The sequence below is a fragment of the Kitasatospora sp. NPDC101155 genome (assembly GCF_044768305.1).
In the GTDB taxonomy this organism is placed as follows: Bacteria; Actinomycetota; Actinomycetes; order Streptomycetales; family Streptomycetaceae; genus Kitasatospora.
Window position 1 is genome coordinate 1 of the sequence record NZ_JBIWPN010000056.1, and the last position, 41,563, is coordinate 41,563.

Here is a 41,563-nt window from a genome sequence, read left to right on the forward strand (position 1 = left end):
CGGGGACTCCAGTTCGACCGAGAGGCAGTGGGCGACGACCTCGTCGCCGGGCTTCCAGGCGTTGACCCCGGCGCCGGTGCGCAGCACGACGCCCGCGAGGTCGGAGCCGACGACGTGGTACGGCAGGTCGTGGCGCTTGGTGAGCGGCGACAGGCGGCCGTAGCGCTCCAGGAAGCCGAAGGTGGAGACCGGCTCGAAGATCGAGCTCCACACGGTGTTGTAGTTCACCGCGCTGGCCATGACGGCGACCAGGGCCTCGCCCGGGCCCAGCTCGGGCAGGGCGACGTCGTCGAGGTGAAGGGACTTGCGAGGGTCCTTGTCGCGGCTGTCCAGGCCCGCGAACATCTGCTCCTCGTCCTTGTGGAGCGTGACCGCCCGGTAGGACTCGGGGAGCTTGATCGCTGCGAAGTCGGCCGACGTGGCGTCGGAGCTGAGGATCGCGTCGAGGATGGCCGAGATCTCGGTCATGTGGTGTTTCCCATCAGTTGTTTCTCATCGGGTTCGTACGGCTGGGCGGCGTCGCCCGGATGCGGCTCCGGCCGTCCGGCTACGACCGCTGGCGGGCGAGTTCGAGCAGCAGCAGGGCGAGTCGGACGCCCGGCCGGCCGAGGCCGCTCTGGTACTCCTGCAACATCCGGATCTCCCGGGTGAGTTCGGTGCGGGGCAGGCCGGCGGCCCGGCGCTCCGCCTCGATCGCGCCGACCAGTTCGGCGCGGCGCCGGATCATCCGGATGAGGGACCGGTCGAGTTCGGCGAGTTCGTCCTGCCGCTCGTCGACGCGGCGCGGCGCGGTGAGTGACATGTCAGGCCCCGGCCTTCTGCCAGGTGGCCGCGCGCCGCTGGGCGAGGGCCAGCGTCAGGGCGGTCAGCGCGGCGAGGGCCGCCGCGCCCAGCGACCACCAGAAGGTGACGGTGAACGCCGACATCCGGCCGTCGGCACTGTCCGCCGCCCCGTCCAGGCCGTTCTGGTCTTGCTCCTCCTACGGGATTCGCCACGGCCGGGCGGCGGCCTCGGACCGCCGCCCGGTCCTCGTTCACGCCTGTCTGGTCGCCTGCGTCGCACCCGGCGTGGCAGAGCCCGGAAGGAGCGTGAGGCGACTGGCGGTCCGGTTGATGTCGATGGGCAGGGCGTCGCCCCGCAGGCAGTCCGCCAGGGGGCCGTCGGCGACGAGGTAGAGCTTCGCGTCCCGGTCGCACAGGACGTCGACCAGGTTGGCGAAGCGCTGCGCCGCGTCCCTGCTGCCGGCGGTCAGCTCCGGCAGTCCGGAGAGCACCCAGGTGCCGAACCGGTCGGCCAGGCCCAGGTAGTCGATGGTCGAGGTGCGTTCGTCGCACAGCTCGTGGAAGTCGAACCAGACGAGGTCCTCGCGCACGGCGCGGGCCACGAGGTCCCGGCCGCCGATGTCGATGCGCTGCCGCTCGCCCTCGGTCGGCGGTTCGAGTCCGGCCTCGCGCAGCTGCTGCTCGGTGCCGGGCCAGATGTAGGCGCCGCGCTGGAACTGCGAACGGGCCGCCCCGGCGGTGCTCTCCGCGCGGTGGTCCTGCGGGCCGGCGATCTCCAGGAGGTCCAGGTTGCCTTCGAGCAGCTTGATGGTCGGCTCGAACATGTGGTGGTGGACCGGGTTCGGCAGCAGGCCGTCGGGCGGGTAGTTCGAGGTGGTCACCAGGGTGACCTTCTGGTCGAACAGCGAGGTCAGGACGCGGCCCATCATCATGGCGTCGCCCGGGTCGTGCACGTGGAACTCATCGAAGAACAGCAGTCGGCAGTCGCTCAGCAGCTCGGCGACGGCCAGGTCGCACGCGTTCCGTTCCTTGCGGTGCCGAGCGTAGACGGCGTGGAACTCGCGGAAGAACTCGTGGAAGTGCACCCGGCGCTTGTTGCGCACGGGCAGCGCCTCGTAGAAGACCCCGGTCAGCCAGCTCTTGCCGCGCCCGACCGGCCCCCACACGTAGACGCCGCGCGGCTGCTTTCCGCCGAAGAACCGGCGCCGGCCGGACAACTCGCCGGCGAGCACGGAAAGCCGCTCGGCCGCGGCGATCTGCGAGGCGTCGAGAACGAAACCCGCTTCCTCGGCTGCGCGCTCGAACTTCTCGATCAACTGACGCCCCCCCCGGTTCCAGTCTGAATAGTGCCAAAGCCGGTGACGGTTACCCACCGGTGAGCGGTCGTGATCTTGCCAGATGACCACGGGCTGCGACAATGCCCTCCCGGGGGGTGATGATCATCACTATCGTCAGGCAACCTCGCAGGTGGAACACTATGCGCCATGGAAGAGCTCGACGAGCGACAATTGGGTGTCGACGAGATTACGTCGCTCGCACTAATCGGTTACGGCCATTTCACAACCATGCGCGTCGAGGGCGGCGCAATACGCGGACTCGCACTGCATTTCGCGCGGCTGGAACGGGACTGCCGAACGGTATTCGGCACCGAACTGAACCTGGATCAGGTCCGTCAAGAACTGTGCCGCGCCGTGGATCTGACGGATGGTGATGCGGTCGTCCGGATCACCGTCTTCGACCCGGATCTGAGCCTCACTCACCCGGCCGGACCGGCCGCCCCGAGGATCCTCGTCACCACGCGCCCCGCACCGCCGGTTCCGCAGGGGCCGATGCGCGTGCAGCCGGTCAGGCACCTGCGCCAGGTCGCCGGGGTGAAGCACACCGGACTGTTCGACAGCCTGCACCTGCGCCGCGCGGCACAACTCGACGGCTTCGATGACGTGTTGTTCCACGGCGACGAGCTGGGCATCTCCGAGGGCGCCACCTGGAACGTGGGCTTCTTCGACGGCCGCCAGGTGGTCTGGCCGCAGGCGGAGCACCTGCCCGGCGTGACCGAGGCGCTGCTGACCGGCATTCACGACCACTGCGTGTCAAGGACCGTGACTCTGGACCAGCTTCCGTTCATGGAGGCGGCGTTCGCCACCAACGCCGCGGTCGGCGTCAGGCCGATCTCCGCCATCGGCTCCGCACCTTTTGCGACGGATCATCCGATCCTGTCCGAACTCCGCGACCGGTACGCGGAGATCGCGGCCGAGCAGCCGCGCTGACGATCCCCGGAAGGACAGCACCACCCATGACGAGCACCGTCACCACCGACCGGCTCTGGATACGCCGCTACCACCAGGCCGGCCCCGGCGCCCCGACCCTCGTCTGCCTCCCGCACGCGGGCGGCAGCGCCACCTTCTACTTCCCCATGTCCCGCGCGCTGGCCCCCGGTTGCGACGTGGTGGCGGTCCAGTACCCGGGCCGGCAGGACCGCCGCTCGGAGCCGCTGGTCGAGTCGATCGACGAGCTGGCCGATCAGCTCCTCCCCGTGCTCCGGCGCACCACGGACGGCCCGGTGGCGTTCTTCGGCCACAGCATGGGAGCCAGCCTCGCCTTCGAACTCGCCCGCCGCTTCGAGGAGGCCGGCACGGTCCCGAGCGCGCTCTTCGTCTCGGCCCGCCCCGCCCCCTCCCGCCACCGCGAGGGCGGCACCGTCCACCTCGGCGACGACACCGAACTGATCGCCAAGCTCCGGGAGCTCAGCGGCACCGACGAGCAGGTGCTCGGCGACGAGGAGTTGCTGCGAATGGCGTTGCCCGCCATCCGGAACGACTACAAGGCAGCGGAGACCTACCAGTACCGGCCCGGCGCCAAGCTGAACTGCCCGGTGCACGTCCTCATCGGCACCGAGGACCCGATGGTCACCGAGGAGGAGGCGGCCGCCTGGTCCGAGCACACCACCGGTGGCTTCTCCCTCGACGTCCACGACGGCGGCCACTTCTACCTGGTCCACCACCAGGCCCGGATCCTCCGCACCATCGCCGAGCGCCTCAACGGCGCCTGAGCCCGCCGCCCACGTGCCGCGTCCGGCGCGCGGACGCGGCAGAATCCCCGGCGACGGATCGCCCCTCAACGCCTGTGCCCGCCCGGGGAATCTCTCCCGGGGCGGGCACAGGAACCGCCACCGGGTCAGGGATGATGGCGGCGGGGGACGGCGAGCGGGTTCCCGGCCCGCAGTTCGGAGGGCAGGAGGGAGTCGGGCCAGTCCTGGTAGGTGACGGGTACCAACCAGCGGTTGATCGCCGTCGCGCCGACCGAGGTGTGGCCCGCGGCCGTGGTGGCGGGCAAGGTAGCTGTCGTGGATGCCGGGCGACAGCATCGCACCGCCCGTGCTCCTGGCGATGGCCGTCGCGATCCGCTGGAGCAGGTCGGGGTCCTCGGGGACGAAGAGCAGTCCGGGATTGGTGCAGAACTGGCCGGTGCCCATCGTCAGCGACACCGCGTAGCCCTCGGCGATGCGCTCGGCATCCGCGCCGGCGGCCCCGGGCAGCACCACAACCGGGTTGACGCTGCCGAGCTCGCCGAAGAACGGGATCGGCTCCGGGCGGCCCGGCGCAGGGGCGCTGACCCTCCGCTACGACGCGGGCGCGGGCGCCGCCTCCAACCCGGGCTCCTCCGATCCCCGGCTGGTCGACTTCGTCCCTCGGATGCCTCAGCCGGCGGGCGGCGCAATGGGGTTGGACCTACGGTGCGGTGCGAGGGGGTGTTACCCGAGCGAGAGGTGTCGACTGGCATGGCTGGGAAGTTCGAACTGTACAAGGACGAGAGCGGGATGCACCGGTTCCGGCTCAAGGCGAGCAACGGGTCGGTCGTGGTGACCGGCGACCCGTACGAGAGCAAGGACGACTGCCTCAAGAGCATCGAGTCGATCCGCAAGCTCGCGCCGTACGCGGAACTCAAGGAGGCGGCCGGGTCGGCCTGAGATGACATCTGGCTGAACACGCGGGTCGGTGGTGCAAATCGCCGACCCGCGTTCGCTTGTACGACAGATCCCTTTGGCCGGAAGCATGCCGGGCGCGGACAGAACACTGGCATGCGCGTCGTCATCGTCACCGAATCCTTCCCGCCCGAGGTCAACGGAGTCGCCCACAGCGTGCTGCGGACGGCCGAGCACCTGGTCCGCCGGGGCCACCGACCCCTCGTCGTCACCCCCGCGCCGGTGCGGGGCGCCCAGTGCTCACCGCAGACCTTCAGTTCCGGCACCGAGGCGGAGCGGATCCCCGTGGTGCGGATCCCCTCGATGCCGCTGCCGGGGTACCCGCAGGTGCGGATCGCGCTGCCGAGCCGGCAGCTGACCGCCGCCGTCGCCGGGCACCGGCCGGACATCGTGCACCTGGCCAGCCCCTTCGTGCTGGGCGCGCGCGCCATGCCGGTCGCGGCGCGGCTCGGGGTGCCCGCCGTCGCCGTGTACCAGACCGACCTGGCCGGGTACGCGCACGCCTACCGGGCCGGACGGGGGCTCGGGGAGGCCGCCGCCTGGCGGCGAATCCGGGCCGTGCACCGGGCGGCCGCCCGCACCCTGGCGCCGTCCACCCCGGCCGCGCAGGACCTCACCGCGCACGGAGTGCCCCGGGTGCAGCTGTGGCCGCGCGGGGTGGACTCGGTGCGCTTCCACCCGCGGCACCGCGACGAGGGGCTGCGCCGGGCGCTCGCGCCCGGCGGGGAGGTGCTGGTCGGGTACGTCGGGCGGCTGGCGCCCGAGAAGCGGGTCGACCTGCTGGCGGCGGCCTCCGCCCTGCCCGGGGTGCGGGTCGTGGTGGTCGGGGACGGGCCGTCGGCGCCCTCACTCAAGGCCTCGATGCCCGGCGCGGTGTTCCTCGGCCGCCGCACCGGTGAGGAACTCGCACGCTGCTTCGCGACGCTGGACGTGTTCGTGCACACCGGCCCGCTGGAGACCTTCTGCCAGACCATCCAGGAGGCGATGGCCAGCGGCGTGCCGGTGATCGGCCCGGCCGCCGGCGGCCCGCTGGACCTGGTCGCCCACCGCCGCACCGGTCTGCTGGTGCCGCCCCGGGACGGCGCGGCGGTGGCCCGGGCGGTGGCCGAACTGGCCGCCGACCCGGCCCGGCGGGCCTCGTACGGGGCGGCCGGGCGGGCCGAGGTGGCCGCCCGGACCTGGGAGGCGGTCGGGGACCTTTTGCTCCGCCACTACGACGAGGTGCTCGCCGAGCACCGGGGGCTGCCGCTGCCGCCCGCTCCCCCGTCCTCGGCCTCGGTCGCCCCGGTGGTACCGGTCCTGCCGGAGGAGCTGTCGGCATGACCGACCCGCTGACCATCGTCCGGCTCGCCAACTTCGTCACCCCGGTCTCCGGCGGCCTGCGCACCGCGCTGCGCCACCTCGGCACCGGGTACCGGGCGGCCGGGCACCGACCGGTGCTGATCGTGCCCGGCGAATGCCGCACGGTGGAGGAGACCGGGCAGGGCCTGGTGGTCACCCTGCCCGGCCCGGCGCTGCCGGCCAGCGGCGGCTACCGGCTGCTCGCCGACCGGCGGGCGGTGGCCGCCGAACTGACCCGGCTCAGCCCCGACCGGCTGGAGGTCTCCGACCGGACGACCCTGCGCTGGACCGGCGCCTGGGCGCGGCGGCACGGCGTCCGCTCGGTGATGGTCTCGCACGAGAGCGCCACCGGGGTGCTGCGCACCTGGGGCCTGCCCGGCCCCCTGGCCTCGGCGGCCGCCGACCGGCTCAACGCGGCGACGGCCCGCGCCTACGACTCGGTGCTCTGCACCACCGACTGGGCGGCGGCGGAGTTCCGCCGGATCGGCGTGCCCAACCTGGTCCGGGCCCCGCTCGGGGTCGACCTGGACGCGATGCGGCCGCTGCCGCCGGCCGAACGGGCGGCGGAGCGGGCCCGGTACGCGGCACCGGACGATGCCTTGCTGGTGCTCTGCTCGCGACTGTCGGCGGAGAAACGGCCCGAGCGGGCGGTCGAGGCGCTGGCCCGGCTGCGGGCGCGCGGGCTGCCCGCCGTCCTGGTGGTGGCCGGGACCGGGCCGCTGCGGAAGCGGCTGGCCGCCCGGGCCGCCCGGCTGCGGCTGCCGGTGCGCTTCCTCGGGCACCTGAACCGGCGCGAGGCGCTGGCCCGGCTGCTGGGCTGCGCGGACGTCGTGCTCGCGCCCGGGCCCGTGGAGACCTTCGGTCTGGCCGCGATGGAGGCGCTGGCCTGCGGCACGCCCGTCGCGGTCAGCCGCTCCTCCGCGCTCCCCGGGCTGATCGGGCTCGCCGGGGTGCCCGCCGTCGACACCGGGGCCGGATTCGCCTGTGCCGTCCGCGAGTTGCTGAGGCGGCCGGAGGGGACCCGGCGCGCGGCCGCCCGGGCGCAGGCCGAGCGGTACGGCTGGTCAACCGCGGTGGCGGCCTTCCTGGCAGCGCATGGCGTACGGAACTCCGAAGCGGCCGAGGGGGGTTGGGATGAGCGTGCTGGACACCGGGCCTGACCGGGCGGCGGAGGAACGACCGGCGTCGGGCGAGCTGCTGCGCTTCGTCGCGCTCGGGGACTCGCTCACGGAGGGGATCGGGGACCAGGTCGGCGAGGAGTGGCGCGGCTGGGCCGCCATGCTGGCGCACACGCTGGCAAGGGGCGGCCGGGAGGTCGAGTTCACCAACCTGGCGTACAGCGGGGCACTGACGGCCGACCTGACGACACGTCAGCTCCCGGCGGCGCTGGCCGCGCCGCCCCAGCTCGCGGCCGTGGTGGTCGGCGGCAACGACACCCTGCGGACGGGCTTCGACATCCGGCGCACCACCCTGGAACTGGACGCCACCCTGGGTGAACTCTCCGCCCACGGAGCCGTGTTGCTGACCGCCTGCCTGCCCGACCCCGGCACCCTGCTCCGGCTCCCGGCGCCGCTCGCCCGCCCCCTGGCCCGCCGGATGCGGGCGGTCAACACCGTGGTGCACGCGCTCACCGCCCGGCACCGGGCGGTACACCTGCACATCGCCGACCTGCCCTGGTGCGCACAGCGCGGGCTCCTGAGCGTCGACCGCCTCCACCCCAGTGCCGAGGGACACCGCCTGATCGCGCGCCGCTTCCACGACCTGCTCACCGAAGCCGGCCATCCACTCGGCCCGCCACCCGCCACCGAAGCCGCCGAACCTCCGCCGGGCCTGGCCGCCGACCTGTGGTGGATGGCCACCAAGGGCACCCGCTGGGTCATCGCCCGCAGCACCGACCTCCTGCCGGGCCTGCTCGCCCTGGCGGCGGCCGAGGGCCTCGCCCGCCTCCGCGGGGCGAGCGGGCGGCACGACGAGCAGATGGCCCGGGCGGCGGCGCAGGCGCTGGCGTCGCTGGGGTGAGGCGTCGGCCCTGGCGGGTTGATCGAAGTGGCGCCCCGGGGGAACCATCACTGCGGCCGGGGATGTCGCCCCGGATGGAGCATTGTCGTGCGGCAGTGGTGCGGAGGAGTGCTCGGTGGAGGAGTGCGTGACGGAGGGAGCCGGGGTGGAGGCGTCGAAGGCGCGGGGGCGGGAGGTCCTGGCGGCGGCCGGGGTGCTGTTCCCGGATGAGCGGGGGCGGCTGCTGGTCGTACAGCTTCCGTACGATCGGCGGCATCCGGTGGCGATCCCGGGTGGCGGGTGGGAACCGCAGGACCGGTCGCCGAGGGAGACCGCCGTACGGGAGGTCGAGGAGGAGCTGGGGTTCACCCCCAGGTTGGGGCCACTGGCCTGTGTCGACTGGGCGGTGTCGAGCCGCCGGCCACCGATCGTCGCGTACCTGTACTGGGCGGAGCCGCTGACCGCCGAGCAGGTGGCGGCCATCCGGCCGGACGCCGCGGAGATCGGGGCGTGCGCCTGGGCCACGACGGAGGAGGTGGGGCACGCGCTCGCGCCCCGGCTGTCCCGGCGAGTGACGGCCTGTCTGCGGGCGCCGCGCGCGGCCGGCCCGCTGGAGCTGGAGGACAGTCGGCCCGTCGGGCACACGCTCGACCACGTGACGACGGACGGGCCCGTACCCGAGTACATCGGGCTGGCCGCCGTACCGATGCCGGACGGCGTGTCCCCCTTCCAGCCGGCGCCGCCGATGGACCGGGACACCTACTACGCCACCCGGCCGCGGATCCGGGCGAAGGCGCGGGCACTGTTCACCGACGGTAACGATCGGGTGCTGCTGGTGCGGTTGCGGCCGTGGGACGGGCCGCGCGGGCAGGTGCCGTACTGGACGCTGCCGGGCGGCGGGGTCGAGGCGGACCGGGAGGGGCCGCGGGCGGCTGCCCGGCGGGAGATCCGCGAGGAGCTGGGGTGGGAGGTCGAGCCCGGGCGACTGCTGGCGCTGGACTGGCAGCCGGGGACGGCGGCCGACCCCGGTGCCGATCCGGCGACCGGCCGGGACACCGCCGTGCTGGTGTACGTGTTCGACGGCGGCACGGTGACGCAGGAGCTGCTCGGCTCGATCGCCCTGCAGGAGCAGGAGTTGATGGAGTGGCGGCTCTGCGACCCGGCCGAGGCGCGGGCGCTGCTGAACGGGCCGTCCTGGAGCCGTACGGCCGCCGCGCTGGCCGCCCGGGAGCGGGTGGGCGGACCGGTCGAGCTGGTACGCGGGCGGGCGATGGATCAGGACGTGGCCGGTGGCTGACACCGGGGGCATGTGGAACGGGATCAGCGAGGTGCTGGCCGGTCGGCGGGTGGCGACGGTGAGCGGCGGCGACCGGCTCGACCTGCGACTCGACGGACCGGTGACCGTCCGGGTGACGCACGAGTTCCGCTTCGCGGTGCCGTCCTTCACCGCGCCGGCGGAGGTCGAGCACTACTTCCCGGCGCTGACCTTCCGTCCGACCCCCGCCCTGCTGGCGCTGGTCGGCCGGACCGTCGACACCGCCCGGATCACCCTGGCCGGCGGCCTGGAGCTGGGCTTCGCCGAGGGCGGTGCGCTGTCCGTCCCGCCGCACGCCCTGCTCGCGCCGTGGAGCGTGCGGACCGCCGAGGGCGCGGTGTGCGCGGGCCTGCCGGGCGGCGAGGTGCGGTGGACGGAGCCCGGCGGCGCCTGAGCCGCCGCCGGGGTCCCGTCCTGCGCGGTCCGGACTCAGACCTCCAGGTCGGCCTCGACCTTGGTGAGCTGGTGGCGCGCCATCGCCAGGTTGGCGCGCCCCTTGTCCAGCGCGAGGTAGAGGAACAGGCCCTTGCCGGTGCGGCCGGTGAGCGGGCGGATCAGGTGGTACTGGCTGGACAGGGTGATCAGGATGTCCTCGATGCCGTCCTGGAGGCCGAGCATGTCCATGGTGCGCATCTTGGCGCGCACCACGTCGGTGTTCCCGGCCGCGGCGACGTTGAGGTCCAGACCGCCGGGGCCGTCGAGAGTGGCGAGCGCCATACCGCTGTTGTAGTCGACGAGGGCGGCGCCGATGGCGCCTTCGATCGTGGTCATGGCCTGCTTGAGCGCGCCGGCTGCGTCGGTCATTTCTTTCAACTCCTGTTGGTCGGTGGGGTGGTGGGGCTAGCTGGGTCGGGCCGGTTGGCCCGACCGCGGTTTCGGATGGTCGGTCGGTCCGGTGGTCGAGGTCAGCCCGTGTCGCGCGGGTCCTTGGGCACCAGGGCGTCGTTGAGCAGTTCGGCGATGCGCCGCGCGCAGCGGCGGGCCTCCAGATGGAGCCGGCCGACGTTGACGTCCGGGTGCGCCAGCAGGGTCAGCACGCAGCTGCCGCCGGCGGCGTAGGTGGCGACGTAGCCGTGCTCTCCGCGTACCAGCGACTCGCGGAACTCGCCCTGGCCGGTGGTGTCGGCGAGCCGTTGGGCCAGCGAGAGCGAGGCCGCCGTCATCGCGGCGAGCCCGGAGGGTTCGGTCCCGTGGGTGTCGTGGGCGACCAGCAGGCCGTCCACGCTGGCCACCAGGCCGCCCGCGAGGTGCGGGACGCGCCGCTTGACGGCGCGGATTTCGGCGAGCAGCTCGGTCTCCAAGGCGATCAGTTGTCTCCTTCCGACACGCTGCTTGAGCGCCCGCCTCATGGCCGGTACGGCGGGGTCGCGGGCGGAGGGTTGCTCAAAGTCGGGCCTCCAGAAGGTCTCGGACCCGGGTCAGCAGCGCGATGTCCGGGTCGGGGACGGTCAGCGGGTGGGCCGCTGCCGTGGCGGGCGGGCGGTCGGGACGGGTGGGCACGGCGGCTGCGGCTTCCGGACGGACGGCTGCCGCGGCCCCGCGGAGGGTCGCCCCGGGGACCCGGCGGTGCAGGCCCCCGGCCGCTCCGCGCCCTCCCTGCGGGGGGACTTCGGGCCTCACGGCCGTCGGCGCGGCGTGCCGCGGGGCGTCGGGGCGGAGAGCGTCGACGGGAGGTGCGTCGGGCCTGGGAGCCTCGGGCCGCGGGGCGTCCAGCAGTCCGGCGGCGGCCAGGCGGCGGACGTCCGCCGTCACGCCGAAGCCGGAGCGGCCGAGCAGCCGGGCCAGGTCCGCCGGGGTTCTTCGGCCGTCGGCGTGGTCCAGCAGTTCGCGCCGGCGGCGGCCGGGCGGACGATGGGAGGGGCGCCGGGTGTGCTCAACCGGGCGGACGGGAGCGGTGTCGAGCTGCGGCCACGGCCAGATCCGGTCGAGGAGTCGGCTCCGGCGTTCGACCTCGCGGTGCAGCCGCGCCGGGTCGACCGCCGCCACCGGTCCGAGCCAGTGCCGGGCATCGGGCTCGAACCGCCAGGTGCCGCCCGCCCGGTCCGCCAGGGTGAAGTAGGCGGCGTCGAACAGCGTTCCCAGGTGGCCGAGTTCGAGCTCGCCCCGGGTGATCAGCCCGCGTTCGACCAGCGCCTCGCCGACCCGGCCCCGGGGGCCGTGGAGGCGGAGGAGGTCCGCCCAGCCCTCGGGGGTGATCCGCCCGCAGCCGGTGAGCAGGTCGGCCAGGCCGGGTGAGCGCGGGGACTCGGCGGCGGTCACCTGGCCGTCGACCAGGTGGAGGCTGCCGAGCGGGCCGTACAGGGCACCGGTGGCGCGGCGGGCGGCGAGCAGGGCGACCGCCTCGCCCGGGGTCCCCGGCCGGGCGGGTCCGGCCGGCGCGACGGGTCCGGTCGGCATCGTCGATTCCGTTCGTTCCGTCGCGGTTGGGGCGGTGGCGGGCTCGACCGAGGAGGCCGAGGCGGTGGCGCCCTTGGCCGTGAGCGGATTGGCGGTGGGGGGATCGGTCATCGGGGGCTTGGTCACGGGGGGTTCGGTCATGGGGGGCGGGGCGGCGGAGGGCGCGGCGGTCACGCGGGCCGCCACCGGGGGGTGTCCGTCCGGCGGGCTGGCCGGATTGCGGTGGTCCGTACGGGCGTCACGCTCACCCCAGCACCAGCTCCTCGGCGAGCGCCTGGAGGCGGAAGCGGGCGACGGCGAGGTTGCCCTCCGCACGGTCCAGCCAGAGGTGCAGTACCAGACGGCTGTCGAAGACGGTGTCAATGAAGCGGATCAGGTGGTAACTGCGGCCCGCGGTGACGATGATGTCCTCCAGCGGCGACCGCCGGTCCTCCGCCACGGTGAAAGTCTGACTCTCAACGGCCGCGCGTACCAGGTCGGTTGCCTCGGCGGCCGAGGTCTCGTGCTCTCCGGTCGGGCTGTCTCCGAGGCTGCCGAGGGCGAGTCCGCTGCTCCAGTCGACCAGGCTCGCGGCGCGGGCGCCGGCGATCGCCATCGCTCCGGAGAGACATTCGTCGATACCCGGCACACCGGCTCCTTCGCGGGGTCTGGGGTGGCCGGGCGCAGCGCGGTTCCGGCCGGATCGCCACCAGCAGTGGCAGGTTCGACACGGAAGGCTACTGCCGGTTTCCATATGACGAACATTCCAATGGCATATTCACACCGGCAGCAGCAAATTCCAGCCAAGATGTGACGATGCGTCATCCTTGCCTGACAGGCAGAACCGCTGGCCGGTCGGCCATCACCGAGCGCCGCCCGTCAGCCACCTGGCACGGGACCTTGGCTGATACCGGGCTGAGCGACAGGGTTTCGGAGCCGAAAGTGCGATAAGAGGACGCGAGCGATGGAGCGTCGACGCCGGGCAGTCGTGTCGGTCCGGGCCAGGGCGGACAGGTCGAGTCCGGGCGGACACGACGAAGGGGCTCGTTCCGCTGGACGGAACGAGCCCCTTCGGGTGGAGCGCCAGGCCCGGGTCGCACGGACTCTTCCTACTGAAAGTAGGACGTGCTCTGGTAGCACCGCTGACGCCTGTTCGAGAGATCCCCGCTTCGGAAGATCATTTCCTCTCGACGGGAAGAACAGTAGCAGCTCATCACCCCTGGTCAGAAATCGCCGCCGGTCGAACGTCACCGCTCCGGCCGGCCCGGCTCACGCGCGGCCCAGCGGTGCCCGGTAGCCGGCGATCAGGGGTGTAGGCCGGCCGTACCGCTGTACGGCCGGCCAGGGGTCGCGCTACTCGTTCGGGATCGGCTCCATGATGAACCCGAGGCGAGGCGCCACAGGCTCACCATCAGCCCGAACAACCGGCAAGCCAAACGCAGGCTCAGGGTCGGGACACTCCTGCTGCTGCCGGTACCACGCGACGACATTCGCGTAACGCGGGCTGATGTACTCACCCATCAGGGCACCTCCTATCGGCTGCCCAGCAGCGTACGCGCCAGCTAGACAAGCGCCGGCTTGTTACAGGGCTTCTCCGGCTTCGGCATCGGCCGGATGCTGCAGCTCGGCGCGTGCTGGCAGTTCGCCGCCACGGACACCAGACTGTCGTCCGTCGGCGCCCGCCACAGCTCCGGGTCGACATCGAACCCCTCCACCCTGATCGCGTCCTGCGTCTGCTCCAGGATGTCCGGGTCGAAGTTGTCCGGGTCGAAGCCGGGGCTGTGGTGGACGAACTGGCCCGCCCGACCGCAAAGCTCGGCGTAGACCTCGGTGTGGACGATGAGCGCGTGCCAGCCCTCGTCCACGATCCGGGACGGCGCCATCGCCAGGTGCGGCCTACGGGCGCCCGTGACGACGAACGCGAGCGCTTCTCGCACGATGCGCTCAGCCATCGAGACGGCCATACCCTCGTTGTTGTCGAGCACGGTCGCGACGACGGAATCGAACGTCGTCGCGCTCACGAGCTGCCCCAAGGCCGTCGGGATCATCGGCCCGGGGCCGGGCGGTCCGGGCGGCGGCTGGGGCGGTTGAGTGGTCATGATGGTGCTCCTCTCGGTGGTATCGAGTGGTGCGGCCTCCCGGGCCTGGTGTCGTCGCCAGGCCCGGGAGGAGAAAGAGGGCGATCGGGGCATGTCGTCCTGATCGCGGTGATGCGGGTTCGGCTGGCAGTGCAGGACCAGGGCAATGTGGGCGGTTAGGTCCGCGGACCAGGGGCCCCAGCCCCACTTCCGGCACGTCACGCACTGCCCGTACTCGCTTGAGGCAACCGGGTCCCCGCCGGCGGCGCTCACTCGGCGCCTCCAGGCAGGTTGCGGGCGCAGGAGCACCCACGGTGGCCGCAGAGGCACACCAGCACCCTCGCGCCGGCCTCGTCCCACAGGCCACCGGGACAGGCCCAGTGAGCATCGAACTGACACTCGGCGCTGACGTAGCGTCCGGCCCGGTCGATGTCCAGCGTGATGACGACACCGGAAGGCGTATCTGGCCTGCCTACCACGGTGGTCATGACCTCACCGCCCTACCCTGCCCCGCCCGCCAGACACGGACGATCGCCGTCCCTCCCCCGGTGAGATCGAGCGGCAGGTCCACCGCACCCCTATCGTCGAGCAGTCGCTCCATCTCCAAGGTGCTGCCCTTGCCCAGCAGGCAGTGCATCGCTCGGTACTGGTACTCGCCGATCGGGAGCTGGCGCACGACCTGCCACAGGGTGGTCAACGCAGTCTCGAACGGCAGAGCTGTCGGCGGCAGGCGGTCATCCACCGCCACCGTCAGGTCTCCGTCATCGCTGGTCATGACGAGAGGATCGACCCGAGCCCCGGAATCCGGCAATGACGGCCCCGCTATGAAAAGAACGCACCTTCACCACGCCGTTGAGAACAGCGGCCGCGGGTTCACCACGGCGTGATGAAACGGGCCCAGACGTCGGCCCTGCATGGCCTAACGTTGAGTCACATCACCCACGCCGGACCCGGAGCCGCTGATGCCCCGCGCCACCGTCCGACAGGACGCCGCCCGACTCGTGGCCCAATCCGATGCATCCGGCTGGAGCTCCTGGCAGCTCGTGCAGTCGATCGCGAGCCAATGCGGTGTCTCTCTCCTCCAGGCCGCCCGGCTCGCCCGGGGCTGGACGCTCCAGGACGCCGTGACGGCTCTTACCGAGGTCGGACAGCGTGCGACTGTGCAGCAGCTCTCCTCCTGGGAGCAGGGCACCAGCAGGCCCAGCGACCCGCGCCTCGACGGACTCTGCCGTCTCTACCAGACCCGTCCCGACCGGCTCGGATTCGGCATCGACTACACGCCTTCCGGCACCGAGCAGCACCCCGCCACTGTCCCGACCACCCGCGACGAACACGCTGCCGAACCGCCAGTCGCAGCGGACGCCCGGCACGCCATACTCCGCAGCCTGTTGGGCTCGGCAGGGGTCACACTCCCGACCCCGGTTCTGACCGCCCTGGCCAGCGTCCGCCAGGAGATGACGCAGACCCTCACCGGCTCGGTCGCGGACACCACCATTGACCAGTGGGAGGACAGCGCCACCGAGTACGGACAGGCCTACCAGCACACCCCGCCCGCGGAGATCCTCGGCGGCGCGGTTCTGGACTTCGCAGAGGTTCAACTGCTGCTGGGCCGGAGCCAGCACGCAGACCACCGTTCTCGGCTCTGCCACGTGGCCGCCCGCCTCGCCGCCACCACAGGCATCGCTCTCGTCGCCCTCGGCGAGCACCGAGAGGCCCGCGGGTGGTTTCGATGCGCCCAGCTCGCCGCCGAGGAGACCGGCGACCGGGCCCTCCGCGCGTGGCTGGTGGCCCGCGAGGCCGTGATCCCCTTCTATTTCGGGGCACCTGCCTCAGCCGGCCGCCTGGCTGAGCGCGCCCGGCTCCTGGCCGGCAACACTCCCTGTACCACCGCCGCGTGGGCTCCCGCCCTCGAAGCCCGCTCGCTCGCCCGCATGGGACGCACCGACGACGCCCGCCAGGCCATGACACTGGCCGAGCGAGCATTCGCCCGCCTCGACAGCAGCCACACCAGCGACCTCGCCTACGGCTACACCGAACGTCAACTCCGCTGGCACATCGGCAGCATGTACACCACCCTCGGCGACACCCGTCGCGCACAGCTCGCCCTCGACGAGGCCCTCTCCCTATACGCCCCCGATGAACACCTCGACCGGGCACTCATCGCGATGGACCAGGCGACAAGCCTGATCGGAGTCGGCGAGATCGCAACGGCTGCGCAGGTCGGCATGCTCGCCCTCGGCACCATCCCGGCCGAACATCGGACCGGCATCGTCGTCTCCAGGGCCCGGGACGTGGTCGCCGCCATTCCCGCACGAGCGGCCCGGATACCGCTGGTGGCCGACCTCTGCGAGTTGATCGCCACGGAGGCCGTGCCAGCCCTGGCCGGCTAAGGACGGCGCGCCAGCACCTGCAGCAACCCAGTAACCGCAACACCGGCCACGATTTCCCGGGCGTCGATCATGCCCTGGATACGGTCCAGCGGGATCCACTCGATCCGGTCTGCCTCGTGGGTGTCCACCGGCGGTGCGACGTAGGTCGCGCCGCGCGCGAGGAATACGTGGTGCTCGGCGTTGCTCATGCCGCCGATCGGCTGGTTGTAGGCGAGAGGCTCGACCGTATCCACCTGCCAGCCTGTTTCCTCCAGAACCTCGCGGGCCGCTGCGGCCTCCAGGGGCTCGCCCGGTTCAACGATGCCCGACGGGATCTCCCAGTTCCAGGTGTCAGTAGCGAACCGGTGGCGCCACATCATCAGAACCTCGTCCCGGTCGTTGAGGACCACGGTGGCCGCGACCGGGGCGAATCGGACCAGATGGTGCTCATAGCGGGCACGCCCCGGCGGCTCGACATCGACGAGGTCCAAGTTCACCCATGGGCTGCTGTAGACGGAACGGCTGCCGTGAACGGTCCACTCGCTTCTCACAGGCACCTCATGATCTCGACGGGGCGGTCGGCGCCATCCTGCCAGAGGCACCTACGGTGGCGGCATGGCCGACATCGAACTCCCGGACGACCTGCTGCCCCTCCGCGCGGACCGGGCGATGACGACCACGCGCGAGCAGGGCGGGGATGTCGATGCAGCGCGCGAGGGTACGTCAGCGCCGCCCTCGCCCTCCGAGCCCACCCCATCTGGGAGGAGATCCGACAGGCCGGCCAGCACGCCAAGGCCTGGCAGACCTCCATGGACGCAGCCAAGAAGGCGCTCGACGACGACCAGGTCTGACCGGTTTGGTCACAGGTCGGCCAAACCGGCCAGGCCCGGTACCGTAGGCCGATACCGTCCCCCCACCACGAACGCCACGTCCCAGGGGGGACCATGCGCCGCACCACCCTCAGCCTCCTCGCCGTCGGCCTGCTCGCCGCGACCGCGGCCTGCTCCAGCAGTAGCTCGACGGCCAGCCCTGCCGCCGCAACCACCGCCCCAGCAGCCGGTACGGCGGCAGCCCCGGCCGCCTCGGCAAGCCCGAAGCAGGCCCAGCCCGCCGCTACGCAGGACGCGGCGGCCATCGCCGCCAAGATCCAAAAGGCAGTCCCGACAGCCAAGACCATCAAGGCCCTCACCGCCGACAACGACCCGAACCACCTGCTCGGCAAGCCACACCAGTACACGAGCGCGGCACGCATCGTCGACACCCGCACCGACAGCACCACAGAGGGCATCGACAGCGGCGCCGTCGTCGAAGTCTTCGCCAACGAAGCCGACGCCAAGGCCCGCCACGACTACATCGACGCCATCGGCAAAGCCCAGCCGATCTTCGCCGAGCAGGACTTCCTCCACGGCCCAGTGCTCGTACGAGTCGCCAAGGCCCTCACCGCCGCGCAGGCCGCCGAGTACGACAAGGCCGCCGGCTGAAGCTGATACGCGACGAAGCACCCCCGCTCTCTGGATGAGAGCGGGGGCGTCGTGTTGAGCTGGGAAGTTTCGTGCGGTGACGCGGCCCGCCCCTATACGCCCGAAGCGGCTTCCGGCGCCACGCCCCGTGGCGCCATTCGCCGGAACGGGCGATCAGCAGCCGCGCTCCTGCGCCGGCGCCGCTACCGTCCGCGCCATGGAATCAATCCGCACCTACGAAGGCGACATTCGCCTCTGCCGCTCCTGCGGCCAGCCGTCCTACCTCGGAGAGCGGCGGCCGACGGACCGCCACCCGGCGCCGGGGGACGGCCTGGGCTCCGCGTCGGCTCCGGTGGACGAGCGCACGGGCACCTCCTTCGAGTCGGGGTCACGAGGACGCGCCCAGACTCTCCCTCCCACCCGTCATCGGGCATCTGACGGCGGACGTAACCTCGCGTGCTCCCGGGCGAGTACGCACCGGCGCCCCGCCACGGGCGGCGAACTCCCCCGGGAGTACCGGCGGCCCCGACGGAACGTCACCTCGGGCCACCCGGCCCGCCGGCTCCGGGCCCCGGGACAGGCCGCGAGCCTCAGTCCGTCACCGTGAAGTCGTGCGCCGCGCCGAGCCGGTGGAGCGAGTCCCGACCGGGGATCCCGTCCGCGGCCCCCGCCGTGTACCCGCAGCGCCGCTGCCAGCCCGCGTACGCGGTGACCGTAAGGTTGCCGAAGGAGCCGTCCACCCAGCGCTGTTCGAGCAACCCCTCGTCAGCCAGCGCCTGTTCGACGATCGCCACCTCGGCTCCGTACGTCAGGTGCCCCTGCTCGGCCCCCGGATCGCTGCGCGCCGCCGCCACCACGTGTGCCAGCGAGACGGTGCGCGGCCCGGGCAGGTAGCCGAGCAGCCGCCGCAGTGAGGCCTCGCCTGGAACGCCGTCCGCCGCCTGCCCGGTGTAGCCCAGGCTCTGCTGGTAGTCGGCGTAGTTCTCGGTGTCCGCGTCCGTCCAGTCCGGCCCGGGCCCGGACTGGTAGTGGGCGCCGAAGCCATGCCCGACCAGCGCCCGCCCGACGGTGGTCACCTGGTAGCCGTGGGCACCGTAGCCGTACGCCAGGCCGTTGATGTCGACCTGGTACCGGGCCGGGGTGGACGCCCCTCCCGGGGGCGGGGAGGGCGTGGAGCCGGAGCCGCCGGTGAAGGCGGGCCAGGAACCGGGATCGACGTGGTCGTTGAAGGGCACGTGGGCGTGGGCGTACCAGCCGCCGGCGGTCTCCCAGACCCGCTCGTCGCGGTGCTCGGAGAAGTCGGTCGGACGGCCCATCGGCCACACGTCGGGCACGCCCCAGGACGAGATCCAGGCGTGGATCCGGTCCCAGCCCGCGCACGGGGTGTCGACCAGTCGTGGGTAGACGGTGCCCTGGTAGCGGCAGTACGGGAAGAACACCGCCTCGATCTGGATCACCACCCGCCCGGCGCGGTTGGTGCGGGTCGGGCTCTGGGCCGGGCTGAGCAGGCTCTTCGAGCGGGAGTCGGCCGGGAACAGCTGCGCCGTACGACCGCTGAACGGGTCCCAGACCAGGTGCGGCGCGTCACCGGCGCCGCTGCCGGTGAAGTACCCGACGAGGTCCTCGTAGCTGCACCAGTCCTGCGGTGCGGCGGCGGTCGCGTTGCGGTCCCAGGTGATGTGCGCGATGGCCTTCGGCGGGTACTGCTGGTCGGTCGGCGCGTGGTCGCCGAGGTCGTGGATCTCGGCACCGGGCAGCCACAGCTCGGGCATGTGGACTCCTCCGAACGGCGTAAGGACGTCACTCGGAAGTATCGGCACGTACGCGTTCGGGGTTGACCCCCGCGGCGAGACGCGCGGCGGCGAACCGCCGGATCCCGCTCTGACGTTCGGATCATCGACGGCAATTCGCCACCCTGTGCGAGCCGCTCGCGCTCGGGGCGCGCATTCCACGCCGCCCACGGCGACCGCCCGGTCGAACCGCACCCGCCGTTCGTCCCCGACGTCCGGGGGCGGTTGCAGTTGCGTCTCCGTTCAGCTCGACGGGGGTGTGGAGCGGCCGCCGATCCGGGATCGTAGGGGCAACGACTCGTGCGGCGGGGGGAGTTGCCATGGGGGACGACCGGGACTTGGTAACGGGCGCGGTGGGGGCGCTGGTCCGGCTCGCCCAGGGGGCGGCCGGCGGGCCGGGGCAGGCGGTGGCCGAGGTGGTGCGGGCCCGGTTGCGGCTGATGCCGGAGGGGGCGCGGGCCGTGGCTGCGCTTGAGGCGAGCCCCCACGATCCGCGGGCTCGGGAGGGGCTGGCCTCCGCCGTCACCCGACTGCTGGCCACCGACGTGGCGTTCGCCCAGTACGTGGCGACCACCGACCTCGGAAGACCCGCCGACCCGACGACCGTCCAGCTACGGGTGGGGCCGGAGGCGGATCCGGCGACCGTCCAGCTGCGAACGGACTCCTCGGGGCCGAGCACCGTCCAGCTCCGGGTCGATCCGGCGGTCGCCCGTGCCCAGGCCCTGGCCGCCCGGCGCGGCAACACCGCGATCATCGTCGCGCTGGCGCTGGTCCTGATCGCCGCCCTGGTCGCGCTCGGGATCCACCTCGGTTCGCGCCCGCTGCTGCACCCCAACGGCCCCGACTTCGCCCACGCCGCGCGGACCATCCGCGACCCCGCGCAGATGCAGGGGGTGCTGCCGGACGTGGCGGCGATGCCGGGCGGCTGGCAGGTGGAGAGCGGGCCGCAGTCCGGGGCCGGTTCCGGGGCCGACGTGCCCTGTCTGCTCCCGGACGCCTGCGACCGGCAACTCGCCTACGCCACCGTGACCTTCCGTGCCGTACCCGTCCAGTCCGTGCAGTTCACCGTGGTCACCTTCGCCTCCCCCGAGACGGCCGGCCAGGCCTTCGCCGGCAGGCTCGCCCTCGTCGACGGCGATGGCGACGCGACTGCGGTGACCATCCCCTCGATCGGCGACCAGAGCGCCGCCCGGGAGCGCGGTTCGTCGATGGCGGAGGCGCTGGTCCGGGTCGGCTCGACGCTGCTGTACGTACGCGACCAGGGCCCGGGGGCGGCCGTCGCGACACCCGCCCTGACCCTGTTCGCCCGGCTGCTCGCCGCGCGCGCCCAGCAGGCCCAGGACGGCCGCACCCCGGACGCGGCCTTCCACGCCGACGTCACCTGACCGACGAGGAGACCGCCGCACGGCGGCACCACACGCCCCACACACCCCACACGCCCCGCAGGCCCCACCCGGCCTGCGGGGCGTTCCGTCTGCCGCCGCGCCCGCCACCCGACGCCCGGCCACCCATGTCCTCCGAATGCATGTATCGCTCTCTTGACTGGCGTCACGAGAGCGCCATACTGGCTCTACTCCCGCTCGCCCGATGAGGTGCCCGCCCATGGAGCTCTCCCCCTCAGCACATGTGGACACGTTCAGCCGCGACCATCTCCCACCCTTCGACCAGTGGCCCGAACTCCTCTTCGAACTACCGGAGTTGGCCTACCCCGACCGCCTGAACTGCGCGGCCGCCCTGCTCGACGACACGATCGCCCGCCTCGGCCCCGACCGCCGCTGCCTGCTCACCCCCACCGACCGGTGGAGCTACGGCGACCTGCGCGACCACGCCGACCGGATCGCCCGGCTGCTGACCGACGACCTGGGTCTCGTCCCCGGCAACCGGGTGTTACTACGCGGCCCCAACACCCCCTGGTTGGCGGCTTGTTGGCTCGGCGTCCTGAAGGCCGGCGGGGTGGTCGTCACCACCGTGCCGCTGCTGCGCGCCACCGAGCTGACCGAGCTGATCCGAGTGGCCCGGCCCACCGTCGCCCTGTGTGACCACCGCTTCCTCGCCGAACTCCACCAGGCGAACGCCCCCGACCTGCGCGTACTCCCCTTCGGCGGCACCGGCCCCGAGGACCTCACCGAACGCTCCGCCACCCAGCCGCGCGGCTTCACCGCCGTACCGACCGCCGCCGACGACGTCGCGCTGATCGCCTTCACCTCCGGAACCACCGGCCGCCCCAAGGCCACCCTGCACTTCCACCGCGACGTGCTGGCCAACGCCGACACCTTCTCCCGCCACCTGCTCCGCCCCACCCCCGACGACCTGTTCGCCGGCACCCCGCCGCTCGGCTTCACCTTCGGCCTCGGCGGCCTGCTGGTGTTCCCGCTGCGGGCCGGCGCCGCCAGCCTGCTGCTGGAGCAGGCCACGCCCGACCAGCTCGCCGAGCAGGTGGCCCGCCACGGCGTGAGCGTGCTGTTCACCGCGCCGACCGCCTACCGGACGATCCTGGCCGCCGGGCTGGCCGACCGGCTGGCCGGTGTGCGGCGCTGCGTGTCGGCCGGCGAGCCGCTGCCCGCCGCCGTCTGGGAGGCCTTCCACGAGGCCACCGGGAAACGGCTGATCGACGGCATCGGCGCGACCGAGCTGCTGCACGTGTTCATCTCGGCCGCCGAACAGGACATCCGCCCGGGCTCCACCGGCCGCCCCGTGCCCGGCTACCGGGCGGCGATCCTGGACGAGCACGGCGACCCGGTGCCGGACGGCCGGCCCGGCCTGCTCGCGGTCAAGGGCCCGACCGGCTGCCGCTACCTGGACGACGAGCGCCAGCGCGGCTACGTCCGCAACGGCTGGAACCTCACCGGAGACACCTACGTCCGCGACCGGGACGGCTACTTCTGGTACCAGGCGCGCCACGACGACATGATCGTCTCGGCCGGCTACAACATCGCCGGGCCCGAGGTGGAGCAGGCGCTCGCCGGCCACCCCGCGGTGGCCGACAGCGCCGTCGTCGGCGCGCCGGACGAACGGCGCGGCACGGTGGTCAAGGCGTACGTGGTGCTGCGCGAGGGCGTGTCCGCCGGGCCGGAGACGGCCAAGGAGCTCCAGGACCACGTCAAGCGCACCATCGCACCGTACAAGTACCCGCGTGCCGTGGAGTTCGTCACCGAGCTGCCGCGCACCCCGACCGGCAAGCTGCTGCGCGCCGAACTCCGCAGGAGGTCCGCCCTGAAACCCGCCAGCGTCACCATCGAGCGCCGGGTCGAGTGGTCCGACACCGACGCGGCCGGGCACTACCACTTCTCGGCCGTCCAGCGCTGGGCCGAGGCCGCGGAGGCGACGCTGCTGCGCCGGCTCGGGCTGGCCGAGCTGTTCGGGCGGATCCCCCGGGTGCACTTCGAGGCGGACTACCGCGAGCGGCTCTGGTTCGGGGACGTGGTCCGCACCGAGCTGCGGGTGCTCCGGGTCGGCGGCTCCTCGCTGCACTACGCCTTCGAGGTGCACGGCCCGCAGGGGCTGGCCGCCAGCGGCCGGATGTCGGTGGTGCACGCCGCCCCGCACTCCAAGGGCGCCGAGCCCTGGCCCGCACCGGTGCGCCGGGCGCTGACCGAGGCCGGCCCGCAGCAGGCGGAGGTGCTGGCGTGACGACCGGGGCAGGCATGACGGGCGGAGCGGGTATGGCGGCCGGGGCAGGCCTGACGGCCGCGGCCCGCCGGATCGCGGTGCTCGGCGCCGGCCCGGGCGGGCTCTACTTCGCCGCCCTGGCCAAGCAGTTGGCACCGTACCGGGAGATCACCGTGTTCGAACGGGACGCCCGGGAGGACGAGTTCGGCTTCGGCGTGGTCTTCTCCGACGAGACCCTGGACGGCATCGCCCAGGCCGACCCGGCGGTCTTCGCCGCGATCAGCACCGAGTTCGCCCGCTGGAGCGACATCGACATCCGCTACGCCGGGCAGGTCCGCACCAGCGGCGGCCACGGCTTCGCCGCCCTGGACCGAAACCGCCTGCGCGCCATCCTGCAACAGCGCTGCGCGGAGCTGGCGGTGGACGTGCGCTACCGCACGCCCGCCCCACCGGTCGAGCAGCTGTCAGCCGAATACGACCTGGTGGTGGCCGCCGACGGCATCCACTCCGCCACCCGGGCGGCCCACCCGGACACCTTCCGCACCGAGCTGGACGAGCGGGACTGCCGCTACATCTGGCTCGCCACCGACCGGGTCTTCGAGGCCTTCACCTTCATCGTCGAGGAGTTCGACTTCGGCGTGCTGCAGGTGCACGCCTACCCGTACAGCCCGACCCGCTCCACCTTCATCGTCGAGATCGCCGAGGACGCCTGGCGTCGCGCCGGCTTCGAGGCCTTCGCCGCCCGGGAGTTGGCACGCGGCGAGAGCGACGAGGAGAGCGTGAACCGCTGCGCCGAACTGCTCGCCGGCCACCTGGACGGCCACCGGCTGATCCCCAACGCCTCCCGCTGGATCCGCTTCACCACGGTACGGAACGCCAGTTGGCGCCACCGCAACGTGGTACTGCTCGGTGACGCCGCGCACTCCGCGCACTTCTCGATCGGCTCGGGCACCAAGCTGGCCCTGGAGGACGCCCTCGCCCTGGCCGCCGCGCTGAGCGAACAGCCCACCCTGGACGGCGCCCTGGCCGCCTACGAGGCCGAGCGCCGGCCGGTGGTCGAGTCCACCCAGCGGGCCGCGCAGGCCAGCCTGGAGTGGTTCGAGACCGTCGGGCGCCGCACCGGGCAGGGCATCGACCAGTTCGCCTTCAACCTGCTCACCCGCAGCCGCCGGGTCACCTACGGCAATCTGCGCGCCCGCGACCCCGCCTTCGTGGACGCGGTGGACGCCGCCGTCGGCGGCTCGCCCGGGGTGCCGCCGATGTTCCGGCCGCTGAAGCTCGCCGCGCTGGAGCTGCGCAACCGCGTCGTGGTGCCCCCACTCGCCACCTTCACCTCCCCCGACGCGCTGCCCAGCGCCTTCGACCGGGCCCAACTGACCGCCCACGCGCTCGGCGGCGCCGGACTGGTGCTCGCCGGAATGACGGCCGTCAGCCCCGAGGGCCGGGCCACCGACCGCTGCCCCGGGCTGTGGAGCGACCGCCAGGAAGCGGCCTGGACCGAACTCCGCGACGCGGTACGGGCGGTGAGCGACACCCCGGTCGGCCTCCAGCTCACCCACGCCGGCCGCCGGGCCGCGACGACCGTGCCGGGACCGGACGGCATCGGCCGCCCGCTCGCCGAGGGCTGGCCGCTGCTCGCCGCCTCGCCGCTGCCCTGGGACTCCGACAGCCCGACCCCGCACGAGGCCAACGAGGTCCAACTCGCGGCCGTCAGCGCCGACTTCGCCGCCTCCGCCGAGCGGGCCGCCCGGGCCGGATTCGACGTGCTGGAGCTGCAGTTCGGCCACGGGCACCTGCTCTCCTCCTTCCTCTCCCCGCTCACCAACCACCGCACCGACCACTACGGCGGCCCGCTCGCCCACCGGCTGCGGCTGCCCCTGGAGGTGCTGGCCGCCGTCCGCGCCGTCTGGCCCGCCGGCCGGCCGCTGCTGGTACGGATCTCGGCCGCCGACTGGGCCCCCGGCGGCACCACCGAGGCCGAGGCGGTGGCGATCTGCCGCGCGCTGGCCGACGCCGGCGCGGACGCCCTGGACGTGTCCACCGGCGAGGTCGTCTCGCACCAGCGGCCGCCGTACGGACGCGGCTACCAGACGCCGTTCGCCGAACTGATCCGCGCCGCCACCGGGCTGCCCACCATCGCGGTCGGCGCGATCTCCGGGCACGACGACGCCGACTCCGTGCTGCTGGCCGGCCGCGCCGACCTGGTCGCGATCGGCCGGGCCCACCTCCACGACCCGCTCTGGACCCTGCACGCCGCCGCCGACCAGGGCTACACCGGCCCGGGCGCCCGCTGGCCCGAGCCGTGGCGGGCGGGCAGCCGCAAACCGCCCGGCCCCGGCGCCGACCGGGTCGCCCCGCGGCTGCACCTGCTGCGCGAGCCCGCCCCACCCGTCCACCGCCGCTGGCTGCCCGTTCGAGCCGAGGAGTGAGCATGCCGGACCTGCCCCGCTTCACGGCCGCCGCCGTGCAGGCCGCCCCGGTCTACCTGGACCCGGCCGCCACCGTGGACAAGGCCGTCGCCCTGATCCACGAGGCCGCCGACCACGGCGCCGGACTGGTGGTCTTCCCCGAGGTCTTCGTCCCCGGCTACCCCTACTGGAACTGGACGATGACCCCGGTGCAGGGCTCGCCCTGGTACGAGCGGCTCTATCGCGCCGCCGTGGACGTCCCCGGCCCGTACGTGGACACCCTGCGGGCCGCCGCCCGGCAGACCGGGGTGGTGCTGGTGATCGGCGTCAACGAACGCGGCCGGCACAGCCTCGGGGTGCTGTACAACACCCTGCTGATCATCGGCTCGGACGGCGAACTCCTCGGCGCGCACCGCAAACTGGTACCCACCTGGGCCGAGAAGCTGACCTGGACCCAGGGCGACGGCAGCTCGCTGAAGGTCCACCGCACGGCCGTCGGCCCGCTCGGCGCGCTGGCCTGCGGCGAGAACACCAACACCCTGGCCCGCTTCACCCTGCTGGCCCAGGGCGAACTGGTCCACGCGGCGAGCTACATCGCCCTGCCGGTGGCCCCCGAGGACTACGACATGGCCGAGGCGATCGCGCTGCGCGCCGCCGCCCACTGCTTCGAGGGCAAGCTGTTCACCGTGGTCTCCTGCTCCACGATCTCACCCGAGATGGTGGAGCTGATCGCCGGCGAGGACCAGCAGGTCCGCAAGCAGCTCGCCCGCCCGCACAACGCGCTCTCCGGCATCTTCGGCCCGGACGGCCGGGCGGTCACCGAGCCGCTGGTGGACGAGGAGGGCATCGTCTACGCCGAAATCGACCTCGGCCGCTGCATCCAGCCCAAGCAGATGCACGACATCGTCGGCCACTACAACCGCTTCGACGTGTTCCGGCTGCACGTGGACAACCGCCCGCTGCGGCCCCTGGTGCTCCCCGAGGAGGAGACATGACCGGCGAAAACAGCTACGACGACGACCGGATCGGCCGCGCGAGGGTCAACGACAGTCCCGAACTACGCGCCTACTACGATGAGTTGGCCAAGCACGAGGCCGGCGCTCTGTGGACGGTGGCGAACGAGATCGAGCCCTGGTACCCGCAGCCCCGGTCCGTCCCGGTGCTCTGGCGCTTCGCCGACCTGCGCCCCCTGGTCCGCAAGGCGCTCCCACTGGTGAAGGCCGACGAAGCCGGCCGCCGGGTGGTGATGCTGGTCAACCCGGGCCGCCGCGAACTCAGCGCCGCCGTCGGCCTGTTGTACACCGGCCTGCAGATCATGGGCCCCGGCGAGGCGATGACCGCGCACCGCCACCAGGCCTCCGCGCTGCGCTTCGTCCACGAGGGCGCCGGCGCCTGGACCGTCGTCGACGGGCAGAAGCTCAAGGTCGGCCCGCGCGACTTCGCGATCACCCCCAACAACACCTGGCACGAGCACGGCAACGAGGCCGAGGACAACCCGGTGATCTGGCAGGACGGCCTGGACATCCCGCTGGTCAACACCCTCGACGCCAACTTCTACGAGGTCCACCCCGAGCTCTATCAGCGGCCCGGCCCGGTGGTGAACTCCTCGCTGCTCAGCTACGGCGGCAACCTGCTCCCGTACGGCGTCGAGAAGTGGACCCGGCCGTACTCCCCGCTGCTCGGCTGGCCCTGGGAGCCCAGCTACCACGCGCTGTGCCAACTCGCCCGCGCCACCGAGGGATCGCCCTACGACGGTGTGGTGATGGAGTACACCAACCCGGTCACCGGCGGCTCGGTGATGCCCACCATGGCCGCTCACCTGCAACTCCTGCGCCCCGGCCAGGCCACCCGCGCCCACCGGCACACCGGCTCGGTGGTCTACACCGCGGCCAAGGGACGCGGCGTCTCGGTGATCGCGGGGCAGCGCTTCGAGTGGCAGCAGGGCGACATCTTCGTCGTCCCGTCCTGGGCCTGGCACGAGCACGCGAACCTCGACCAGGGCGAGGACGCCTGCCTGTTCTCCTTCAACGACTTCCCGGTGATGCACTCGCTCGGCCTCTACCGCGAGGAGGCCTACCCGGACCACGACGGACACCAGCCCACCACCGCCTCGTAACACCCGACACGGGAGCCCCGCAACCATGCACCTGCTGACCTACTGCGCCGACGGCGACGACACCCCGCGCCTCGGCGCCCGGATCGGCCCCGACCGGGTCGCCGACCTGACCGCCCTCGCCACCGCCGCCGGGGCCCGACTCCCCAGCGACCTGCTCGGGTTGATCCGGGCCGGGGCGCCCGCGCTGGCCACCGCCCGCGAGCTGCTGGCCGGAACGCCGGACACCCGGCCGCTCTCCGAGGTCTCGCTGCGCGCCCCGCTGCGTCCGGGCAAGATCATCGGCATCGGCCTCAACTACGTGGAGCACGTGGCCGAATCGCACCGCAGCCTGGACACCGAGCGCGAACTCCCGGACCGCCCGGTCCTGTTCGGCAAGCCCGCCACCGCCGTCACCGGGCCGGGCCAGCCGATCCTGCACAACGCCGACGTCACCAAGCAGCTCGACTGGGAGTGCGAACTCGCGGTGGTGATCGGCGAACCCGCCTACCGGGTGGCCGAACAGGACGCCCTGCGGCACGTGTTCGGCTACAGCATCGTCAACGACATCAGCGCCCGCGACCAGCGCCGCTCCGGGCAGTGGTTCTTCTCCAAGGGCCAGGACAGCTACGCGCCGTTCGGCCCGGGCGTGGTCACCGCCGACGAGATCCCCGACCCCCAGCGGCTCGACCTCTCGCTGCGGGTCAACGGCGAGCTGCGGCAGAACTCCAACACCCGGTACATGCTGTTCGGCATCGCCCGGCTGATCGCCGACATCTCCTCCGGCATGACCCTGGAACCGGGCGATGTGATCTCCACCGGCTCCCCCTCGGGGGTGGGCGCCGGGATGGTCCCGCCGCAGTTCCTGCAGCCCGGCGACCTGGTCGAAGCCACCATCGAGCGGATCGGCACGCTCACCAACCCCGTGATCGACGCCCGCTGAGCGCCCGCAGAGCGCCCGCAGAAAGGAGCACCCGCTGATGCCGACGTACCGGATCGGCCAGATCGTCCCGAGCTCCAACGTCACCATGGAAACCGAGGTCCCCGCCCTGCTGCGGGCCCGGGAGGCGGTCGCCCCCGAACGGTTCACCTTCCACTCCAGCCGGATGCGGATGACCAGGGTCACCCCCGAGCAACTGCGCGCCATGGACGCCGAGTCCGACCGCTGCGCCGCCGAACTCTCGGACGCCCGGGTCGATGTGATCGGGTACGCCTGTCTGGTCGCGGTGATGGCCACCGGCCCCGGCTACCACCGCGAGGCCGAGCAGCGGCTGCACCGGCGCACGGCCGAGAACGGCGCGCCAGCGCCCGTGGTCACCAGCGCCGGCGCCCTGGTCACCGGCCTGCACACGCTCGGCGCCAAGAAGGTCGCCATGGTCACCCCGTACCTGCAACCGCTGGCCCGTACGGTGGTCGACTACCTCGCCCAGGAGGGCATCGAGGTGCTCGACCACGCCGCCCTGGAGATCGCCGACAACCTCGACGTGGCCGCCCACGACCCGGCCCGGCTGCCCGCGATCGCCAAGGGCCTCGCGCACGCCGAGGCCGACGCCGTGGTGCTCTCCGCCTGCGTGCAGATGCCCTCGCTGTCGGCCGTCGAGGAGGCCGAGCAGCAGCTCGGCAAGCCGGTGGTCTCGGCCTCGATCTGCACCACCCACCAACTCCTGCGCGCCCTCGGCCTGCCCGCCTTCGCCCCCGGCGCCGGGCACCTGCTGTCCGGCGCTTACGCATAGCTGCCCGTGTGCGGTCACCTGCGCACAGGCTCCCGCGCGCGGACACCCGCACCCGGAACGCGACACCGCCGCTATGATCACCACCAGCCGTCGGGGAGGAGGGCCCAGGCATGTCGGAGAGCGCGCCCCGGCCCAGCTCCCTGATCCACACCATCTACGGCGAGTACGTCCGCCGCCTCGGCGGCTGGATATCGATCGCCGACCTGATCGCGCTGATGGCCGAACTGGACGTCGACGGCCCGGCCGTCCGCTCGGCGATCTCCCGGCTGAAGAAGGCCGGCACCCTGCTCCAGGAACGCCGCACGGGCACCGGCTACCGGCTCGCCCCCGCGATGGACCCGGTGTTCGAGGAGGGCGACCGGCGGATCTTCCACAGCCTGGAGCCCGCCGAACTCGCCGACGGCTGGGTGGTGGCGGTCTTCTCGGTGCCCGAGTCCGAACGCGCCCACCGCCACCAGCTGCGATCCCGGCTCAGCTGGCTCGGCTTCGGCAATGCCGCCCCCGGCGTCTGGCTGGCGCCCGCCCGGCTGCTGCCCGACGCCCGCCGCCTGCTGGAGCGCCTCGGGCTGAGCGCCTACGTCCACCTCTTCCTCTCCGCCGAGTACGCCGGCTTCGCCGAACTCCGGACGGCGGTGGCGAGTTGGTGGGACCTCCCGGCGATCGAGGCGCAGTACGCGGCCTTCACCGACGCCTGGCGCCCGGTCACCGAGGAGCTGCGCGGGCAGGAGCGGACCGACCCGGTCCAGGCGTTCCGGGACTACGTGCCGATGCTCACCGAATGGCGCCGGCTGCCCTACCTCGACCCCGGCCTGCCCGCGCCGCTGCTGCCCGCCGACTGGAACGCCGTCCCGGCCCGCGCCGTGTTCACCGAGTTGCACGGACGGCTCGCCGAGCCCAGTCTGCGATACGTCGAGAAGGTCACCGGGCTGTCCCACTCCCAGGAGCCGCCATGTCCGACGGAAAGACCGACCACTCCCGCGCCGACCTGCTGATCCGCGCCGCCGCCGTCCACACCCTCGACCCCGGCCGGGCCCCCGGCGAGCCGCCGCAGCGGGCGATCGCCGTCACCGGCGGCCGGATCACCGCCCTCTCCCCCGAGCCCGCCGGTCTGGACGCCCTGATCGGCCCCGGCACCGAGGTGGTGGACGCCCCGGACGCGACGGTGCTGCCGGCCTTCGACGACACCCACACCCACCTGATCATGGCGGGCCACAGCGTCCACGGCGTCCCCGTCCACCGCGCCCACGACCTCGCCGAGTTCCTCGACCTGATCCGCGAGCACGCCGCCCGCACCCCCACCGGGAAGTGGATCCGTACCACGGTCAACTGGCAGGAGGTGCTGCTGGCCGAGCAACGGCTGCCCACCACCGAGGAGTTGGACGGCGCCACCGCCGACCACCCGGTGCTGGTGCGCCGTGGCGCGTACAACATGGTGCTCAACTCGCCCGCGCTGCGACTGGCCGGGATCACCGATGCCACCGAGGCGCCGCCCGGCGGGGTGATCGAGCGCGACGACCGGGGGCGGCTGACCGGCCGGCTGATCAACCGGGCGATCGAGCCGGTCGAACGGGTGCTGCCGCGCCCGACCCTCGCCGAGCGGATCGAGGGCCTGCGCGCGGCCTCCGCCGACTACGCCGCCACCGGGATCGGTACCGTTCGGGACTGCCTGGTGCCGGTGGAGGACCTCGACGTGCTGCACGCGGCCCGCGCCGAGGGCGCGCTCGCCGTGCGGGTCCGGGCGCTGGTCTCCGGCTTCGCCGCCCGCACGCCGGAGCAGGTGGACGCGCTGCTGGACCGGATGGACGACTGGCGGGCGGCCGGCCGGGACGACGACCGACTCCGCGTGTGGGGCGTCAAGTTCGGCATCGACGGCGGCTTCGAGGCGGGCGCACTGGAGGAGCCGTACCAGGGGCAGCCCTGCTATCACGGGCGGCTGCTCTGGGAGCCCGGGGACCTGCTCGCGGCGGTGGACCGGGCGGTCGGGCACAGCTGGCGGGTCGGCGTGCACGCCTGGGGCGATCGCGGCCTGCGGGTGCTGCTGGACGTCTTCGAGCAGGTGGTGAAGCGCCGCCCGGGCCTGCCGCCCGGCACCCTGGTGGTCGAGCACGGCGGGTTGGCCCGGGCCGACCAGCGGGCCCGGGCGATCGCGCTCGGCGTGCCGGTGACCGTGCAGCACCCGCTGCTGCACGACGGCGCGCTCGCCCAGCAGCGGACCTGGGGCGAGGAGCGCACCGCGGCGCTGTTCCCGCTGCGCGAGTGGCTGGACGAGGGAGCGCAGCTCTCGGCGGGCTCGGACTTCCCGGTCGGCCCGTACGGGGCGATGGTGTCGGTGTGGGGGATGACCACCCGCGACACCACGGCCGGGGTGGTCGGCCCGGAGCACGCGATCGGGCGGGCCGAGGCGATCGCGCTGCACACCGTGAACGCCGCCCGGCTGACCGGCGAGAGCGCCGAGCGCGGCTGCCTGCGGCCGGGGGCGCTCGCCGATCTCACGCTGTGGCCACTGGATCCGCTGAGCTGTCCGGTGGACGCGCTGCGCGAGCTGCGGCCCACCCGTACGGTGGTCGGCGGGCGGACGGTGCACCGGAGTTGACGGATAGCCAGACGCCGCCGCCGCGGGCCGGCGCTCAGGCCGCGATGAGCTCCCGCAGGTCGACGCCGCGGTGCAGCGCGCGCAGGTCCTCGTGCAGGGTGGACGGCGGGACGACGAGCACGCCGCACGGCGCGTGGTCGAGGCAGTAGCGGCTGACCGAGCCGCGCAGCAGTCGGCGCAGTCGTCCGCGCGTCGTGCCGTGGCGGCCGGCGCTGATCACCAGCAGGTCGCCCGGCCGGTCGGCCAGCTCGGCGAGCACCTGACCGGCCTCGCCGCGCATGACCAGCGGCCGCACCGGCACGCCGACCGGCAGGCCGCCGAAGGCCTGCTCCAGCGCCCGCTCCAGCCGGGCCTCGGCGGCTTCCTGCCAGGCGCGCAGCAGCGGCGGGCAGGGCCGGGCGCGGTAGTTGCGCTCGCCGCCGACCGGGGTCCAGGCGAGCACCGGGACCAGCACGGCCTGCCGGGCGCGGGCCTCCTCGGCCGCCCGGTGCAGGGCGGTGAGACTGTGCAGCGAGCCGCTGACTCCGACGATGACGCGCGCGACGGGCGACATGATCCTTCACTTTCCGATTCCAAGACTGTTCCGTGTCTGCGATTATGCTGCCACCATCTCGCCATCGCCTGCAAATCGAAGGCATTAACTGAATATCGCCTTGCATCAACCGATGGATGGCCCGGCTTCCTCTTCGGCCGGTCGGACCTCCTGCAACAGCCCCCAGGTGAAGTCGGCCGTCCACGCGCGCATCCGCCCGTCCACGTCCGGCGCCTCGAAGTCCAGCTGGAACCGGTTCGGCGCACTCCCCTCGCGCGGCACGGCCCCCGGGAAGGCGGCGCCCACATCGCCCACCACGCAGCCCCACGGCGCCAGGTCCGCCCGCGTCCGCAGCGCGGGGGCGGGAACACCGGCCGCCCGGACCAGCCACTCGTTCAGCAGCGGCGCACCGATCCCCGCCGGGCCGAGCAGGATCTCGAAGCGCAGCTCGGGCCAGAGCGGCAGCGCCCACTGCCGCGCCACACATGCCAGATCCCCGATCCGCCGCGGCAGGCTCAGCTCCGCCGGCCCCAGCACCGCGGCGTACCGGGCGGCGCCGCGCGGGAACCGGGGCGCGCGGGCCATCGCCTGCCAGCGCTTGTTCGCCTCCCGCATCGAGGCACGCGTGGCACCGAGCCGCCGCACCGCGTCCTCGACCAGTTCGGGGTGGTAGTCGGCCATCCGACGCAGCAGTACGAGCTGGAACTCGGTGACCCCGAAGCCGTTGATCGCCATGGCGGCAGGCTAGCGGCCGGGTGGAGAGCCCGCCCGCGGCTCCAGCCGGGCATCAGGGCGGGGGCGAGGACGCGCTCCGCCCGGACGCCACCGGCACGGGCGCCGGTCAGACGAGCGTCGAGGTGTCGATCACGAAGCGGTAGCGCACGTCCGAGGCGATCAGACCTCGGCGACGACGCCGGCGATTTCATGGCCCGGGACCACGGGATAGGAGGCAGGACCCCACTCGCTACGGACGCTGTGGATGTCCGAGCGGCAGATACCGACGTACTCGATCTCGATCAGGACGTCGTACGGGCCGACGCCCCGCCTCTCGACGGTCGCGGGAGTGAGCGGTTCGGTCGCGGACGTCGCGGCGCAGGCGGGAACGCGGAGCCACCTGGGCGGGGTGGCGGCCGGCAGCCGTTCCGGCCGGTGGTGGCGCGCATCGTGATCGGTGCGGGCCGAGACCAGATCGTTCGAGACGAGACGGTGAGCAACGGAACCAATTGTTCGAGCAGGTGTTCGATTCAAGGCGTAGGCTGGCTCCATGCACAGCACCGTCCACCTCCAGCCCTCGCTGTTCGACGACGGCGACACCGGGGGCGTCCGCCTCGGCCCGCTCGACGGCCTGCGACGGCTGGTGCTCGGCGACGGCGCCTGGCTGGACGTGCTGCCCGGCTGGCTGCACGGCGCGGACGAGCTGTTCGAACAGCTGGCCGCGACGGTGCCCTGGCGGGCCGAGCGGCGCGAGATGTACGAGCGGACGGTCGACGTCCCACGGCTGCTCGCCTCCTACCCGGCGGAGGCCGAGCCGCCGCACCCCGTCCTCGGCGCGGCCCGCACGGCGCTGAGCAGGCACTATGCGCCGGAACTCGGCGAGCCGTTCCGCACCCTCGGGCTCTGCTACTACCGGGACGGCCGGGACAGCGTGGCCTGGCACGGCGACCGGATCGGGCGCGGCGCCCGCGAGGACACCATGGTGGCGATCCTGTCGGTCGGCGAGCCGCGCACGCTGGCACTGCGGCCACGTGCCGGCGGCGGGGCCGTCGTCCGCCGACCGCTCGGCCACGGCGATCTGGCGGTGATGGGCGGCTCCTGCCAGCGCACCTGGGAGCACGCGATCCCGAAGACGGCCCGCCCGGTGGGCCCGCGGATCAGCATCCAGTTCCGCCCGTACGGGGTCGCCTGAGGCCCCCGCTTGCCACCCGCCCGCCGGACACGGAGGCTGACGAGTGGGCCGATGGCACCAGGAGGGCGGCATGCCGAAGGCGGGCCGGTACCACGAGGGCGTCCCGTGCTGGGTCGTGCTGACGACCCCGGACGTCCCGCGCGCGCAGCGCTTCTACGGCGCGCTGTTCGCCTGGGAGTTCGTCCCGACCGGCCCCGGCGAGGCCGTCGCCACCCGCCACGGCGCGCAGGTCGCGGCGATCGCCTCCGCACCCCGGGCGGCGTCCGCCGCCTGGAGCACGTACCTCGCCTGCGCCGACCTGAGCCGTACCGTCGCGCTGATCCGCGCCGCCGACGGGCGGATCGCCCGCGAGCCGTACGAGGTGCCCGACCAGGGCCGCGCCGCCCTCGCCGTCGACCCGCTCGGCGCGCCCTTCGGCCTGTGGCAGGGGGACGCCGTCGACGGCGCCGGGCTGGTCAACGAGCCGGGCACGCTCGCCTGGAACGAGCACCTCTCCCCCGACCCGGACGCCGCCCGCGCCTTCTACCGCGAGGTCTTCGGCTACGGCTACGACCGCCCGCGCGCGGGGCACACCCTCGCCCGGGTCGCGGGCCTGCCCGCCTGCGGAATCGGCCCCGCCGACCCGCCGCGGACCGGCGCCGCCTGGCGCACCCACTTCGGCACCGCCGACGCCGACCGCGCCGCCGCCCGGCTCCACACCCTCGGCGGCAGCGTTCTCACCGACCCCGAGCCCACGCCCTTCGGCCGCTCGGCCCTGGTCCGGGACGACGCCGGCGCGGAGTTCGTCCTGATCGCCGTCCCGTCCGACGAGTCCGCGGAGGCCGCCTGAGACGACCGGTCACTTCCTGGAAGTCGAGGGGAAACGCGGACGGGGCCCGGCACCTGAGTAGGTACCGGACCCCGTCCGACAGTGGAGCGCCAGGCCCGGGTTGCACGGACTCTCCCTACTGAAAGTAGGACGTGCTCTGGTAGCACCGCTGACGCCTGACGAGAGATCGTCTCCCTCGCGACAGGAAGTACAGTACCAGTTCCATGATCAGGCACCGAATCGGAGGGGAACCCGGCATGACGAGCACTCAACCTGAGGTCGTTCCGTATGCGGACGGGCGCCTGCTGGACGTCCACCGCCCGACCGTCGGCGCCGCCGGACCCGCCCCGGTCGTGCTGCTCTGGCACGGCTCGGGCCCGGACGAGCGCGACGTGATGGCGACACTCGCCCAGGAGGCCGCCGGGCTCGGCCTGCTGGTGCTCGTCCCGGACTGGCGCTCCGACCGCGAGGACCGCGGTCGCGCCGACCTGCTCGCCTCGCTCGCCTTCGCCCGCCGCAACGCCGCCGCGTACGGCGGGGATCCGGAGCGCTTCGTGCTGGCCGGCTGGTCGCTCGGCGGCCGGGAGGCGGTCGCCGTGGCCACCCACCCCGACACCCCCGCCGAGCTGCGTCCCACCGCCGCCGTCGGCATCGCCTCCGCCTACGGCCGCCCGGCCGCCACCACCGGCGACTGCCCGCTCGACCTCCTCGCCGCGAGCCCGTCCCCGGTCCCGATCCGGCTGGTGCACGGCACGACGGACGAGGTGGTTCCGGCGGAGCTCACCCGCCAGTTGCACGCCGTCGTACCGACCGCCGAGCTGCTCGAACTCCCCACCGACCACGCCGGCGTGATCATGACCGCCTACAGCCCCGCGGCCCAGCGCTGCCTGCCCGCCACGGACCCCGACACCCTGAACGCCGGTCGCCGGACCGCCGCCGTCCTGGCCCGGGCCGCCGGCCTGCCGTAGCCGGACCGCCGTAGCTGCCCGGTCACAGCCGGCCGGCACCGTCGGCGCCCCGGGGCTCAGTTCCCCGCCACCAACTCCCTCAGCCCGTGCCCGCGTTCCAGCGCCTCCAGGTCCCGCTGGAGCGGCGGGCGCGGCACGGTCAGCACCGGGCAGGTGGCGTGCCGCACGCAGTAGGCGGTGACCGACGGCCGGATCAGCCGGGACAGGCGGCCGCGCTCACGGCCCGCGCCGAGCACCAGGACGTCCCCGGGCCGGTCGGCGCTGCGCACCAGGGTGTGGCCGGCGTCCCCGCGGACGGCCTGGCAGCGCAGCCGGGCGCCGGCGTGGCGACCGGCGAAGGCCTCGTCGAGTGCCTGCCGCAGTCGCGCGACGGCGGCGTCGCGGCCGGCGTTGAGCACCGGCGGGCAGACCGAGCGGCGGTATCCGAGCTCGTCGCCGGTCGGGGTCCAGCACAGCACCGCGAGCACCTCGACGTCCGCGCGCCGGGCCTCGGCGACCGCGCGGTGGAGGGCGGCCAGGCTGCCGAGCGAGCCGCTGACGCCGACCACGATCCGGCCCTCGTCCGCTCCCGTGTCCGCCATGGCCAGCCCCTTCCGCTCCGTCCGCGTCACCGAACCGACCCGCGCCGTGCTGCTCGTCCGACCGACGCACGCCGCCTCAGCCCGGCCCCGCCGTCTCCGTACGACCGGACCGCGCCGCGTCACCCCAGCAAAGCCGTCCGCGCCCCGCCCGCCCTGCCCGTTGACACGGCCCTGACGCCGCACCCGACGTTCCGTACGCGTCCCTGATGCGCCCGGGGCCGGTCAGGCCTCCGGTGCCTGCGCCTCCCACAGGTCGGCGAACATCCGGTCCAGGTGCTCCTCGCCGATCGGCGGGACCGGCAGCGGGTGGGTGGCCTGCGCGCGGAAGCCGTCCAGCAACAGGGCGAGGTAGCGGCGCCAGAGGTCGGGGCGCAGCTCGGTGGCGGCGGGCAGGGCGCGGCAGAGCGGGCCGAGCAGGAAGAGCAGGTCCATGGTGACCACGTCGCGCCGCATGGTGCCCTGCTCCTGGGCGCGGGTGATCAGGGCGCCGACGGTGGCGGCGTGTCCGCGGCTGATCTCGATCATTCCGGGGATGGCCGGGATGGCCTGGGTGACCAGGTCGTTGATGCCCCGGTCGGCGGCGACGAGTTCGAAGATCCGCCCGAAGTAGCGTTCCAGGCCGGTCCAGGCGTCCTCGGCGGCGAGCGCCTCCTCCCCCGCCGTGGCCAGGCCGGCCCCGGCGTCCGCGAAGACCTCGGCGATCAGCGCCTCGCGGGTCGGGAAGTGCCGGTAGAGGGTGGCGTTGCCGACGCCGGCCTCCTTGGCGATCTGGTCCAGGGGGACGTCGAGGCCGTGTCGGGAGAACATCTCGCGGGCGGCGGCGAGCAGCAGGTCCCGGTTGCGCTGCGCGTCGCGCCGGAGCCGTCCCGGGGGGTTCGCGCTGCTCGGTGCCATGCCCCGACCCTAGCAACCGCGCGGCCGCCCGGTGTTCGGCGGCTCGTCACCGGCACCGGCAACTACCCTACGGGGAAACGGAGAAGCCGCGTCCGATGCGGCTGGAGAGCACGGGGGGAAAGATGGCCACAGTGGTGGAGTTGCGGTACTACCCGGTGAAGGGCTGCGCCGGGGTGGTGGCGGAACAGGCGGAGCTGACCCGGGCCGGACTGGCCCACGACCGCTCGTTCATGGTGGTGGACACGGAGGGCGTGTTCCGTTCCCAGCGGCGGGACCGGCTCCTGGCGACCGTCCAGCCGACCGTCCTCGGGGGCGACCGGCTGGCTCTCGCCGCGCCCGGGGTGGAGCCGGTGGAGTTCGCCGTCGACACCGAGGGCCCGCGCCGCGAGGTGCGGATGTTCGACACGCCGTACGCGGCCGTCGACCAGGGCGAGGAGGCCGCCGGGTGGCTCTCCGAGGTGCTGGGCGCGCCCAGCCGGCTGGTCCGGGTGCCGCCGGAGCACGACCGGGTGACCGACGGACTGACCCCGGGGACGTCCGGGTTCGCGGACAGCTCCGCCGTGCACCTGCTGTCGCGTTCTTCCCTGGACGACTTCAACGCGCGCTCGGACGGGGCTCCGCTGCCGGTGGACCGGTTCCGCCCGAACCTGGTGGTGGACGGCTGGCCGGAGCCGCACACCGAGGACCTGCTCCGCCGGTTCACTGTCGGCGGCGCGGAGTTGGGCTACACGAAGCTGGCGATCCGCTGCGCGGTGACGTTGGTGGACCAGTCGACCGGCGCCAAGGCCGGCCCGGAGCCGCTGCGCACGCTGGCCCGCTACCGCCGCGCGGCGGCCGGCGGCGTGGCGTTCGGCAGCAAGTTCGCGGTGGTGCGGCCGGGCACGCTGCGGGTCGGGGACGAGGTGGCGGTGAGCGCCTGGGGGCCGTCCGACCTGTAGGGCCGGTCCCGGTACGCCCGTGGCCCCGGCGGGAAAGTTCGCCGGGGCCGCGGTCGTGCCGGGGGGTGTCAGCAGGTCTGGTCGATCAGGGAGAACGTGGCGTAGTGGTCTCCGGTGTAGTAGTCCTCCTGGTACTGCTGGCCGGTCACGATCCGGCGGGCACCGCGGGTCGGGGCGCCCGGGGTGATGACGGTGTACTCGTGGTAGTACCCGTAGGACTGGCCGGGCAGGACGCTGTCTCTGTTCTGGAACACCACGCCGTCCTGCGAGTACGGGAACGGCCCGTCGGAGGCGATCAGGTTGAGGGTGTCGGTGGCCTCCGGCGGCAGGGTGGACAGGCACACCGTGCCGCTCACGTCGGCGTGCGCGTCGGTGGCGACGGCGACGGGGGCGAGGGTCATCATGGCGACGGCGGTGATGGCGGCAGCGCGAGACTTCCACGCGCGTAGAGTGCGGGTCATGTCGACCAGTGTGGCGGGCCACCGACAACTCCGGAACCCCTGAGTCAACTTTTTACCGACGGGTAACTCTCTTGCCCCATCAAGGACTTCAGCCGCATGCCCACCCCGGGGCGACTCGCCCCGAGGCCGTCCACGAACCGCCCGCACCATCCTTGGGTCGACCGCCATCGAACTACTGCGAGCGCCGTTGTCGGCCTGCTCACACCTTCACATCCCTCCCACAACGCGACATCGGCGCCGCATAGAGTGGCGCACCGTGTCGGGCCGGAACGATCTCTGACGGGGTGGACATGGGTACGGGAACGGGCACTTCGCTGACGGCGCACCAGCTGATCGGACTGCTGGTCGACCCGGGGAGTTTCCAGGGCTGGGACGAGCCGCCGGCCGGACCGCCCGCCGACCCCGGCTACCGCGCCTCGCTCGACCGCGCCCGCGAACGCACCGGCCTGGACGAGGCCGTGCTCACCGGCCTCGGCCTGATCGACGGCCGGCCGGTTGCCCTGGTCGCCTCCGAGTTCGGCTTCCTCGGCGGCTCCATCGGCGTCGCCACCGCCGAACGGATCACCCGGGCCGTCGAACGCGCCACCGCCGAGCGACTGCCGCTGCTCGCCCTGCCCGTCTCCGGCGGCACCAGGATGCAGGAGGGCTCGGCGGCCTTCCTCTGCATGCTCCGCATCACCGCCGCCGTCCAGGCACACCGCGCGGCCGGCCTCCCCTACCTCACCTATCTGCGCAACCCCACCATGGGCGGGGTCTTCGCCTCCTGGGGCACGCTCGGCCAGCTGGTCTTCGCCGAGCCCGGCGCCCGGCTCGGCTTCCTCGGGCCGCGGGTCTACGAGGAGCTGCGCGGCGTGGAGCTGCCCGCGGACGTCCAGCGGGCGGAGACGCTGGCCGAGCACGGGCTGGTGGACGCCGTGGTGCCACCGCAGGAGCTGCGCGAACTGCTCCGCCGGACACTCGCCGTCCTCGGCGCCACGCCTCCCCCCAGTACGGGCGACCTTCGCGATGACGGCACCGCCCCCGCCGACGAGCAGCCCGCCGAGCACCCCGACGCCTGGGACTCCGTCCGCCGCAGCCGCCGACCCGACCGCCCCGGCACCCGTGAGCTGCTGCGTCGCACCGCCGAGGAGCTGGTGCTGCTGGACGCGCCCGGCGGCCGCGGTGGCGCGCTGGTCCGGGCACTCGCCGTGCTCGGCGGCCGGCCCGTCCTGGTCGTCGGCCAGCAGCGGCAGAGCCCGGAGCACGAGCGCCCCTTCACCGCCGCCGACCTGCGGGCCGTCCGCCGCACCGCCCGGCTCGCCGAGCAGCTGGGGCTGCCGCTGGTCACGGTGGTGGACACGGCCGGGGCCGAGCTCTCCGCCCAGGCCGAGGTGGACGGGATCGCGGTGGAGATCGCGCACTGCCTGACCACCCTGCTCGCGCTGCGCACGCCCGTCCTCGCAGTCCTGCTCGGCCAGGGCTCCGGCGGCGGGGCGCTGGCGCTGCTCCCGGCCGACCGGGTGCTCGCCGCCGGGCACGCCTGGCTGGCGCCGCTGCCGCCGGAGGGCGCCTCGGCGATCGTCCACCGGGACGGCGCGCACGCGGCCGAGCTGGCCAGGACCCAGGGCATCGGCGCCCACCACCTGGCGGAGGTCGGGCTGGTGGACGAGGTGGTCCCGGAGCTGCCGGACGCCGCCGAGGAACCGGAGGCCTTCTGCGCCCGCATGGGAGCGGCGCTCGGAACGGCGCTCGACGTCCTGGCGGCCACCGGCGAGGCGGAGCGGCTCACGGCCCGGGCGGCCCGGCACCGGCGGCTGGGCGACGTTCGGTGATCGCGTGACTTTCGGCGATCGACTATCGAGCGGCTTTCGGCGATCGGGCGACGTTCGGTGAGCCGGTCCCTCCGGACTGCGACGAGATCGTGTGGCGCCCGACACAGATCGTCTGTACCCAAAGTGGTGTGACCGGATCGCCCGGTGACAGCCGCCGCTCCTAAACGGTGAGCGCACTCACAGTCGAATCGATCCTACGATGGCCGGTAGTGGCGCCTTCCCGGTACTTGACAGGCCACCGCCCAGGGTCCCGATTGACGGGCGTTTTCCCAGCTCAGCGCCGGTCCGCGCACCGCACACCGCCGCCCCTTCGAATCCATGGCGGCCATCGCCCGTACGACCGGGCGTCGTAACGAAGGGGTCTTGTCGGAAACCGATCCCACCTGGCAACAATGGCTCTCGTCGTCAGCCGCACCGGCCACCTGTCCCGCCGGTGAACGGCTTACCGCCGAGTCGCGCCCCACAACCGCAATGGCCCCTGTCCGGCCCGTGGTCCTGGGTGGGACGCGACTCGACCCAACCCCGATTGAGGTCCTGTTCCTACATGCCCACTTTCAAGCTCCGTATGCGCACTTCCGCCGCGATTCTCGCCGGCACCGCTGGTCTGACCGTCCTGGGCGGCGTGCTGCCCGCCACCGCGAGCGCCGCCACCGTGTCCCCGAAGACCATCGCCGCCCAGATCGTCCCGAAGAACCAGCTGGCCTCGTTCAGCCAGATCATCTTCCACGAGTCCAGCT

42 protein-coding genes and 3 pseudogenes are annotated in these 41,563 nt (G+C 73.4%); 25 read left to right on the top strand and 20 right to left on the bottom strand.

Annotated elements, in window-relative coordinates:
* The 4 genes from ACIRYZ_RS40180 to zapE form a co-directional block, all read right to left on the bottom strand.
* The coding region (locus ACIRYZ_RS40180; protein ID WP_402953639.1) for an alcohol dehydrogenase catalytic domain-containing protein at nt 1–459 on the bottom strand (459 nt) is incomplete at its 3' end.
* An 88-nt stretch (nt 460–547) separates the two neighbouring features.
* Entirely contained in the window at nt 548–802 is a 255-nt protein-coding gene (locus tag ACIRYZ_RS40185; RefSeq protein WP_402953605.1) for a chorismate mutase, read from the bottom strand.
* A 1-nt stretch (nt 803) separates the two neighbouring features.
* Nucleotides 804–926, bottom strand: coding sequence for a hypothetical protein (locus tag ACIRYZ_RS40190; protein WP_402953606.1), 123 nt, complete (start codon nt 924–926; stop codon nt 804–806).
* 108 nt (nt 927–1,034) lie between these two features.
* Nucleotides 1,035–2,099 (bottom strand): cell division protein ZapE, encoded by a 1,065-nt coding sequence (zapE, locus tag ACIRYZ_RS40195; RefSeq protein WP_402953607.1) that lies wholly within the window; start codon nt 2,097–2,099, stop codon nt 1,035–1,037.
* Between the two features lie 168 nt (nt 2,100–2,267).
* Here zapE and ACIRYZ_RS40200 point away from each other — a divergent pair, with 168 nt between their 5' ends.
* Nucleotides 2,268–3,050 (top strand): aminotransferase class IV, encoded by a 783-nt coding sequence (locus ACIRYZ_RS40200; RefSeq protein ID WP_402953608.1) that lies wholly within the window; start codon nt 2,268–2,270, stop codon nt 3,048–3,050.
* Nucleotides 3,051–3,076: 26 nt separating this feature from the next.
* A complete protein-coding gene (locus tag ACIRYZ_RS40205; protein ID WP_402953609.1) occupies nt 3,077–3,832 on the top strand; it encodes a thioesterase II family protein in 756 nt (251 codons plus the stop codon).
* A gap of 125 nt (nt 3,833–3,957) precedes the next feature.
* Here ACIRYZ_RS40205 and ACIRYZ_RS40210 read toward each other — a convergent pair whose 3' ends face one another.
* Nucleotides 3,958–4,116, bottom strand: a complete 159-nt coding sequence (locus ACIRYZ_RS40210) for a hypothetical protein (protein WP_402953610.1) — start codon at nt 4,114–4,116, stop codon at nt 3,958–3,960.
* Nucleotides 4,117–4,561: 445 nt separating this feature from the next.
* Here ACIRYZ_RS40210 and ACIRYZ_RS40215 point away from each other — a divergent pair, with 445 nt between their 5' ends.
* The 6 genes from ACIRYZ_RS40215 (at nt 4,562) to ACIRYZ_RS40240 (ending at nt 9,813) form a co-directional block, all read left to right on the top strand.
* Nucleotides 4,562–4,750 carry a YegP family protein gene (locus ACIRYZ_RS40215; protein WP_380610341.1) on the top strand — a complete coding sequence of 63 codons (189 nt, stop codon included), beginning with the start codon at nt 4,562–4,564 and terminating at the stop codon, nt 4,748–4,750.
* Between the two features lie 111 nt (nt 4,751–4,861).
* On the top strand, nt 4,862–6,088 hold the full coding sequence (locus tag ACIRYZ_RS40220; protein ID WP_402953611.1) for a glycosyltransferase family 4 protein: 1,227 nt from the start codon (nt 4,862–4,864) through the stop codon (nt 6,086–6,088).
* Entirely contained in the window at nt 6,085–7,266 is a 1,182-nt protein-coding gene (locus ACIRYZ_RS40225; protein ID WP_402953612.1) for a glycosyltransferase, read from the top strand. Before ACIRYZ_RS40220 ends, ACIRYZ_RS40225 begins: the two co-directional genes overlap by 4 nt.
* Complete coding sequence (locus ACIRYZ_RS40230) at nt 7,241–8,125, top strand: SGNH/GDSL hydrolase family protein (protein WP_402953613.1); 885 nt, start codon at nt 7,241–7,243, stop codon at nt 8,123–8,125. The genes ACIRYZ_RS40225 and ACIRYZ_RS40230 overlap by 26 nt, the downstream gene beginning before the upstream one ends.
* Nucleotides 8,126–8,252: 127 nt before the next feature.
* The gene (locus ACIRYZ_RS40235; RefSeq protein ID WP_402953614.1) at nt 8,253–9,401 is read left to right on the top strand and encodes an NUDIX hydrolase; all 1,149 of its coding nucleotides are present in this window, start codon (nt 8,253–8,255) and stop codon (nt 9,399–9,401) included.
* On the top strand, nt 9,394–9,813 hold the full coding sequence (locus tag ACIRYZ_RS40240) for a DUF6188 family protein (RefSeq protein ID WP_402953615.1): 420 nt from the start codon (nt 9,394–9,396) through the stop codon (nt 9,811–9,813). The genes ACIRYZ_RS40235 and ACIRYZ_RS40240 overlap by 8 nt, the downstream gene beginning before the upstream one ends.
* Nucleotides 9,814–9,848: 35 nt before the next feature.
* Here the strand turns inward: ACIRYZ_RS40240 and ACIRYZ_RS40245 are convergent, their stop codons facing one another.
* The 7 genes from ACIRYZ_RS40245 to ACIRYZ_RS40275 form a co-directional block, all read right to left on the bottom strand.
* Nucleotides 9,849–10,223 (bottom strand): hypothetical protein, encoded by a 375-nt coding sequence (locus ACIRYZ_RS40245; protein WP_387626093.1) that lies wholly within the window; start codon nt 10,221–10,223, stop codon nt 9,849–9,851.
* 101 nt (nt 10,224–10,324) lie between these two features.
* Nucleotides 10,325–10,720, bottom strand: coding sequence for a roadblock/LC7 domain-containing protein (locus ACIRYZ_RS40250; protein ID WP_402953616.1), 396 nt, complete (start codon nt 10,718–10,720; stop codon nt 10,325–10,327).
* A gap of 82 nt (nt 10,721–10,802) precedes the next feature.
* The gene (locus ACIRYZ_RS40255; RefSeq protein WP_402953617.1) at nt 10,803–11,927 is read right to left on the bottom strand and encodes a hypothetical protein; all 1,125 of its coding nucleotides are present in this window, start codon (nt 11,925–11,927) and stop codon (nt 10,803–10,805) included.
* Nucleotides 11,928–12,060: 133 nt separating this feature from the next.
* Complete coding sequence (locus tag ACIRYZ_RS40260) at nt 12,061–12,444, bottom strand: hypothetical protein (RefSeq protein WP_393030396.1); 384 nt, start codon at nt 12,442–12,444, stop codon at nt 12,061–12,063.
* Between the two features lie 913 nt (nt 12,445–13,357).
* Complete coding sequence (locus tag ACIRYZ_RS40265) at nt 13,358–13,894, bottom strand: hypothetical protein (protein WP_402953618.1); 537 nt, start codon at nt 13,892–13,894, stop codon at nt 13,358–13,360.
* A 248-nt stretch (nt 13,895–14,142) separates the two neighbouring features.
* Complete coding sequence (locus tag ACIRYZ_RS40270) at nt 14,143–14,361, bottom strand: hypothetical protein (protein WP_402953619.1); 219 nt, start codon at nt 14,359–14,361, stop codon at nt 14,143–14,145.
* Nucleotides 14,358–14,648: a hypothetical protein gene (locus ACIRYZ_RS40275; RefSeq protein WP_402953620.1), complete on the bottom strand. Its 291-nt coding sequence runs from the start codon at nt 14,646–14,648 to the stop codon at nt 14,358–14,360. Before ACIRYZ_RS40275 ends, ACIRYZ_RS40270 begins: the two co-directional genes overlap by 4 nt.
* Nucleotides 14,649–14,835: 187 nt before the next feature.
* Here ACIRYZ_RS40275 and ACIRYZ_RS40280 point away from each other — a divergent pair, with 187 nt between their 5' ends.
* A complete protein-coding gene (locus tag ACIRYZ_RS40280; protein WP_402953621.1) occupies nt 14,836–16,263 on the top strand; it encodes a helix-turn-helix domain-containing protein in 1,428 nt (475 codons plus the stop codon).
* Here ACIRYZ_RS40280 and ACIRYZ_RS40285 read toward each other — a convergent pair.
* On the bottom strand, nt 16,260–16,739 hold the full coding sequence (locus ACIRYZ_RS40285) for an NUDIX hydrolase (RefSeq protein WP_402953622.1): 480 nt from the start codon (nt 16,737–16,739) through the stop codon (nt 16,260–16,262). The two genes, ACIRYZ_RS40280 and ACIRYZ_RS40285, sit on opposite strands and share 4 nt — an antisense overlap.
* A gap of 447 nt (nt 16,740–17,186) precedes the next feature.
* Here ACIRYZ_RS40285 and ACIRYZ_RS40290 point away from each other — a divergent pair, with 447 nt between their 5' ends.
* Nucleotides 17,187–17,723 (top strand): hypothetical protein, encoded by a 537-nt coding sequence (locus ACIRYZ_RS40290; RefSeq protein WP_402953623.1) that lies wholly within the window; start codon nt 17,187–17,189, stop codon nt 17,721–17,723.
* Between the two features lie 569 nt (nt 17,724–18,292).
* Here the strand turns inward: ACIRYZ_RS40290 and ACIRYZ_RS40295 are convergent.
* Complete coding sequence (locus ACIRYZ_RS40295) at nt 18,293–19,474, bottom strand: peptidoglycan-binding protein (RefSeq protein WP_402953624.1); 1,182 nt, start codon at nt 19,472–19,474, stop codon at nt 18,293–18,295.
* Nucleotides 19,475–19,812: 338 nt separating this feature from the next.
* Here ACIRYZ_RS40295 and ACIRYZ_RS40300 point away from each other — a divergent pair, with 338 nt between their 5' ends.
* From ACIRYZ_RS40300 to ACIRYZ_RS40345, 10 genes and pseudogenes are all read left to right on the top strand, one after another.
* The gene (locus tag ACIRYZ_RS40300; RefSeq protein WP_402953625.1) at nt 19,813–20,877 is read left to right on the top strand and encodes a hypothetical protein; all 1,065 of its coding nucleotides are present in this window, start codon (nt 19,813–19,815) and stop codon (nt 20,875–20,877) included.
* 217 nt (nt 20,878–21,094) lie between these two features.
* Nucleotides 21,095–22,705: pseudogene (locus tag ACIRYZ_RS40305) on the top strand (AMP-binding protein); the annotation flags it as partial.
* 72 nt (nt 22,706–22,777) lie between these two features.
* A pseudogene (locus tag ACIRYZ_RS40310) lies at nt 22,778–23,122 on the top strand (acyl-CoA thioesterase); the annotation flags it as partial.
* A 14-nt stretch (nt 23,123–23,136) separates the two neighbouring features.
* Nucleotides 23,137–25,530, top strand: coding sequence for an FAD-dependent monooxygenase (locus tag ACIRYZ_RS40315; RefSeq protein WP_402953640.1), 2,394 nt, complete (start codon nt 23,137–23,139; stop codon nt 25,528–25,530).
* Between the two features lie 2 nt (nt 25,531–25,532).
* Nucleotides 25,533–26,504, top strand: coding sequence for a carbon-nitrogen hydrolase family protein (locus tag ACIRYZ_RS40320; protein WP_402953626.1), 972 nt, complete (start codon nt 25,533–25,535; stop codon nt 26,502–26,504).
* Nucleotides 26,501–27,625 (top strand): cupin domain-containing protein, encoded by a 1,125-nt coding sequence (locus ACIRYZ_RS40325; RefSeq protein WP_402953627.1) that lies wholly within the window; start codon nt 26,501–26,503, stop codon nt 27,623–27,625. Before ACIRYZ_RS40320 ends, ACIRYZ_RS40325 begins: the two co-directional genes overlap by 4 nt.
* A 25-nt stretch (nt 27,626–27,650) precedes the next feature.
* The gene (locus tag ACIRYZ_RS40330) at nt 27,651–28,544 is read left to right on the top strand and encodes a fumarylacetoacetate hydrolase family protein (RefSeq protein ID WP_402953628.1); all 894 of its coding nucleotides are present in this window, start codon (nt 27,651–27,653) and stop codon (nt 28,542–28,544) included.
* Between the two features lie 37 nt (nt 28,545–28,581).
* On the top strand, nt 28,582–29,334 hold the full coding sequence (locus tag ACIRYZ_RS40335; protein WP_402953629.1) for an Asp/Glu racemase: 753 nt from the start codon (nt 28,582–28,584) through the stop codon (nt 29,332–29,334).
* Between the two features lie 110 nt (nt 29,335–29,444).
* On the top strand, nt 29,445–30,326 hold the full coding sequence (locus ACIRYZ_RS40340) for a PaaX family transcriptional regulator C-terminal domain-containing protein (protein ID WP_402953630.1): 882 nt from the start codon (nt 29,445–29,447) through the stop codon (nt 30,324–30,326).
* Nucleotides 30,284–31,927 carry an amidohydrolase gene (locus tag ACIRYZ_RS40345; RefSeq protein ID WP_402953631.1) on the top strand — a complete coding sequence of 548 codons (1,644 nt, stop codon included), beginning with the start codon at nt 30,284–30,286 and terminating at the stop codon, nt 31,925–31,927. Before ACIRYZ_RS40340 ends, ACIRYZ_RS40345 begins: the two co-directional genes overlap by 43 nt.
* A gap of 34 nt (nt 31,928–31,961) precedes the next feature.
* Here the strand turns inward: ACIRYZ_RS40345 and ACIRYZ_RS40350 are convergent, their stop codons facing one another.
* The 3 genes and pseudogenes from ACIRYZ_RS40350 to ACIRYZ_RS40360 form a co-directional block, all read right to left on the bottom strand.
* The gene (locus ACIRYZ_RS40350; RefSeq protein ID WP_393030370.1) at nt 31,962–32,480 is read right to left on the bottom strand and encodes a universal stress protein; all 519 of its coding nucleotides are present in this window, start codon (nt 32,478–32,480) and stop codon (nt 31,962–31,964) included.
* 105 nt (nt 32,481–32,585) lie between these two features.
* The gene (locus ACIRYZ_RS40355) at nt 32,586–33,194 is read right to left on the bottom strand and encodes a hypothetical protein (protein ID WP_402953632.1); all 609 of its coding nucleotides are present in this window, start codon (nt 33,192–33,194) and stop codon (nt 32,586–32,588) included.
* A gap of 162 nt (nt 33,195–33,356) precedes the next feature.
* Nucleotides 33,357–33,596 (bottom strand): annotated as a pseudogene (locus tag ACIRYZ_RS40360) (alcohol dehydrogenase catalytic domain-containing protein); the annotation flags it as partial.
* Nucleotides 33,597–33,723: 127 nt separating this feature from the next.
* Here ACIRYZ_RS40360 and ACIRYZ_RS40365 point away from each other — a divergent pair.
* The 3 genes from ACIRYZ_RS40365 to ACIRYZ_RS40375 all read left to right on the top strand — a co-directional run bounded on the left by ACIRYZ_RS40365 (nt 33,724) and on the right by ACIRYZ_RS40375 (nt 36,141).
* A complete protein-coding gene (locus ACIRYZ_RS40365; protein WP_402953633.1) occupies nt 33,724–34,365 on the top strand; it encodes an alpha-ketoglutarate-dependent dioxygenase AlkB in 642 nt (213 codons plus the stop codon).
* 70 nt (nt 34,366–34,435) lie between these two features.
* Complete coding sequence (locus tag ACIRYZ_RS40370) at nt 34,436–35,194, top strand: VOC family protein (protein ID WP_402953634.1); 759 nt, start codon at nt 34,436–34,438, stop codon at nt 35,192–35,194.
* Between the two features lie 236 nt (nt 35,195–35,430).
* Nucleotides 35,431–36,141 (top strand): alpha/beta hydrolase family protein, encoded by a 711-nt coding sequence (locus ACIRYZ_RS40375; protein ID WP_402953635.1) that lies wholly within the window; start codon nt 35,431–35,433, stop codon nt 36,139–36,141.
* Between the two features lie 56 nt (nt 36,142–36,197).
* Here the strand turns inward: ACIRYZ_RS40375 and ACIRYZ_RS40380 are convergent, their stop codons facing one another.
* Together ACIRYZ_RS40380 and ACIRYZ_RS40385 are read right to left on the bottom strand one after the other, a co-directional pair.
* On the bottom strand, nt 36,198–36,722 hold the full coding sequence (locus ACIRYZ_RS40380; RefSeq protein WP_402953636.1) for a universal stress protein: 525 nt from the start codon (nt 36,720–36,722) through the stop codon (nt 36,198–36,200).
* Between the two features lie 222 nt (nt 36,723–36,944).
* Nucleotides 36,945–37,616 carry a TetR/AcrR family transcriptional regulator gene (locus ACIRYZ_RS40385; RefSeq protein WP_402953637.1) on the bottom strand — a complete coding sequence of 224 codons (672 nt, stop codon included), beginning with the start codon at nt 37,614–37,616 and terminating at the stop codon, nt 36,945–36,947.
* Between the two features lie 122 nt (nt 37,617–37,738).
* Here ACIRYZ_RS40385 and ACIRYZ_RS40390 point away from each other — a divergent pair, with 122 nt between their 5' ends.
* The gene (locus ACIRYZ_RS40390) at nt 37,739–38,554 is read left to right on the top strand and encodes an MOSC domain-containing protein (RefSeq protein WP_393030350.1); all 816 of its coding nucleotides are present in this window, start codon (nt 37,739–37,741) and stop codon (nt 38,552–38,554) included.
* A 68-nt stretch (nt 38,555–38,622) separates the two neighbouring features.
* Here the strand turns inward: ACIRYZ_RS40390 and ACIRYZ_RS40395 are convergent, their stop codons facing one another.
* Nucleotides 38,623–39,015: a ribonuclease gene (locus tag ACIRYZ_RS40395; RefSeq protein WP_380613530.1), complete on the bottom strand. Its 393-nt coding sequence runs from the start codon at nt 39,013–39,015 to the stop codon at nt 38,623–38,625.
* Between the two features lie 290 nt (nt 39,016–39,305).
* On the opposite strand from ACIRYZ_RS40395, the gene ACIRYZ_RS40400 reads away from it, so the two are divergent.
* Nucleotides 39,306–40,826, top strand: coding sequence for a carboxyl transferase domain-containing protein (locus tag ACIRYZ_RS40400; RefSeq protein ID WP_402953638.1), 1,521 nt, complete (start codon nt 39,306–39,308; stop codon nt 40,824–40,826).
* The last annotated feature ends 737 nt before the right edge of the window (nt 40,827–41,563 follow it).

Excerpts from the sequence above, each read along its gene's own strand:
- ACIRYZ_RS40185 (WP_402953605.1), bottom strand. The coding sequence starts at position 802 with ATGTCACTCACCGCGCCGCGCCGCGTCGACGAGCGGCAGGACGAACTC.
- ACIRYZ_RS40190 (WP_402953606.1), bottom strand. The coding sequence starts at position 926 with ATGTCGGCGTTCACCGTCACCTTCTGGTGGTCGCTGGGCGCGGCGGCC.
- ACIRYZ_RS40200 (WP_402953608.1), top strand. The coding sequence starts at position 2,268 with ATGGAAGAGCTCGACGAGCGACAATTGGGTGTCGACGAGATTACGTCG.
- ACIRYZ_RS40205 (WP_402953609.1), top strand. The coding sequence starts at position 3,077 with ATGACGAGCACCGTCACCACCGACCGGCTCTGGATACGCCGCTACCAC.
- ACIRYZ_RS40215 (WP_380610341.1), top strand. The coding sequence starts at position 4,562 with ATGGCTGGGAAGTTCGAACTGTACAAGGACGAGAGCGGGATGCACCGG.
- ACIRYZ_RS40220 (WP_402953611.1), top strand. The coding sequence starts at position 4,862 with ATGCGCGTCGTCATCGTCACCGAATCCTTCCCGCCCGAGGTCAACGGA.
- ACIRYZ_RS40225 (WP_402953612.1), top strand. The coding sequence starts at position 6,085 with ATGACCGACCCGCTGACCATCGTCCGGCTCGCCAACTTCGTCACCCCG.
- ACIRYZ_RS40230 (WP_402953613.1), top strand. The coding sequence starts at position 7,241 with ATGAGCGTGCTGGACACCGGGCCTGACCGGGCGGCGGAGGAACGACCG.
- ACIRYZ_RS40245 (WP_387626093.1), bottom strand. The coding sequence starts at position 10,223 with ATGACCGACGCAGCCGGCGCGCTCAAGCAGGCCATGACCACGATCGAA.
- ACIRYZ_RS40255 (WP_402953617.1), bottom strand. The coding sequence starts at position 11,927 with ATGACCGATCCCCCCACCGCCAATCCGCTCACGGCCAAGGGCGCCACC.
- ACIRYZ_RS40265 (WP_402953618.1), bottom strand. The coding sequence starts at position 13,894 with ATGACCACTCAACCGCCCCAGCCGCCGCCCGGACCGCCCGGCCCCGGG.
- ACIRYZ_RS40270 (WP_402953619.1), bottom strand. The coding sequence starts at position 14,361 with ATGACCACCGTGGTAGGCAGGCCAGATACGCCTTCCGGTGTCGTCATC.
- ACIRYZ_RS40275 (WP_402953620.1), bottom strand. The coding sequence starts at position 14,648 with ATGACCAGCGATGACGGAGACCTGACGGTGGCGGTGGATGACCGCCTG.
- ACIRYZ_RS40280 (WP_402953621.1), top strand. The coding sequence starts at position 14,836 with ATGCCCCGCGCCACCGTCCGACAGGACGCCGCCCGACTCGTGGCCCAA.
- ACIRYZ_RS40290 (WP_402953623.1), top strand. The coding sequence starts at position 17,187 with ATGCGCCGCACCACCCTCAGCCTCCTCGCCGTCGGCCTGCTCGCCGCG.
- ACIRYZ_RS40295 (WP_402953624.1), bottom strand. The coding sequence starts at position 19,474 with ATGCCCGAGCTGTGGCTGCCCGGTGCCGAGATCCACGACCTCGGCGAC.
- ACIRYZ_RS40300 (WP_402953625.1), top strand. The coding sequence starts at position 19,813 with ATGGGGGACGACCGGGACTTGGTAACGGGCGCGGTGGGGGCGCTGGTC.
- ACIRYZ_RS40315 (WP_402953640.1), top strand. The coding sequence starts at position 23,137 with ATGACGGGCGGAGCGGGTATGGCGGCCGGGGCAGGCCTGACGGCCGCG.
- ACIRYZ_RS40320 (WP_402953626.1), top strand. The coding sequence starts at position 25,533 with ATGCCGGACCTGCCCCGCTTCACGGCCGCCGCCGTGCAGGCCGCCCCG.
- ACIRYZ_RS40325 (WP_402953627.1), top strand. The coding sequence starts at position 26,501 with ATGACCGGCGAAAACAGCTACGACGACGACCGGATCGGCCGCGCGAGG.
- ACIRYZ_RS40330 (WP_402953628.1), top strand. The coding sequence starts at position 27,651 with ATGCACCTGCTGACCTACTGCGCCGACGGCGACGACACCCCGCGCCTC.
- ACIRYZ_RS40335 (WP_402953629.1), top strand. The coding sequence starts at position 28,582 with ATGCCGACGTACCGGATCGGCCAGATCGTCCCGAGCTCCAACGTCACC.
- ACIRYZ_RS40340 (WP_402953630.1), top strand. The coding sequence starts at position 29,445 with ATGTCGGAGAGCGCGCCCCGGCCCAGCTCCCTGATCCACACCATCTAC.
- ACIRYZ_RS40345 (WP_402953631.1), top strand. The coding sequence starts at position 30,284 with ATGTCCGACGGAAAGACCGACCACTCCCGCGCCGACCTGCTGATCCGC.
- ACIRYZ_RS40350 (WP_393030370.1), bottom strand. The coding sequence starts at position 32,480 with ATGTCGCCCGTCGCGCGCGTCATCGTCGGAGTCAGCGGCTCGCTGCAC.
- ACIRYZ_RS40355 (WP_402953632.1), bottom strand. The coding sequence starts at position 33,194 with ATGGCGATCAACGGCTTCGGGGTCACCGAGTTCCAGCTCGTACTGCTG.
- ACIRYZ_RS40365 (WP_402953633.1), top strand. The coding sequence starts at position 33,724 with ATGCACAGCACCGTCCACCTCCAGCCCTCGCTGTTCGACGACGGCGAC.
- ACIRYZ_RS40370 (WP_402953634.1), top strand. The coding sequence starts at position 34,436 with ATGCCGAAGGCGGGCCGGTACCACGAGGGCGTCCCGTGCTGGGTCGTG.
- ACIRYZ_RS40375 (WP_402953635.1), top strand. The coding sequence starts at position 35,431 with ATGACGAGCACTCAACCTGAGGTCGTTCCGTATGCGGACGGGCGCCTG.
- ACIRYZ_RS40380 (WP_402953636.1), bottom strand. The coding sequence starts at position 36,722 with ATGGCGGACACGGGAGCGGACGAGGGCCGGATCGTGGTCGGCGTCAGC.
- ACIRYZ_RS40385 (WP_402953637.1), bottom strand. The coding sequence starts at position 37,616 with ATGGCACCGAGCAGCGCGAACCCCCCGGGACGGCTCCGGCGCGACGCG.
- ACIRYZ_RS40390 (WP_393030350.1), top strand. The coding sequence starts at position 37,739 with ATGGCCACAGTGGTGGAGTTGCGGTACTACCCGGTGAAGGGCTGCGCC.
- ACIRYZ_RS40395 (WP_380613530.1), bottom strand. The coding sequence starts at position 39,015 with ATGACCCGCACTCTACGCGCGTGGAAGTCTCGCGCTGCCGCCATCACC.
- ACIRYZ_RS40400 (WP_402953638.1), top strand. The coding sequence starts at position 39,306 with ATGGGTACGGGAACGGGCACTTCGCTGACGGCGCACCAGCTGATCGGA.